Source organism: Paraburkholderia sp. BR10872 (assembly GCF_040965835.1).
Taxonomy (GTDB): Bacteria; Pseudomonadota; Gammaproteobacteria; order Burkholderiales; family Burkholderiaceae; genus Paraburkholderia; species Paraburkholderia nodosa_A.
On sequence record NZ_JBFRCN010000020.1, the window covers coordinates 1 to 56,484 of the forward strand.

The window sequence follows — 56,484 nt, forward strand, 5'->3', positions numbered from 1 at the left end:
TCGGCGGCGGCTTCGTCGGCCTGAACGCGGGCGACCTCATCAGCGAAGTCTGCCTCGCGGTGGAAATGGGCGCGGATGCGACCGACATCGGCAAGACGATTCACCCGCACCCGACGCTGGGCGAGTCGATCGGCATGGCCGCCGAGCTGTACGAAGGCGTTTGTACCGACCTGCCGCCGCAGAAGAAGAAGTAAGTTCGTGCCGCGCGGCTCGTTGCGGCGCGCATGAAGAAACGGCGCACTCCGTGAGGGGTGCGCCGTTTGCTCTTGGGTCCTGCGGTATGTGCTACGAGAGGCGCCGGAGCGTAAAAAAGATTCCCGGTCGGCGACCGGGTAAGTGACATGCCGGGCGGCATGCCGGAGCGTTCAGGCCCGGCGCCCGGTGCGCCGCTGCTTCAGCGCACGCACCGGATCAAGCTACAACCTTCAGACCGTCTTCTTGGCCGAGGCCGAAGCGGCAGCCGAGCGCGACGCCTGGGCCGCAGCCTTGCTCGCAGCAGCGGTGGCGGCGTTGAAGTTGCTTTCCGCCATTTCCACGGCTTGCTTCGTCGCCTTGTGGACCGTTTCGTAGGTCGTGTTGGCGGCGTTGATGGCCGACTTGATCACGGCGACTGCGGTTTCCGAGCCGGCCGGCGCATTCTTCGCGACGTTGTCGACGAGCGATTGAACCTTGCGGTTCTGCTCTTCGTAGTGGGCTTCGGCGACCTTCGCGAACTCAGCCTGGGTGGCCGAGGCGATTTCATACACATGACGGCCGTACGACAGCAGCTTTTCGGTCAGCGGCTGGGCATAGCTCGTTTGCAGGGCCAGGAATTCCTGCGCGTCCTTCACCGACAGTGCGCGCTGGGCCTGTTCCTGCGATTCCGCCAGATTCGAGCGGACGGCCTGAAGATTCAATTCGACGAGCTTTTCCACGCCTTCGAATGCCTTGCCGGTGAGGCCGAACAGCGTTTCGAGGTTGGCTTTCTGGGCAGCGGCGAATTGCTCAGGGGTCAGCAGACTCATGTTTACGCTCCTGTATGTCGGCGGCCTTCGTGGGTCGCCTGAAGTAAGTGGCACGGCGCTGGTGCTCTGTCACTCGCTTTGTGCGTCGCAACATTGATTCGATTTTAGGATGCCCCAGAAGAAAGTCAAGGCTTTTTGGTGCGTCGCACAATGTCGATAATTTATTATTAAACAATCACTTATGCCCGACGCATGGCGCAACCGCGACAACGCGCCAATGCCCCGTTGCGCGGGTTCGCTGCGAGTTGGGGGAGGCTGCGCGCAGGGGGGCAAGCGCGCAAAGGCGGGTTCTGGCAAGATGCGGCATGGATCGCGTGACAGCGCCTATAGGATTTCACCTGGGTGCGTCCACCGAATTCCTGGATGGAACGTTAATGATCCATTGCGGTCGAACGCGCGTCGCGCGGCACGGCGGCACTGGTAGTCAGACAAATCTCACCTGTTTTTTTCCTCAGTTCAAGTTCCTACGACGAACGCCGTTAACGCAGCAAGCGCATTTTGCGTCTGCCGCAAACGTTTTCAGCAAGCGGCGTCGCGGCGAGAGGAGTGGCTTGGCAATTGTCTGACTCCATCGAATGCGGGAAGTGCATTGGCCTGCTCAATCGAAGGTCATACTTCGGTTTAATGAGCGCCTATAAGTGCTTCAATTTGCGAATTTTTCGTGGTTTTACTACACTTGGCGAACGATCCCGCCGCTCCATCAAGAACACCAATGAAATCCGACAAGCTCCTGTCGTTCTCACTGATTCCGTCGTCGGTTATCAGCACCGCATTGTCGGTTGCTGTTTCCGTCGCGATCGGTGCGACGCTCGTGGCGCCTGAGGGCGCCTTTGCTGCGTCGCAAGACGCTGCACCGGCCAAGACGGCCAAGGCGAAAAAGGCCACCAAGAAGGTTGCGAAGGCCGAGCCGGAAACGGCCAGGGCCAGCAAGAAGGCGGGCGCAACCGGTACCGTCGCCGCCAAGGAAGACGATGCGCGTCCGGTGGCCAGGAAACGCCGCGTCACTTATACGATGAACGGTCGCCACCACTCGGCGGTGCGCCGTGTCGCGTTCGAACCGCGCCAGCCGAGCGTCGGTCAGGCGTTCGGTTTGCACGATTCGCCCGACTCGCTGATGCTGCGCTCGGGCGTGGGGTACGTAGTCGACCAGAACACCCTCGAGCCGCTGTTCGACAAGAACTCGCACGCCGTCGTGCCGATCGCCTCGATCTCGAAGCTCATGACCGCGATGGTCGTGCTCGACTCGAAGGCGTCGCTCTCGGAACCGATCGAAGTCACGGACGAAGACCGCGACTACGAGAAGAACACGGGCTCGCGTCTTTCGGTGGGCTCGGTGCTCTCGCGCGAGGACATGCTGCATATCGCGCTGATGGCGTCGGAAAACCGCGCGGCAGCGGCTCTCTCGCGCTATTACCCGGGCGGTCGTCCGGCATTCATCGCGGCAATGAACGCGAAGGCGAAGCAACTCGGCATGACCGATACGCACTTCGAGAATTCGACGGGGCTTACGAGCCGCAACGTCTCGACCGCGCGTGACCTCGTGAAGATGGTGAACGCGGCGTACCAGTACCCGATGATTCGCCAGTTCTCGACCGATCGCAGCTACGACGTGTTCACGGGCAAGCGCAATCTTGCCTACAACAGCACGAATGCGCTGGTGCGCAATGCATCGTGGGACATCGGCCTGCAGAAGACGGGCTTCATCAACGAAGCGGGTGAGTGCCTAGTCATGCAGACGACGATTCACAACCGTCCGGTGATCATGGTCCTGCTCGATTCGAGCGGCAAGTACTCGCGCTTCGCGGATGCAACGCGCGTGCGCACGTGGCTCGACAATGGCGGCGCCGACCAGCAGCCGCGCATTACGAGCGCCGACGCAGGCGGCGCTGGGACCTGATCCCCGCCTTTTCGGATTTCCCGACAAACGCCCCGCAACTGCGGGGCGTTTTGCTTTCTGGTGCGTGCCGTTCGTCCGATTTCGATCCGTAAGTCAGGCAGCAAGCCAAAAAAAGCGGAGGGCACGCCTCCGCTCTTCCCGATTCTGCTGCGCCCTGCCTTCAGGCGGGCTGCGCGTTGCCTTCAGCAGGCTCCGGGTGATAGCCGAGCGACTCTGAAATCGTCAGCGCCGTCTTGCTCAACTGGCCGAGCCACGAATCCTGCAGGCGATCGGCGGGCGCCGAGAGCGAAAGACCTGCCACCAGCTTGCCGGTGTCGTCGTAGATGCCGGCAGCGATGCAGCGCACGCCCAGTTCGAGCTCTTCGTTATCACGTGCGCAGAATTGCTGGCGTACGTGAGCGAGTTCGCGCTCGAGGCGTCCGAGGTCGGTAATGCTGTTGCGCGTGTGGCCCGACAGGCCGGTGCGTGTGGCGTACGCGCGCACGCGGTTCGCTTCGTCGGCGGCAAGAAAGAGCTTGCCGACCGAAGTGAGGTGCAGCGGAGCCCGGCCGCCAATGGCGCGTACCACCTGCATGCCCGAACGCTCCGAATAGGCGCGTTCGATATAGACGATCTCGTCGCCCTGACGCACGGAGAGGTTGACGGTCTGGCCCGTGAGACGGTGCAGTTCGCGCATCGGCGTAAGCGCCGCGTCACGTACCGAAAGCCGCGCTTTCACGAGGTTGCCGAGTTCGAGCAACCGCATGCCGAGCCGGTAAGTGCCGGGATCGGAGCGGTCGACGAGACGGCAACTCACCATATCGTTCAGGATGCGGTGCGCAGTCGAAGGATGCAGTTCGGTGCGCTGCGCAAGCTCCTTCAGGCTGACAGGGTCGCTGTGCGCGGCCAGCGCGTCCAGCAGGCGCATCATGCGCTCGATCACCTGAATCGAGGTCTTCGGATCTGGATGGGTGTCGCTCATGAGTTCAGATTCGTTTGACGCGTGAGGCGGAAAATGCATTGTATCTCGTATTGTGAAAAAAGTAAGCGCCAGGACCAAGGCTCGCGCTGCACTGCGGCATCGCGGGCGGCCGGCGAGGGCGATGCCGACCGGCGTTGGTCCCGGCGGCGAAACAGCGGATAATCGGGGACGGTTTTCACGAGGAGTCCCCATGCGAGTCGGCTTGTTCGTCACCTGCCTCATCGACACGATGCGTCCGGAAATTGGTTTTTCGACGCTCAAATTGCTCGAAGAGGCGGGCTATGAAGTGGTCGTGCCGTCCGCGCAAACCTGCTGCGGCCAGCCGGCCTACAACTCCGGCGAGCGCGCCATTGCGCGCGATCTCGCGGAAAAGACGCTGCGCGAATTCGAGCAGTTCGACTATCTCGTCGTCCCTTCGGGTTCGTGCGGCGGGATGATCCGCGTGCACTACGGCGATCTGTTTCGCGACGACCCGGAATTGATGGCGCGCTATGGCAAGTTGCGCGAGCGCGTCTACGAACTCACGGATTTCCTCGTGAACGTCGCAAAGATCACGCTGCCGCAAGGGGAGTTCAGCGGGCCGGTGACGTATCACGACTCGTGTTCGGGGCTGCGTGAACTTGGGGTCAAGGCGCAGCCGCGCGCGCTGCTCGCCCAGCGCGGCATCGAAGTGCGCGAGATGAAGGACTGCGAGCACTGCTGCGGCTTCGGCGGCACCTTTGCGGTGAAGTACGGGGACATCTCTACAGCCATTGCAGACGAGAAATGCGCGAACGTTCAGGCGAGCGGCACGGGCGCGGTGGTGCTCGGCGATCTCGGCTGCATGTTGAATATCGAGGGGCGTTTGCGCCGCACCGGCGACACCGCCACGCGCGTGCTGCACATTGCGCAAGTACTGGCCGGCGACGTGTGATGCGCCGCCGGCTGCCTCCGCTCGTTTCGCACGGCATGTGCATCTAGACGCAAAACTCAGCCCCAGACCTCGCCGAACATCGCTCAACCTCGCCCTCACGCCATGCAAGTCCAATCGATGCAGTTCAAGGCGCGCGCCGGTCAGAAGCTGGCCGATCAGCGTCTGCAGCACAACCTCAAGAAGCTCTCGACCAAGTTCGTCTCGGCGCGCGCCGAGGCGATCACCGCGATCGATTTCCCCGCCACGCGCGCGGCACTCAAGGCGCGGCGCAACCGTGCACTCGAAAATCTCGACGTCTGGCTCGAGCAGTTCGAGACCGAGGCGACGCGGCGTGACCGTCCTGTACGCGGAAACGGCGCAAGATGCGGCGCAGCTGGTCGCGGACATCGCGCGGCGCCACGACGTGCGCAAGGTCATCAAGACCAAGTCGATGGTCTCGGAGGAGATGCGGCTCAATACGGTGCTCGCGGAGATGGGTGTGCAGTCCATCGAGACCGATCTGGGCGAGTACATCCTGCAGATCAACGACAACGAGCCGCCGAGTCACATCATTGCGCCCGTCGTCCACAAGGACAAGGACGAGATCGCCGATCTCTTCGCGAAGACGCACGACAAGCCGCGCCTGACCGAAATCCCCGACATGACCCGCGAGGCGCGCGAAGTCCTGCGCCCGCATTTTCTCTCGGCGGATATGGGCGTGACGGGCGGCAACTTCGTCATCGCGGAAACCGGCTCGGTCGTGCTGGTCACCAACGAGGGCAACGAGGGCATGTGCACCGTGATGCCGCGCGTGCATGTGGCGGTGACGGGCATCGAGAAGGTGCTGCCTACGCTCGAAGACCTCGCCACCGCGATGCGTCTGTTGCCGCGTTCGGCAACGGGGCAGGCCACGTCGAACTACTTCTCGGTTCTCACGGGCCCGCGTGGACCCGAGGACCAGGAGGGCCCCGAGCACATGTACGTCGTGCTCGTGGACGGCGGCCGCACCGGCCTGATCGGCGGCGAATTTCAGGAGATGCTGCGCTGCATCCGTTGCGGGGCGTGTATGAACCACTGCCCGGTCTATCAGAAGGTGGGCGGCCACGCGTATGGCTGGGTCTACCCGGGTCCGATGGGCTCTGTGCTCACGCCAGGCTACGTCGGCATCGAAAAGACACTCGATCTGCCGCAGGCCGCTACGCTGTGTGGCGAATGCAATAGCGTCTGCCCGGTGGGCATCCCGCTTTCGGACCTGCTGCGCAAACTGCGCGAGAAGCAGACGGAGCGGCATCTGCGTCCGTGGCGCGAGCGCGCGGCGCTGGCAGCCTGGGGCTGGCTCGCGCTACACCCAACCGCGTACGCGCTGCTCACCAAACTCGGGGTGCGGATACTCGAGCGCATGGGCGGGCAGACAAGGCTCATTCGAAAGCTGCCATTCGCGCGCGGCTGGACCAACGGGCGCGACATGCCCGCACCGGTCGGGCGCACGTTTCGCGAGTTGTACGCGGCACGGCACACGCATCTGGACACGACAAGGCGCCCCGAACAGGCCTGACACTCCCAGATCGGTCAAGTCCAGGTTGCCGACTATTTAAGCTGGCGCAACAGTGTGTTCGTCCGGACCGGGTTTTTCCTGATTGCGACTCTCTATATCATCTCGACTGGCGATAGTGCGTCCGCACCTGTCGCTTCACAGTCGATAGAGAGTCGCATCATGAGAAAGAAAATAACGGTGTACTGGCCGCTGGCGCTGATCGTGCCGCTCGCGGTGATCGCATGGATCCATGCATGGAAGACCGCCGAGCAGCAAATGCCGCTCGCCGCCGATCAGGTTACGGCAGAACTCGCGCGCGCCGTGTCTTATGGTCTCGTGGGCAGCGAAGGCAAGACGCCGGTGAAGGCGATGAACGGCATCGCGACGCTGCCGCGCTCGAACGCGATCTGAGGATCGCGCTGGCGCCAACGCGCCGCGCAGCGTGTACCTCGTGCGCTTTGTATAATTTGAGATTCGCCGTCGCGCGCTGAACGCCTCTCGCTGCCCAGCCCCCAACGAATGAAAAAGGTTTCCGTCTGCTTCGTTTGTCTTGGCAATATCTGCCGCTCGCCCACGGCCGAGGCCGTGATGCTGCGTCTCGTCGACGAGGCGGGGCTGGCCGGGCGCGTCGAGATCGATTCGGCAGGCACGGGTGACTGGCATATCGGCGAGGCGCCGGACGAGCGCGCCCAGCGCGCGGGCGGTCTGCGCGGCTACGCGCTCGCGGCGTTGCGCGCAAGGCAGATCGCCGCCGACGATTTTCGCCGTTTCGACCTGATCGTGGCGATGGACGACGCCAACGTCACCGCGCTTCAGGGCGTCTGCCCGGCGAGCGAGCGCGACAAGATCCGCCTGCTGATGGAATTCGCGCCGCAGGCGGAAACGCGCGTGGCGGTCGATCCCTATTTCGGCGGGGAGGCGGGCTTCGAAATGGTGCTCGATCAATGCGAGGCCGCCTGCGCGGGCCTGCTCGCCGCCTTGCGTCCGCAACTTGACGGCTTGAGATGAGCGGCGCGAATCCGCCGAACGTGGAAATCGCGCCATTTTTTGCGATTCGCTGCGCACCTAATAACCCAGATCGCGACGTTGATACTTGACTAAACTAGTCATGTATTTATACTTGACGAAAATTGTCGAGAATTGCGGTTCCCATACATCATGAGACTCACCACCAAAGGCCGTTTCGCCGTCACGGCGATGATTGACCTGGCACTGCGCCAGGAGCAGGGCCCGGTGACGCTTGCGGGTATCAGCCAGCGGCAGCACATCTCGCTGTCGTACCTCGAACAGCTGTTCGGCAAGCTGCGCCGTCATGAAATCGTCGAATCGGTCCGTGGGCCGGGCGGCGGGTACAACCTCGCGCGCCGCGCGGAGGACGTCACGGTCGCGGACATCATCATCGCCGTGGACGAGCCGCTCGACGCCACCCAGTGCGGCGGCAAGGGCGCCTGCGAGGGCACCAAGCAGCACGACGGCCACTGCATGACGCACGAACTCTGGTCGACGCTGAACCAGAAAATGGTCGAGTACCTCGATTCGGTGTCGCTCAAGGATCTGGTGGACAAGCAGCGCGCCCGCGAAGGCGCCGCGCCCGCCGTCCTGCGCGATCGCCGCACCGAGGCGCCGGCGGTGGAGCCGGTCAGGGCGATGCCGCTGGGTCCGAACTCGATCTTCAACATGGCTGGCTCGTAAGTCCTTCGAGCGCCGCCAGAAAGCCGCAGTTGGCAATACACAGTACAGCGCAGCACACAAGATTCCCCGGAGCGATAGATGAATAACGACATTCCCCACCTGCCCATTTACATGGACTACAGCGCGACGACCCCCGTCGACCCGCGCGTGGTGGACAAGATGATTCCGTATCTGCGCGAGCAGTTCGGCAATCCGGCGTCGCGCAGCCACGCCTATGGCTGGGATGCGGAGCGCGCCGTCGAAGAGGCGCGCGAGCAGGTCGCCGCGCTCGTCAACGCCGACCCGCGCGAAATCATCTGGACCTCCGGCGCGACCGAATCGGACAACCTCGCGATCAAGGGTGCCGCGCACTTCTACAAGAGCAAGGGTAAGCACATCATCACGGTGAAGACCGAGCACAAGGCCGTGCTCGACACCTGCCGCGAACTCGAGCGCGAAGGCTACGAAGTCACGTATCTGGACGTCAAGGACGACGGCCTGATCGACCTCGAAGCGTTCAAGGCCGCACTGCGCCCCGACACGATCCTCGTTTCCGTCATGCACGTGAACAACGAGATCGGCGTGATCCAGGACATCGCGACGATCGGCGAAATCTGCCGCGAAAAGGGCATCATTTTCCACGTCGACGCTGCGCAATCGACGGGCAAGGCGCCCATCGACCTGCAAAAGCTCAAGGTCGACCTGATGTCGTTCTCGGCGCACAAGACCTACGGCCCGAAGGGCATCGGCGCGCTGTACGTGCGCCGCAAGCCGCGCGTGCGCATCGAAGCGCAGATGCACGGCGGCGGCCATGAGCGCGGCATGCGCTCGGGCACGCTGGCCACGCACCAGATCGTCGGCATGGGCGAAGCGTTCCGCATCGCGCGTGAAGAGATGGCCACGGAAAACGAGCGCGTGCGCATGCTGCGCGACAAGCTCCTGCGCGGCCTGAAGGAAATCGAAGAAACCTACGTGAACGGCGACATGGAACAGCGTGTCCCGCACAACCTGAACATCAGCTTCAACTTCGTCGAAGGCGAGTCGCTGATCATGGCGGTGAAGGACGTGGCGGTGTCGTCGGGTTCGGCGTGCACGTCCGCATCGCTCGAGCCGTCGTACGTGCTGCGCGCGCTCGGCCGCAACGACGAACTGGCGCACAGCTCGATCCGCTTCACGGTGGGCCGCTTCACGACGGAGCAGGACGTGGATTACGTGATCAACCTGCTGAAGACGAAGATCGCCAAGCTGCGCGAGCTTTCGCCGCTGTGGGAAATGCATCAGGACGGCATCGATCTGTCGACCATCCAGTGGGCAGCGCACTGAGCCAGGCGGCGAAGTCAGCAGCGAACAACGACCCGGCCGCAGCGCAAGAGCAGTCAACTATCAGTCAACTGCGTGCAGCGCGGCAAACTCGAATTGAAGGAGTGTGATCATGGCATATAGCGACAAGGTTCTGGACCACTACGAAAACCCGCGTAACGTCGGCTCGTTCGCCAAGGACGACGACGCAGTGGGCACCGGTATGGTCGGCGCGCCGGCGTGCGGCGACGTGATGAAGCTGCAGATCCGCGTGGGCGCGGACGGCGTGATCGAAGACGCGAAGTTCAAGACCTACGGCTGCGGCTCGGCGATCGCGTCGAGTTCGCTCGTGACCGAGTGGGTGAAGGGCAAGACGCTCGACCAGGCGCTCGACATCAAGAACACGCAGATCGCCGAAGAACTGGCGCTGCCGCCGGTGAAGATCCACTGCTCGATTCTCGCGGAAGACGCGATCAAGGCAGCGGTTGCCGACTATCGCCAGCGTCACACGACCGAAGCGAAGGCCGACGCGGCGTAAAGCGCAGCGCTGCGGCGTAGTAGATGCAGGACGGCGCCGGACCGGAAAGTTCGGTGCTCTGGACTAACGATTCTGGATGCAGCAGGGTTGCGTCGCGACGCGAGGGAAGGCGAGAGCCCAACTGGCGGCGCGAGGCGCGGCGAAGATGCTATGGCAATTACGTTGACTGAAAAAGCGGCACAGCACGTGCAAAAGTACCTGACCCGTCGCGGCAAGGGCGTGGGCCTGCGTCTTGGCGTGCGCACGACGGGCTGCTCGGGCCTCGCGTACAGGCTCGAGTACGTCGACGAACTCGCGCCCGAGGACAACGTCTTCGAGAGCCACGGCGTGAAGGTCATCGTCGACCCGAAGAGTCTCGCCTATATCGACGGCACGCAGCTCGACTTCGTGCGTGAAGGCCTGAACGAGGGCTTCCGGTTCAACAACCCGAACGTGAAGGACGAGTGCGGCTGCGGCGAGTCCTTCCGCGTTTGAGCCCGCGTCGAGCGGTGAAAAGGCGGCCTGTGCCGCCTTTTTGATTTTGACGGCCGCTGGTTGGCCCTCTCAGCCCTTCACAGCTCCACAAGAACGTTCCAGCCGATGAACACGCCTTCCACGCCTTCCCGATCGCTCTCCGACAGCCACTTCGTGCTGTTCGGCCTGCCCGAGCAGTTCGCGATCGATGCGAACGCGCTCGACCATGCCTACCGCACGGTGCAGGCGCAGGTGCATCCCGACCGCTTCGCTGCGGCCGGAGAAGCGCAAAAGCGCATCGCCATGCAATGGGCCACGCGTACGAACGAGGCGTATCAGACGCTGCGCGATCCGCTCAAGCGCGCGAAGTATCTGCTGCATCTGCGCGGCATCGACGTTGGCGCGGAGAACAATACCGCGATGGAGCCCGCGTTCCTCATGCAGCAGATGGAGTGGCGCGAGGCGATCGAAGACGCGGTCGGCGCGAAGAACATCGATGCGCTCGACGCACTCGCGGGCGAGCTGCGCGACGACGAACGCGTGCGCTTCACGAAGCTCGCTGCGCTGCTCGACAGCGGCTCGAATCAGCCCGCAGCCGAGGCCGTGCGCCAGCTCATGTTCATCGAGCGCGTGGCGGGCGAAATCGACTCGCAGATCGAGCGGCTCGAAAGCTGAAACCGGGCGCGCAAACGCATATCGGGCGCCTGGCGCCCATCAGGTTAAAAAGCAGATCACACAGATGGCCTTACTGCAAATCTCCGAACCCGGCATGGCGCCGGCGCCGCATCAGCGGCGACTCGCCGTCGGCATCGACCTCGGCACGACGAACTCGCTGGTCGCCGCGGTGCGCAGCGGCGTGCCCGACGTGCTGCCCGACGAAGACGGGCACGTGCTGTTGCCCTCCGTCGTGCGCTATCTCGCGAACGGCGGCCGCCGCATCGGCCGCACGGCGAAGGCGCAAGCCGCGACCGACCCGCGTAACACGATCGTGTCGGTCAAGCGCTTCATGGGCCGCGGCAAGTCCGAGGTCGAAGGCGCGGCCAACGCGCCGTACGACTTCGTCGACGCGCCGGGCATGGTGCAAATCCAGACGATCGACGGCGTGAAGAGCCCCGTCGAAGTCTCGGCGGAAATTCTCGCGACGCTGCGCCAGCGCGCCGAAGACACGCTCGGCGACGAACTCGTCGGCGCCGTCATCACGGTGCCGGCGTATTTCGACGAAGCGCAGCGCCAGGCGACCAAGGACGCCGCGCGTCTCGCCGGCCTGAACGTGCTGCGTCTGCTCAACGAGCCGACCGCGGCGGCGATCGCGTACGGGCTCGACAACGGCGCCGAAGGCCTCTACGCGGTCTACGACCTCGGCGGCGGCACCTTCGACCTGTCGATCCTCAAGCTCACGAAGGGCGTGTTCGAAGTGCTGGCGGCCGGCGGCGATTCGGCGCTCGGCGGCGACGATTTCGACCATGCGCTCTTTGCCTGGGCGCTGGAGCAGTCCGGCATCGAGCGCGCGGCGCTCGCGCCCGAAGACGTGCGCCTGTTGCTCGACCGCGTGCGCGATGCGAAGGAAGCGCTCTCGTCGGCGCCCGAAGCGCGCATCGAGGCAACGCTGTCGAGCGGCCGGCAGATCGCGCTGACGATCGATGAACCGCGCTTCGAAGCGCTCACGCAAGCGCTCGTGCAGCGCACGCTCACGCCGACGAAGAAGGCGCTGCGCGACGCGAAGGTGGCCGCGAAGGACGTGAAGGGCGTGGTGCTGGTCGGCGGCGCGACGCGCATGCCCGTGATTCGCCGCGCCGTGGAGCAGCACTTCGGCCAGGCGCCGCTCACGAATCTGGACCCCGATCAGGTCGTCGCGCTGGGCGCGGCGATCCAGGCCGACCTGCTGGCGGGCAACCGCGGCGGCGAAGACGACTGGCTGTTGCTCGACGTCATTCCGCTGTCGCTCGGCGTGGAGACGATGGGTGGCCTCGTCGAGAAGATCATCCCGCGCAATTCGACCATTCCGGTCGCGCGTGCGCAGGACTTCACGACCTTCAAGGACGGCCAGACGGCCATGGCGATTCACGTCGTGCAGGGCGAGCGCGAGCTCGTCGCCGACTGCCGCTCGCTCGCCCGTTTCGAGCTGCGCGGCATTCCGCCGATGGCGGCGGGCGCGGCGCGCATTCGCGTGACTTACCAGGTGGATGCGGACGGCCTCTTGTCGGTGTTCGCGCGTGAGCAGCTCTCGGGCGTGGAAGCCTCGGTGGTGGTGAAGCCGTCCTACGGTCTCGCCGACGACGACGTGGCCCGCATGCTCGAAGACAGCTTCAAGACCGCCGAAGTCGACATGCGCGCCCGCGCGCTGCGCGAAGCGCAGGTCGAGGCGCAACGCATCATCGAAGCGACGAACGCCGCTTTGGGCGCTGACGGCGAACTGCTCGACGAAGCCGAGCGCGCGCAAGTGGACGCTTTGATCGCCGCGCTCGCGCAAGTCGCACAGGGCGAGGACGCTGGTGCGATCGAAGCCGCCACCAAGGCATTGTCCGAAGGCACCGACGAGTTTGCCGCGCGCCGGATGGACAAGGGCATCAAGCGCGCGCTGGCGGGCAAGAAGCTCGACGAGATCGGCTAAAAGCTCGGCCAGGAGCGGGCCTACAGCCTCAACAGCTTAAAGGCGAATGCGTCGTTAGCAAACGGCGTACGCGTGCGTGCTTTCCCGATGTGGCTGAGCGCGCACCGACAGTAGAATGGGCACATGCCGCCGTCGGAGGCGGGGCATGCGCCCGATATGAAAGTTATTGGATACGGAAATCACAATGCCTCAAATCGTGGTGCTGCCCCATGTCGAACTGTGCCCTGAAGGCGCGGTCATCGACGCCAAGCCGGGCGAGAGCGTGTGCGACGCGCTGCTCGAACACGGCATCGAAATCGAGCACGCATGCGAGAAGTCGTGCGCCTGCACGACCTGTCACGTGATCGTGCGCGAAGGTTTCGATGCGCTCGTGCCTTCCGAGGAAGACGAAGACGATCTCCTCGACAAGGCGTGGGGCCTCGAGCCGACGTCGCGGCTGTCGTGTCAGGCCATCGTGCCGGAGAACGACGACCTGGTGGTCGAGATTCCGCGTTACTCGATCAACCACGCGAAAGAAAACCACTGAGCCACTGAACACCAGGAGGAGCGCGCAGCCATGAAATGGACCGATACGCAGGACATCGCGATGGCCTTGACGGACACCCATCCCGAAGTGGATCCGCAGTACGTGCGCTTCACCGATCTGCATCGCTGGATCACCCAGCTCGACGGTTTCGACGACGACCCCGAGCGCTCGAACGAGAAGATTCTCGAAGCGATCCAGGCTGCGTGGATCGAAGACGCGGACTACTGACTTCCGGCATGCCCGGTGATCAGACGAGAAAAAGGCGATTTGCCAGCACGGCAAATCGCCTTTTTTATTGCTCGTTCAGCGTCAGGGCAATCAGCCCGCGACCAACGTGCCGTTCTCGACACGCACGCGCTCGCCTTGCTGGAACGGCGGCGCTTCGTGATACGTGAAGTAGCGCATCTTGCCGTTCTCCATGCGCACGCGCACCGAATAACTTGTCGTGCTGCGCAGGTGTTTTTCGACCGAGTTGCCGGCGAAGCCGCCACCCAGTGCGCCGAGCAGCGTCATGGCCGTACGGCCGTTACCCGAGCCGAACTGGTTGCCGACCACGCCACCGGCTACCGCGCCGCCGACTGCGCCGATACCGGTGCCGTGGCCTTCATGCTTGACCTCGGAAATCGCGACGACCGTGCCACACGTCGAACAAGCGGGGTGGGCCGGCGGCGCTTCCTGGGCGTATTGCTGCTGCGCAGGTTGCGCCGGCTGGACAGGCTGCTGACCATACTGTTGCTGCGCCGGGGCGACGGACACGGCCGCCTGCTGTTCAGGCTGTGCCGGCGCCTCTTGCGGCTCGGCGGGCGCATTCTGCCCGTTCTGCGCATATTGCGAGGCCTGCACCGGCTTCGTCGAGTCAACCACCTGCGGCTGTGAAGCCGTCATGGCCGTCTGACCCGTCTGAACCTGGGCGCTCTGTTCGGCGGTGCTGGAAGCTTTCGGGAAAACGCCGGTGATGGCCGCTGTGGCCGCAAGGCTCGCGACGATGACGGCTGCCGCCGCGGTTGCGATCAGCGGATGGAGGCGGCGTTTCGGTGTGGTCGGATCGGTTGTGTTCATGACAGGCTCCGTCTTTGGCAGAGTTGGCTCTCTTGTAAGAACCAGTTTGAGCCAATCCAGGTGTGTGAGCGTTTCATTTTGTAACCCTCGCGATGGGTCCGGGCCGACGCCGAGGGCGTGGGCGTCGGGCAGCGTTGCGCAGCGCGGTTTTCCACGAGGGTGCAATCGACGTACCCGTCCGGGCCGCTGCGCTCGCCGGCAGATTTTACCGATGGTTACAAACGCATGCGCTGAATGGCCCGAAAGAAACGGGGCGCATACGGTGTCAACCGCATGCGCCCCGTCATGTCAGGCAAGGGTCTGCTCAGTCTTCGCGGCGCAGGTGCGGGAACAGGATCACGTCGCGGATGCTTGCGCTGTCCGTGAGCAGCATGATCAGACGGTCGATGCCGATGCCGCAGCCGCCCGTCGGAGGCATGCCGTATTCGAGCGCGCGGATGTAATCGGCGTCATAGAACATCGCTTCTTCGTCGCCGGCGTCCTTTTGCTCGACCTGCTTCTTGAAGCGCGCGGCCTGGTCTTCCGGATCGTTCAGCTCCGAGAAGCCGTTGGCGATCTCGCGGCCCGTGATGAACAGTTCGAAGCGCTCGGTGATGCCCGGCAGCGTGTCCGAGGCGCGCGCGAGCGGCGAGACTTCGACGGGGTAGTCGATGATGTAGGTCGGTTCCCACAGCTGCGACTCGGCCGTCTCTTCGAAGAGCGCCAGTTGCAGCGAGCCCACGCCTGCGTTCAGGAAGGCCGGCTGGTTCGCGTCCACGCCGAACTTCTTGAGTTCCGTGCGCAGGAAGACGGCGTCGGCAAGCTGCTCGTTCGTGTATTGCGGCGCGTACTTCTGGATCGCCTGCACGATCGTCAAGCGATGGAACGGCTTCGAGAGGTCGAGTTCACGGCCCTGATACGTCAGCACGGCGGTGCCGCTCGCGTCGATGGCGGCCTGGCGGATCAGCTGCTCGGTGAAGTCCATGAGCCATGCGTAGTCGGTGTACGCAGCGTAGAACTCCATCATCGTGAATTCCGGATTGTGACGCGGCGAAACGCCTTCGTTACGGAAGTTCCGGTTGATCTCGAACACGCGTTCGAAGCCGCCCACGATCAGGCGCTTCAGATACAGCTCGGGCGCGATGCGCATGAACATCTGCATGTCGAGCGCGTTGTGGTGCGTGACGAACGGCTTGGCCGCCGCGCCGCCCGGGATCGGGTGCAGCATCGGCGTTTCGACTTCCATGAAGCCCGAGTCGGCCATGAAGCGGCGCACCGAGGAAATCGCCTTGGTGCGCGCCTGGAAGGTCTGACGCGCTTCCGGCGTGACGATCAGGTCGACATAGCGCTGGCGATAGCGCATTTCCTGGTCAGAGAGGCCGTGGAACTTGTCCGGCAGCGGACGCAGCGCCTTCGAGAGCAGACGCAGTTCCGTGCAGCGCACCGAAAGCTCGCCCTTGTTGGTGCGGAACAGCACGCCCTTTGCCGCGACGATGTCCCCGAGGTCCCACTTCTTGAACGCGTCGTAGGTGGCCTCGCCCACGTCGGCGGGCGTGATGAAGAACTGGATCTGGCCCGAGCCGTCGCGCACCGTGGCAAAGCTCGCCTTGCCCATCACGCGCTTGAGCATCATGCGGCCGGCGATCGCCACTTCGAGCGGATTGGCCTCGAGCGCGTCCTTGTCGGTGTCGGCGTAATCGCGCGCCAGGTCGGCGGCGTGGTGGGTGGGGCGGAAGTCGTTCGGATAGGCGACGCCTGCCTCGCGCAGCGCGCGCAGTTTCTCGCGGCGCTCGGCGATGATCTGGTTGTCGTCGAGTTCGGGCGCGGCGCTGGGCGCGTTCTGCTGGGTCGGTTCGGTCATGATGGCTCGGAGTTCTTTGATTCGCAGGTGTTTCGGCGAGTTTTCGGGGCTGCGGCCCCGGCATGGTCCTTCGCGGGACACCGCGCGCATCGCGCGCAGATAAGTGGACTTCGGTTCCTGCTGCGCGTCGCGCGCCTCGCTCGAAGCGGGCGGCGCAGCAGGAGAGGGCGGCATGCGGTTAACTGCTGCGCCCGTGGCGTGCGGCAAGCTTACACGCCCTGTTTCAGGCTCGCGCTGATGAAGGCGTCGAGATCGCCGTCGAGCACGGCCTTGGTGTTGCTGATTTCGACGTTGGTGCGCAGGTCCTTGATGCGGCTGTTGTCGAGCACGTAGGAGCGGATCTGGTGGCCCCAACCCACGTCCGACTTGCCCGCTTCGAGCTTGTCCTGTTCCGACTGGCGCTTGCGCATCTCGGCTTCGTATAGGCGCGACTTCAGCATGGCCATGGCTTCGGCGCGGTTGCGGTGCTGCGAGCGGTCGTTCTGGCACTGCACGACGATGCCCGACGGGACGTGCGTGATACGCACGGCGGAGTCGGTCTTGTTGATGTGCTGACCGCCCGCGCCCGAAGCGCGGTACGTGTCGATGCGCAGATCGGCCGGATTGACTTCGATCTCGAACGAGTCGTCGATCTCCGGATACACGAACACCGACGAGAACGACGTATGACGCCCGCCCGACGAGTCGAACGGCGACTTGCGCACGAGGCGGTGAATGCCGGTTTCGGTGCGCAGGAAGCCGTAGGCGTATTCGCCTTCGACCTTGATCGTCGCGCTCTTGATGCCGGCCACGTCGCCTTCGGACTCTTCGAGCACTTCGGTCTTGAAGCCCTTGCGTTCGCAGTAGCGCACGTACTGGCGCAGCAGCATGGACGCCCAGTCGCAGGCCTCGGTGCCGCCGGCGCCGGCCTGGATGTCGATGAACGCGTTGTTCGGATCGGCCGGATTCGCGAACATGCGGCGGAACTCGACGTCGGCTACGCGCGCTTCGATCGCGTGAGCGTCGGTTTCGATGGCGACGAGCGTGTCCTCATCGCCTTCTTCGCGCGCCATTTCGAAGAGATCCTGGGTGTCGCGCGTGTCGTTCTCGATGCCGTCGAGCACGTGCACCACGCCCTCGAGCAGTTTCTTTTCCTTGCCGAGACCCTGGGCGTGCTTGGAGTCGTTCCAGACGTTGGGGTCTTCGAGTTCGCTGTTGACTTCGACGAGCCGTCGGGCTTTTACGTCGTAGTCAAAGATACCCCCGTAGCTCGCCCGCGCGCGTGCGCAGGTCCGCCAAAAGGGCTTCGATCGCGTTGAGACGTTCCGCTTCCATTTGTATCGTGATCCGGCGTGTAAAACATTGAATTATAGCCGATTGGACCCGGATCAAGGGCGGCGCGGGCGCTTCCGGCGGCCCGCGCTTTTCAGTGCAACGTGCAGTTCAAGGCGCGCTTAGAGCGCAGCGTGCTCCACCACGAGCTGCACGCGCGACACGCCATTCCAGGTGTCGCGCACGAGCCGATAGGCGACCGTGGTGTGCTGCGGCAGCGATTCGGTGTGATTGAACCAGATCGCGTTGAAGCGCTGGCGCCCGCGCAGCAGTTGCAGTTTGAGGTGCTTGTCCTTCACGAGCGCCTGCGAGGCCACCTCGAATTCCCCCGAAAACACGGGCGCCGGGAAGCCCTGGCCCCACACGGCGGCATCGAGCATCTCGACGAAATCAGGCGTGAAGTAGGCGTCTTCGAGATCGCCGTCGGTTTCGACCGTGCGCGCGAGCGCCTCTTCGGTGAGCCACTCGCGGCCCACGCGCTCGAAGGCGGCGGCAAAGCGCGGCACGTCGGCGGCGGCGATCGTCATGCCCGCGGCCATCGCGTGGCCGCCGAACTTCTGGATCAGACCGGGCTCGCGCTTGCTGATCAGATCGACCGCGTCGCGCAGATGGAAACCGGGGATCGAACGGCCCGAGCCCTTCACGAGCTCGCCGTCGTCGTCGGCAGGCGCGAAGGTGAACGAGGGGCGGTGAAAGCGCTCCTTGAGCCGTCCCGCGACGATGCCGATCACACCCTGGTGCCAGCTTTCGTTGAACAGCGTGAGCGTGGCCTTGCCTTGCGGATCGACGTCGGCGAGATCGGCGAGCGCCTGCTGCTGCATGCCGGCTTCGATCTCGCGGCGTTCGCGGTTCATGCCGTCGAGCTGCTGCGCAAGCTCCCAGGCGCGGCCCACGTCGTCGGTGGTCAGGCACTCGATGCCGAGCGACATGTCCGAGAGCCGGCCGGCCGCATTCAGGCGGGGGCCGAGCGCGAAGCCGAAGTCGAAGCCCGACGCGGTTTTCGCGTCGCGGCCCGCCGCGCGAAAGAGCGCGGCGATGCCCGGCTGCATGCGGCCGTTGCGCACGCGCTGCAAGCCTTGCGCGACGAGCACGCGGTTGTTGCAGTCGAGCTTCACGACGTCGGCGACGGTGCCGAGCGCGACGAGATCGAGCAGGCCGTCGAGGCGCGGCTCGGGCTTGCCGTCGCTGAACGCGCCGCGCCTGCGCAGCTCCGCACGCAGCGCGAGCAGCGTGTAGAACATCACGCCCACGCCCGCGATGCACTTGCTCGGAAACTCGCAGCCCGGCTGGTTCGGATTGACGATGGCGCGCGCGTCGGGGAGCGTGTCGCCGGGCAAGTGATGGTCGGTGACGAGCACCTCGATGCCGAGTTCGTTCGCGGCTTCGACGCCTTCCACGCTGGCGATGCCGTTGTCCACCGTGATCAGGACGTCGGGTGGACCGCCCTTGCGTTGCGCGGCGAGTGCGACGATTTCGGGCGTGAGGCCGTAGCCATACTCGAAACGGTTCGGCACCAAGTAGTCGATCTGCGCGCCGAACATGCGCAGGCCGCGCACGGCCACGGCGCACGCCGTCGCGCCGTCGCAATCGTAGTCGGCGACCACGAGCATGCGGCACTCGGCTTCGAGCGCGTCGGCGAGCAGTTCGGCGGCCTCGTCGAGGCCCTTCATGCCGGTGGGCGGAATGAGGCGCGCGAGGCCGGTTTCGATCTCGTCGGGCTGGCAAACGCCGCGCGAGGCGTAGAGGCGCGCGAGCACCGGATGCAGGCCGTGGCGCACGAGCGCTTCGGTGTCGGCGGGCGAGCAGGCGCGGGTGACGATTCGGGTCATGCGTGAGCGCGGAAAAAAGAAGTCATTCGGGAATCATTCGATAAAAAGCGACGCGAACAGGCGGCGTCGCCAGAACTTGCGCAAATCGCCGCGCGTGATGGACAGCGTGACCGAGCCCGTGTCGCCGCATAGCGTCAGGTCGAGCGCGGCGAGCGCGCCCGTTTGCAGCGCCGTGAGCGCGGGCGCGAACCAGTCGCGCTCAAGTTGAGCGAACGCGGCGTTCCAGCGACCCCAGTCCTGCTGGATGAAGGCCGCCGAGAACGGATCGAGCTCGACGAGCGTCGCGCCCGTGCCCGAACCGTTGTTGAGCGCGGCTGCGAGCGCGGCAAAGGTCGCGGGCGCGGCATCGACTTGCGCCTTCGCGGCGAGCGCCAGGCCGCGCGTGGCGGCCGCATCGGAGCGCACACGCGCATAGGGGCTCGTGACGGTGCGCAGCGCGCCCTGGGCGTGGAACCAGATCGAATTGACAGCGGGCAGACCGCGCGCTTCGCGGGCCTCGTTCACGGGATGCTCGAACCACGCCATCTGCACTTCGTTCTGCACCTTCATCCAGGCTCGCGAACGCTGGCCCGAATGGGCCTCGTGCGGCAGCCAGATCTCGATGTTGCGGCCGCTCGCGCGCAAGGGCGACGCGCCCGCGAGCGTGCCGAACGCTTCCGACGAGAGATACCAGCGCTGCGGCGTCGGCGCCTCGATGCGCACGCCCAGTTCTTCGATCAGCGGGCGGGCGACAGTGTAGAGCGTGGCGGCGTCGGCGTCGGCGAGTTCGAGCGAGGCGGGGTCGATCAGCACCAGATGATCGTGCGCGATGCGCACGTGCACGGGCTGCACGCACGCCCACGTGGCGTCGCCGGGCGTGCCGCCATCGGCGAGCAGCATGTAAGGCGCAAGCGGTGCTTCGTCGTCGGCGGCCGGCGCGGAGTTTGCGCGGTTCGCGCTCGCCGGACCGAGCGCGCCGAACTGGCGCGCGACCCAGCGCTCGTGCGGCAGCGTACGCTGGAAGTCCTCGCCGATCACCTGCTCGCCGAGTGTCGCACGCGCAACCAGTTTCGCGAGCGCCGGGTATTCGAGGCCCGCGAGCGCGGTGGAGGCGGCCGCGGCGGACGGCAAGGCAAAGGGGACGAGAAGATGGAGTCGGTCGGCGGGCATGATGGTGCGCATTGTACTTCGGCGCTACGTGCGCCGGGCGGCCCTCGGGCGTGCCGCAACGGCATCGCCTCGACCCGTTATGCTGGTGCTGCGGCACTTGTGGGCGAATTGCGGCTCGAAGCAGAGGGCAGGCAAACGCCTCCCGGGGGCTACGGTTCTCACGCGGGAAAGTTCACGGGGAACTCCGTCGAATATCCGTGACCCGCCGCCAGTGTGGCAAACTTCGCGGTTGATCGCCGCCCGACCCGGCACGATATTCTCCGGCCGTCCGGCGCACTGGCCCCAGGGTCGATACGGCGCCGGAGCGCAACGAAGACGCAAAAGGATTCGCTTGAAACTTCCCTACGAATGGCAGATAGGCTGGCGCTACACCCGCGCCGGCAAACGCACGACCGGCAACGGGTTCATCTCGTTCATCGCGCTCATATCGATGTCGGGCATCGCGCTCGGCGTCGCGGCGCTGATCGTCGTGCTTTCGGTGATGAACGGCTTCCAGCGCGACGTGCGCGACCGCATGCTTTCCGTGCTTGCGCACATCGAGATTTTTTCGCCGACGGGCACGATGCCCGACTGGCAGCTCACCGCGAAAGAAGCGAAGACCAATCCTGAAGTCATTGGCGCGGCGCCTTACGTGGACGCCCAGGCGCTGCTCACGCGCGGCGACAGCGTGAACGGCGTTGCGCTGCGCGGCATCGAACCTTCCGAGGAGCCGCAGGTTTCGGACATCGGCCGGGAAATGAAGGCGGGCAGCCTGAACGACCTCACGCCCGGCAGCTTCGGCATCGTGCTCGGCGCCGATCTCGCTGTGAACCTGGGCGTGACGGTGGGCGACAAGGTCACGCTGGTCGCGCCCGAGGGTTCGATCACGCCGGCCGGCATGCTGCCGCGCTTGAAGCAGTTCACGGTGATGGGCGTATTCGAGTCGGGCCATTACGAGTACGACAGCACGCTCGCACTCACCAACATCCGCGACGCCGAAGTGCTTTATCGCTTAGGCGCGCCAAGCGGCGTGCGTCTGCGCTTGAAGGACATGCAGCGCGCGCCGGCGGTGGCGCGCCAGCTCGTGCATACGCTCTCGGGCGACCTCTATATCCGCGACTGGACGCAGCAGAACAAGACCTGGTTCTCGGCCGTGCAGATCGAAAAACGCATGATGTTCATCATTCTCACGCTCATCATCGCGGTCGCGGCGTTCAACCTCGTTTCGTCTCTCGTCATGACCGTCACCAACAAGCAGGCCGATATCGCGATCCTGCGCACGCTCGGCGCGCAGCCGGGCTCGATCATGAAGATCTTCGTCGTGCAGGGCGTGACGATCGGCTTCGTGGGCACGGCCATCGGCATTGCGCTCGGCTGCCTGATCGCGTGGAGCATTCCATGGAGCGTGCCGGCGATCGAGCATCTGCTCGGCATTCAGTTCCTGCCGCCTTCGGTTTATTTCATCAGCGAGCTGCCTTCCGAACTCGTGGCTTCCGACGTGATCCGCATCGGCGTGATCGCCTTCGTGCTGTCCGCGCTCGCCACGCTCTATCCGAGCTGGCGCGCGGCCAAGGTTCGTCCCGCGGAGGCGCTGCGCTATGAATGACCGTCAATCGCTGATCGCCGCGGCTGGCGATTATCCGTACGTGCTCGAAGCGCACGGCGTCTCGAAGGTGTTTGGCCAGGGCCAGCTTGCAGTGCAGGTGCTGCACGACACCGATCTGAAAGTGAAGCGCGGCGAGAAGCTCGCTGTGGTGGGCGCGTCGGGCTCGGGCAAGAGCACGCTGCTGCACGTGCTCGGCGGACTCGACGAGCCGGGCGCGGGCAAGGTCTCGGTGCTCGGCAAGCCGTTCACCGAGCTGTCAGAGCGCGAGCGCAACGAACTGCGCAATCGGGCACTGGGCTTCGTCTATCAGTTCCACCATCTGCTGCCGGAGTTTTCGGCGCTCGACAACGTGGCGATGCCGTTGCGTATTCGCCGCATGACGCAGGAAGACGCGCGTGCCGAGGCGATGCAGATCCTCGAACGCGTGGGCCTCTCGCATCGCGCGCGCAACCGGCCGGGCGAACTGTCGGGCGGCGAGCGCCAGCGCGTGGCCATTGCGCGTGCGCTCGTGACGAAGCCCGCATGCGTGCTCGCCGACGAGCCCACGGGCAACCTCGACGGCGCGACAGCGGATAACGTCTTCAATCTGATGCTCGAACTCTCCGACCAGTTCGATACGAGCTTCGTGATCGTCACACATGATCCCGACCTCGCGGCGCGCTGCGACCGCATCGTGCGCCTGCGCGACGGCATGTTGCACGAGGAACCGGTCGTACCGGTCTGAGCCTTCCCGCGAGCGAGCGCCATGTGGATCGACACGCACTGCCATCTCGATGCCGCCGAGTTCGACGCGGACCGCGACGCGGTCGCGTCGGCGGCGCGCGCGGCGGGTGTGTCGCGCATCGTGATCCCGGCGGTGGCGCGCGAGAACTTCGACGTGGTGCGCGCGCTCGCGCACCGCACCGAGGGCGCCGTCTACGCGCTCGGCATTCATCCGCTCTATACGCCGCAGGCGCATGACGAAGACCTTGAAGTGCTGCGCCGCGAGATCGAGGCGAGTCTCGATGATCCGCGCTTCGTCGGCATCGGCGAGATCGGGCTCGATTACTTCGTGCCGGGCCTCGACGACGCCCGGCAACAGCACTTCTACGATGCCCAGTTGCGCCTTGCGCGCGAGTTCGGCTTGCCGGCGATCTGCCATGTGCGCAAGTCGCAGGACCAGGTGCTCAAGGGGCTGCGCCGCAACGGCGTGAAAAGCGGCATCGCGCATGCGTTCAACGGCAGCTTCCAGCAGGCGCGTGCGTTCATCGACCAAGGGATGCATCTGGGCTTCGGCGGCAATGTGACGTTCGAGCGCGCGCTGCAGATCCGCAGACTCGCGCAGCAACTGCCGCTCGAGGCCATCGTCATGGAAACCGATGCGCCGGACATCTCGCCCGCCTGGCTTTATCGCGCGCGCAACACGCCTGACCAGGTGCCGCGCATCGGCGCCGTGCTCGCAGGCTTGCGGGGCTTGAGTCCCGACGAACTCGCACTTGGCACGACGGCTAACGCGGCGGCTGCGCTGCCGCGGCTCGCGCTTTCGTCTGCATAATCGTTTCCAGGGTGGCGTGCACAAGGTGCATTTTGCGCGGCGCGACTGACACGGTTTGTGCATTCAGCCCCCTCGTTGCGAGGAGGCGGGATGCGGGCGATGTGGTGCGGGTTTGCGCTGGGCGTGATTGTCTTGCAGCGACAGGCGGCGTTGCCGGGGTGGGGGGCGTGGGTCGCGCTGGTTCTGGCAACCGTGCTTGGGGCCACGTGGGCGGCATGGGCGTTGGGCGGCGCGGCACCGGCGGACGAATCTCATGTCGGCCTGTCTTGCGGGCGACGCTGGCGCATGGCCAGCGGCTGGGCGGCGGTGTGGTTTGCGGCCGCATGCGCGGGCTTTGGCTATGCGGCGTGGCGTGCAGAGACACGGCTTGCTGAGGCGCTTCCCGCTGCCTGGCAGGCGCGTAACATAGCCATCAGCGGCTATATCTCCAGCTTGCCTTCCTACGGAGCGAACGGCGCAAGCTTCCTCTTTCGTGTCGAATCCTGGGAAACGCACAAGGCTGCCACGGCGCTGCCGCATTTGATTCAACTATCGTGGGTGGCGCGCGAGGCGCCGCTGCCGCCGCTCGTGCCCGGCGCACGCTGGCGCCTTGCCGTGCGGCTCAAACGCCCGCACGGCAACGGCAACTTCCGCCTGCGCGACACGCAGGCCGCGCTGCTCGCGCGCGGCGTTCGCGCCACCGGGTACGTGAGCGATCCCGGGCATGCGGTGCGTCTGCCCGTCGACGCCACCGGCGTAGGCGTGCGCATCGAGCGGGCGCGCGCCGCGCTGCGTGCGCGCATCGACGCAGTGCTCGGCGACGCACCGCATCGCGGCATCGTCATCGCGCTCGCCACCGGCGCACAGGACGCGGTCAGCGACGCGGACAGGCGTCTCATGCGCAATACGGGCACGAGCCACCTGGTGGCGATCTCCGGGCTGCATCTCGCGTTCGTCGCGGGGCTCGCCGGGTGGGTCGCGGGCGCACTGTGGCGGCGCGCGCGCTGGCGCGGCGTCGATGCGCCACTCATCGTGCCGGCGCAAAAGGTGGCCGTTGCGGGGGCCTTGCTCGCGGCGGGCGTCTATGCGGCGCTCGCAGGTTTCAATGTGCCGGTGCAGCGCGCGCTCTGGATGCTGGTGGTCGTCGCGCTCGCGCTGTTCGCCGGGCGCGAGCTCGCGCGCTCGCATGTGTTGGCGTGGGCGCTCGGGCTCGTGCTGTTGCGCGATCCGTGGGCGGTGACCGCAGCGGGATTCTGGCTTTCGTTCTGCGCGGTCGGAGCGATCCTCTTCGCGGCGAGTGGCGTGCCGCGCTTGCACAGGGACGCGCCGCAGAATGCTGCCGCGGACGCCGCCGATCCGCTGCATGACCGAACCGATCCATTCGCAGGGCCTGCTGCGCGCGAAGGCGCGGTTCGACGTCTTGCCGCCATGGCGCTTCCGCCTGATGACTGGCGTGGGGCGATGCGACGTCTTGCGTCACGCCTTGGCGATAGCGCCCGCGTGCAGTGGGCCGTGACCCTGGCGCTCGCGCCCCTCACTGCGTACTGGTTCGCGCAAATACCGCTCATCGGCCCACTGGCCAATGCCTTTGCGATTCCCTGGGTGAGCATGCTCGTCGCGCCGCTCGTAATCGCGAGCGCCGCGATGCCCGCGCCGGTCGACGCACTCGCGCTGCGCGCGGCGCATACCTGCCTCGACTGGCTGGTTGTGGCGCTGAGCGCGCTGGAGGGCCTGCCGTGGGCGGTTTTACGGCTGCCGCAACCCGGAGCGTGGCCGCTCGCGTGCGCTGCAGTGGGCGTCGTCTGGTGGCTTGCGCCACGCGGTTGGCCAATGCGCTGGATCGCACCGTTCACATGGCTGCCGCTACTGGTGCCTGCGCCCACGGGGCCGCCGCCGGGCGCTTTCCGGCTCACGGCGCTCGACATCGGCCAAGGCACCTCGGTGCTGGTCGAGACGGCCCGGCATCGCCTGCTGTTCGACGCGGGCCCGGGCCCCGAGTCGACGCAGGCGGGCGAGCGCATTGTCGTGCCGTATCTGCAGGCGCATGGCATAGGGCGCCTCGATGCGCTGATGATCAGCCACGACGACTCCGATCATTCGGGCGGCGCGCAAGCCGTGTTCGACGGTGTCGACGTCGAGGCATTTGTGGCGGGCATCCTGCCCGCGCATCCGCTGTGGGCGAGCGCACGCACAAGGGGCGCGCAGACCGTGCGGTGCGCCGCCGGCCAGCGCTGGCGGTGGGACGGCGTCGACTTCGAGGTGCTATGGCCCGAGCCCGGGCCGCTCGCGGGCAAACCCAATGCGCATTGCTGCGTCCTGCGGGTGACGACGGCGGCAAGCGTTGCGCCCGAGGCACAAGACGGTCGGGTCTCCGCGCTGATCGCCGCCGACATCGAAGCGGGCGTCGAGCGCACGCTGGTCGCGCGCGACCCCGAGCGGCTGCGCGCCCAGGTGCTGGTCGTGCCGCATCACGGCAGCCGCTCCTCGTCGACTGAACCGTTCCTCGATTCTGTCTGGCCGCTCGTCGCGATATTTCAGGTAGGCTATCTGAACCGCTTTCATCACCCGCATCCGGGCGTCTACGCGCGCTACGCGGCCCGCGACATCGTGCTCGCGCGCAGCGACGCGGACGGCGCCGCGCGCGTCGAGGCGCGACCCGGCGCACTTGCCGTCGAGCGCTTTCGCGACACGCAGCGGCGCTACTGGATGGACCCGCCGACGCAGGACTGACGCGCCGATAGCAGGGTGAACGAAAGCGCGAATGACGAAAGAGATCAACAAAATAGAGAGACACGCCGCCTTTGAAAAACGTCATCCATTTCTCGCACGCGAACGGCTTTCCGGCCTCGACGTATCGCACGTTCTTCGCCGAACTGGGCGACAACTATGAGTTGCGCTACATCGAGCGCATCGGGCACGACGCGCGCTTTCCCGTCACCCGCGACTGGCCGCATCTCGTCGAACAACTGCTCGACGACATCGGCCGCACCTACGAGGAGCCCGTGTGGCTCGTCGGCCATTCGCTCGGCGGCTATCTCTCGCTGATGGCCGCGCTGAAAAAGCCGCAATGGGTCAAGGGCGTCGTGATGCTCGATTCGCCGGTGATCGCGGGCTGGCGCAGCAGCATGTTGCGGGTCTCGCAGTGGACCGGGCTCGACGAGCGCCTGTCGCCTGCCGTCGCCACGCGCACGCGCCGCACGAACTGGGCGAGCCGCGACGAGGCCTGGCGGCATTTCCATTCGAAGGCGGCATTCGCGCGCTGGGACGAGCGCGTGCTTTCCGACTATGTCGACTTCGGCATTCCTCAGACCTCGGTCGACGGCGGTCGCACGCTCGCCTTCGACCGCCAGACCGAGTACATGATTTACCGCACGCTGCCGCACACCTTAGGCCCGAGGCTCGTGCACGGCTCGCCCGTGCCGGTGAGCTTCGTCGCGGGCACGCAGTCGCGTGAAGTGCGCCAGGTCGGGCTTGCGGCAACACGGCGCATCGCCGGCGAGCGCTTCGAGTGGATCGAGGGCAGTCATCTGTATCCGATGGAGCGTCCGATCGAGACCGCGCGCGCGGTACAGCGCATGCTTTACGCCATGGAAAACGGAGCCTGAGCGGCCGGTTTTCGGCGCGGTTGCTTGCGGGGCACGGTAGGGCGTGGGGCTACGTGTCGCGCATCGTTTCCGCTCGCTCAAAATTCAGGGTTAGCCCTTGCTTTCAGGTATAATCCGTTTTTCCCGCGAGCATCCAGCGATGACCAAATATGTTTTCGTCACCGGCGGCGTAGTTTCCTCCCTTGGCAAGGGTATTGCCGCCGCCTCCCTCGCCGCGATCCTCGAATCGCGCGGTCTGAAAGTCACCCTCCTCAAGCTCGATCCCTACATCAACGTCGACCCCGGCACGATGAGCCCGTTTCAGCACGGCGAAGTGTTCGTGACGGAAGACGGAGCGGAAACCGACCTCGACCTTGGCCACTATGAGCGCTTCATTACCACGAAGATGCGCAAGGCCAACAACTTCACCACGGGCCAGATCTACGAATCGGTGATCCGCAAGGAACGCCGCGGCGACTATCTGGGCAAGACCGTGCAGGTCATTCCGCACATCACGAACGAAATCCAGGCATTCATCGAACGCGGCGCCGCATCGGCGACGTGCGGCGAGCCGGATGTCGCGATCGTCGAAGTGGGCGGCACGGTGGGCGACATCGAGTCGCTGCCGTTCCTCGAGGCCGCGCGCCAGATGAGCCTGCGCCTTGGCCGCAATAGCGCGTGCTTCGTGCACCTCACGCTGGTGCCGTTCATCGCCACGGCGGGTGAGCTCAAGACCAAGCCCACGCAGCACAGCGTGCAGAAGCTGCGCGAAATCGGTATCTATCCGAACGTGCTGCTGTGCCGCGCCGACCGCCGCATTCCGGACGACGAGCGCTCGAAGATCTCGATGTTCTCGAACGTACCCGAAGACGCCGTGATCTCGGTGTGGGACGCCGACAGCATCTACAAGATCCCGCAGATGCTGCACGACCAGGGCCTCGACTCGATCGTCTGCGACGAACTGAAGCTCTCCGCCAAGCCCGCCGATCTGTCGATCTGGGCGGAAATGGTCGAGAAGCTCGAGCATCCGAAGCACGAAGTCACGATCGGCATGGTCGGCAAGTACGTCGACCTGACCGAGTCGTACAAGTCGCTCATCGAAGCGCTGCGCCACGCGTCGATCAAGACCTCGGCGAAGGTGAACATCGAGTACATCGACTCCGAGCAGATCGACGAAGAAGGTGTCGAGAGCCTCAAGCATCTCGACGCGATCCTCGTGCCGGGCGGCTTCGGCCGTCGCGGCACCGAAGGCAAGATCAAGGCCATCCAGTACGCCCGCGAAGCGAAGGTGCCGTACCTCGGCATCTGCCTCGGCATGCAGCTCGCCGTCATCGAATTCGCGCGGGACGTGGTGGGCCTGAAGCACGCGAACAGCACGGAATTCGATCCGGACACGCCCGACCGCGTCGTCGCGCTCATCACCGAATGGGCCGATCGCGAAGGCAAGGTCGAGAAGCGCACCGAAGACTCGGACCTCGGCGGCACGATGCGCCTCGGTTCGCAGCGTTGCCCGATCAAGCCCGGCACGCTCGCGGCAGAAATCTACGGCAAGGACGTGAACGAGCGTCACCGTCACCGTTATGAAGTCAATAACGGCTACGTGCCCAAGCTCGAAGCCGGCGGCCTTATCATCAGCGCCCGTACGCCGACCGAAGACCTGCCGGAAATGATGGAACTGCCGCGCGACATGCACCCGTGGTTCGTCGGCGTCCAGTTCCACCCGGAATTCACGTCCACGCCGCGTGACGGCCATCCGCTCTTCAAGGCGTATGTCGAAGCGGCAGTCGCGCACCACGAGGCGCGCGCCGAGGAGAAAGCATGAATCTGTGCGGTTTCGAGGTAGGTCTCGACAAGCCGTTCTTCCTGATCGCAGGCACCTGTGTCGTCGAGTCCGAACAGATGACGATCGACACGGCTGGGCGCTTGAAGGAAATCACGTCGAAGCTCGGCATTCCGTTCATCTACAAGTCGTCTTACGACAAGGCCAATCGTTCGAGCGGCAAGTCGTTTCGCGGCCTCGGGATGGACGAGGGCCTGCGCATCCTTTCCGAAGTGAAGCGTCAGCTCGGCTTGCCGGTGCTGACCGATGTGCACACCGAAGAAGAGATCGGACCCGTGGCTTCGGTCGTGGACGTGCTGCAAACGCCCGCGTTCCTGTGCCGCCAGACCGACTTCATCCACGCGTGTGCGCGCTCGGGCAAGCCTGTGAACATCAAGAAAGGCCAGTTCCTCGCGCCGCACGACATGAAGAACGTGATCGACAAGGCTCGCGAAGCCGCGCGTGAGGCGGGTCTTTCCGAAGACCGCTTCTTCGCCTGCGAACGCGGTGTTTCGTTCGGTTACAACAACCTCGTCTCGGACATGCGCTCGCTCGCTATCATGCGCGAGACGGGTGCGCCGGTCGTGATGGACGTGACCCACTCGGTGCAGCTGCCGGGCGGGCAGGGCACGAGCTCGGGTGGGCAGCGCGAATTCGTGCCGGTGCTCGCTCGCGCGGCCGTGGCCACGGGCGTGGCGGGTCTCTTCATGGAGACGCACCCGAACCCCGCGCAGGCGAAGTCCGACGGCCCGAACGCCGTGCCGCTGAACCGCATGGCCGACCTGCTCGAAACCCTCGTGACGCTCGACCAGGCGGTCAAGCGCACGCCGTTCCTCGAGAACGACTTCAGCTGAGCTGGAAATTACGTAGTACGGCGCGCCGCTTCGATTGCATGAGCGGCGCGATGGAGGAGCAGCGCGGCGCACCGCACCGCGCTCGATTTACAAGGCAGCGTGGCAGCGCATCGGTCACGGGAACGTGAGCGTCGCGCTGCGGCAAGTTGAACCTGGCGAGCGCGCAGCCTGTCCCATGTGACGGTGTGCCCCCGAACGAGCATAGAAACTGTGCCTCGCGGGGCGATGCAGCAGGCGGCGCAGCTCGCGCAAGAATTACTGTCATTTCCTGAGGAAACCATGAGTGCAATCGTAGATATCATCGGTCGCGAGATTCTGGATTCGCGCGGCAATCCCACCGTCGAATGCGACGTGCTGCTCGAATCGGGCACGATGGGCCGCGCGGCAGTGCCGTCGGGCGCATCCACGGGCTCGCGCGAAGCGATCGAACTGCGCGACGGCGAAGCCGGCCGCTACAACGGCAAGGGCGTGCTGAAGGCCGTCGAGCACATCAACACCGAAATCTCCGAGGCGATCATGGGCCTCGACGCGTCGGAACAAGCCTTCCTCGACAAGACCCTGCTCGAGCTCGACGGCACCGACAACAAGTCGCGCCTCGGCGCGAACGCCATGCTGGCCGTGTCGATGGCCGTCGCGAAGGCCGCCGCTGAGGAAGCCGGCCTGCCGCTGTACCGCTACTTCGGCGGCTCGGGCGCAATGCAACTGCCGGTCCCGATGATGAACATCGTCAACGGCGGCGCGCACGCGAACAACAGCCTCGACATCCAGGAATTCATGATCGTGCCGGTGAGCCAGCCGACCTTCCGCGAAGCGCTGCGTTGCGGCGCGGAAGTGTTCCACGCGCTCAAGAAGATCCTCTCGGATCGCGGCATGAGCACGGCAGTGGGCGACGAAGGCGGCTTCGCACCGAACTTCGGCAGCAACGACGAGTGCCTTTCGACCATCCTGCAAGCCATCGAGAAGGCCGGCTACCGCGCCGGTGAAGACGTCCTGCTCGCGCTCGACTGCGCAGCGAGCGAGTTCTACCACGACGGCAAGTACCAGCTCGCGGGCGAAGGCCTGCAACTGTCGTCGGCCGAATTCGCCGACTACCTCGCGACGCTCGCCGACAAGTTCCCGATCGTCTCGATCGAAGACGGCATGCACGAGTCCGACTGGGCCGGCTGGAAGCTCCTGACCGACAAGCTCGGCAAGAAGGTCCAACTCGTGGGCGACGACCTGTTCGTGACCAACACGCGCATCCTGAAGGAAGGCATCGAGAAGGGCATCGCCAACTCGATCCTCATCAAGATCAACCAGATCGGCACGCTGACGGAAACCTTCGCGGCAATCGAAATGGCCAAGCGCGCCGGTTACACGGCCGTGATCTCGCACCGCTCGGGCGAAACCGAAGACTCGACGATCGCCGACATCGCCGTGGGCCTGAACGCGGGTCAGATCAAGACCGGTTCGCTCTCGCGCAGCGACCGCATCTCGAAGTACAACCAGCTGCTGCGCATCGAGGAAGATCTCGGTGATATCGCCAGCTACCCGGGCAAGTCGGCGTTCTATAACCTCCGCTAAGCGGACCCAGCGCCGGCAGCAGCCTTGCTGTCACCCTTCGTCATCTCTCTCCGCCGCCCTGCGTATAGCGCAGGGCGGCGTGTATTTATCCGGCACCTTTCATGCGGCTTGTCACTGTCGTTCTGATCATCCTGCTCGTGCTGATCCAGTATCCGCTCTGGTGGGGCCATGGTGGTTGGCTGCGTGTCCACGAACTGCAGCAGCAACTCGCGCAGCAGCAAAAGCAGAACGACGACGAGAAACTGCGCAACGAACGCATTGCGGGCGAAGTGCAGGATCTGCAGAACGGCACGGCTGCCGTCGAGGAGCGTGCTCGCTATGAGATGGGCATGGTGAAGGACAGCGAGGTGTTCGTGCAGTTCGTCTCGCCGAACCAGTCGCCGCCGGTTACGCCGAGCGGTTCGTCGAACACCTCGACGCGCGGCGAGATGTCGGCGGCGCCGGTGAGGGTGGTGCCGAACCCCGTTTCGCGCGTGCCCGAGAAGAAGCACGGGCATGGGAAGGAAGCGAAGAAGGCGGGTTGAGCGGTTCGCTTGCGATGAGCAGATAAGACAAGCAAAAGGCGCGGCATTGAGCCGCGCCTTTTTTCGTTCTGAGCGTTCACGTCGCGAAGCCCGCGATTACCAGCCCCAGCCCGGATAGCCGTAGCCAATCCCCGTACCCCAGCCGTGCCCCCAACCGCCGCTGTAATAGCTGCCGTAGACGGTGACCGGCGGCGCATACGCGCGCGACCAGGCTTGTGCGGCAGCTTCCGCGGCCATGGCGTTGTCCTGTTCAGCGAGCGCCTGACGGTCGATCGCGTCGTAGCGCGCTTTCTCGTCGGGCGTGAGCACGGGCGCGGCGGCCGGGATGCCCGACTGCGCCGGGGGCAGCCGGCTGTAGATCGGCGACGGGCCCGGCGGGTCCATCATGCAGCCGCTCGTCGACGCAACGGCCGCGCCGAGCGTCGTGAGTACGAGCAAAGCGCTCACGCGCGGCATGCGCTCGCGTAACGGAGATACGATGGGACGTACGAAGCGTTTGTTCTTGATCATGCTTCTCTCCATCTGTCGGACGCCTAAGTAACTTGAGATGAGGGCAGGTCCGCATTTCGATCCGGTCCCCGCGCCTGTCTATGTGCCGCTACGCAGGGCGGCGACGCAACACGCGTTGCGCCGCGGTTTGCACCCGTTTGCCTTAGTGGCGACGCTCCGCAGCGGGGCTCACGCTTTCTGAGAGCCCAGTCACGGCAAAAAGTTGCGCGACATCCACAGGGTCGAACTCATAGCGCTGATTGCAGTAGTCGCAATGAATCTCGACATGACCGCGTTCCTCGATCACGCCGTCGACTTCCTCGCGGCCCAGCATCTTGAGCATCGCGCCCACTTTCTCGCGCGAGCACGAACACTGGAAGCGCGGCGCCAGCGGCTCGAAGTGACGCACGTTCTCCTGCCAGAAGAGGCGGCGGAACAATGTCTCGCCGTCTTCCTTGAGCATTTCGTCTCGCGTGAGCGTGCCGCCGAGCGTGCAGACGCGCTCCCACGTATCGAGGTCGTGCTCGCCCTGGTGCGGCACGATCCCGCCGTCGCCCGGCAGCTTCTGGAGCAGCATGCCGACTGCACGGTCGTCGTTGGCGGCGAGCCAAAGGCGCGAGTCGAGCTGTTCCGAGTGATGCATGTAATGCTCGAGCACGGCGGCAATGGACTTGAGCGGGCCGTCTTCGCCATTCAGCGGCACGATGCCCTGGTAGGGCTGCTGGCCCGGCTGCTTTTTCGCGGGGTCGAGCGTGATCACGCAGCGGCCCTGGCCGTCCGGATTCACGAGGTCGGCGAACGTGAGTTCTTCGCCGAGCGGCAGGGCATTTTCGCCCATGAAGTCTTCGCCGAGGCGCGCGGTCGCGCGCATCGTCAGATCCGAGCCGCACTGTACGACCAGCATCTTCACGGGGCCGTCGCCGAAGATCTGCATGATCAGCGTGCCGTCGAACTTGAGATTCGCCGAGAGCAGCGCGCACGCTGCCATCATCTCGCCGAGCACGGTGCGCACGGGCGTCGGATACTGGCGGCGCTTGAGCACTTCCTGCCACGTGTTGTTCAGCGAGACGATCTCGCCGCGTACCGGCGCGGCGCTGAACATGAATTTTTGCAACTGGTCGTTCACAATCTTTTCCTTCGTTTCAATCGGGGCGGCGCGGCCCGCGCCGCACACGGCAAGAGCGTGTCGCTCTCAGCCGATGCGCACGAGCTGCGCCTTGAAATATTCGCGGCGCTGCGCGTAGACATCCGCGTTGCGCTTGAGGCCGGCAATGTCGGCCTCGGTCAGCTCACGCACGACTTTGGCCGGCGCGCCGAGAATCAGCGAGTTGTCGGGGAACACCTTGCCTTCGGTGACCACCGCACCCGCGCCAACCAGACAGTTGCGGCCGATCACCGCGCCATTCAAGACCACGGCCTGAATGCCGATCAGTGCGCCTTCCTTCACGGTGCAGCCGTGCAGCATGGCCTGATGGCCCACGGTCACGTTCGCTTCGAGCGTGAGCGGGTAGCCGGGGTCCGTGTGGAGCACCGCGCCTTCCTGAACGTTGCTGCGCGCGCCGACGGTGATCGGCTCGTTGTCGCCGCGCAGCGTCGCGCCGAACCAGACGCTCGCGTCTTCGGCCAGTTCGACCTTGCCGATGACGGTCGCGTTGTCCGCGACGAACACGCTTTCGTGAATGGTCGGTGCAGCTTCGCCAAGCTTGTAGATGGCCACGGTGTTGAGTCTCCTATGTCTTTCGGGGCTGCTGCCGGTCTGCGGGCGACGCGCAACGGGTGTGGACGACGCCAGGCAGGTGAATCGCGTATTGTAAACGGTTGCGTGCGCGGTCCGCTCGGGGCGCTTTTCGGGCGCCCGCGCCCGCGTCTTGTATTTCCGCTTTTCGGTCCCTGTTTCTTCTGCCGATGAATTCCGCTTTTTCCGCCGTCAGCGCAAGTGCTGATCTCCCAGGACCAACCGATGCCGAGCCCGACTGCTGGCGCCTCGCCGCGCTCGCCGCGCTGCGCGAATGCGTCCCGGTCGCCAAGGTCGATGCGGTGCGCGCGCTGCACGCGCAGAGTCAGGCGCAGGCCGCTGCGCCTCGCTGGGAGCCGCAGCGCGTCATCCCGACGCCGGACGGCTTGCCTGGCCGCCCGGCCGAGCCGCCGCTCGTCGAGCCGCGCGAACTGCAGCGCCGCAGCATGAGCACGCCACAGGGCCGCGTCGTGCTGCTGCACGCGCTGGCCCACATCGAATTCAACGCGATCAATCTCGCGCTCGACGCGGTCTGGCGCTTCCCCGCCATGCCCGACGCGTTCTACGCCGACTGGCTCAGGGTCGCGGCGGAAGAGGCGTATCACTTCTCGCTGCTGCGTGCGCGGCTCGCCGACTATGGCCACGCATACGGCGACTTCCCCGCGCACAACGGCCTGTGGGAGATGTGCGAGCGCACCAGCGCCGACGTGCTCGCGCGCATGGCGCTCGTGCCGCGTGTGCTGGAGGCGCGCGGGCTCGACGCCTCGCCGCCCATCCGCGCGCGCCTGAAGCAGGCTGGCGACGACGAATCGGCCGCGATCCTCGACATCATCCTGCGCGACGAAGTGGGGCACGTACGCATCGGCAACCATTGGTTCCGCCACCTTTGCGAGGCACGCGCGCTCGACCCGCACGCGGCATGGCTCGCGCTCGCGCAGCAGTACCACGCGCCGCGCATGCGCGGTCCGTTCAACTTCGAGGCGCGCCGCTCGGCGGGTTTCGACGAAGCCGAACTGGACACGCTGGCGGCCCAGGACGCCGCGGAACAGTCCGCCTCGAAGCAGTCAGCGGGGCGTCACTCGAACGAATGACGTACCGCGAACGCCCGGCGGCTATATAATCGAACGACCATTCTTTTTTGCGGCAACGCAGATGAATCAATCCCGGTCCGAATTCGTCAACGTCAATGGCATCCGGCTGCACGTGCGCCGCTGGGGCGCCGAGAGCGCGCCCGTGCTGTTCATGCTGCACGGCTGGATGGACGTGGCGGCGTCGTTCCAGTTCGTCGTCGATGCGCTCGATGCACGCGGCGGTGACTGGCAGGTCATCGCTCCCGACCTGCGCGGCTTCGGCCTCTCCGACTGGCCCGTTGCGCAAGGACAGGGCAGTCACTACTGGTTCCCCGACTACCTCGCCGATCTCGACGCGCTGCTTGCCCACTACGCGCCCGAAGGCAAGGTGGATCTCGTCGGACACAGTCTCGGCGCGAACATCGTGTGCCTCTATGCGGGCGTGCGGCCCGAGCGTGTGCGCCGCGTGGTCGACCTGGAGGGTTTCGGCATGCCGGCGCCGTCACCGAGACAGGCGCCGGGCCGCATGCGCGAGTGGCTCGACGAAGTGCGCACGCCGCCGCAACTGCGCACGTACGCGTCGCTCGACGAGGTGGCCGCGCGGCTCGTGAAGACCAATCCGCGTCTGATCGCACCGCGTGCGCGCTTTCTCGCGGAACACTGGTCGAAGCCGGACGGCGAGGGCGGTTATGTGCTGCTCGGCGATCCGGCGCACAAGATGCGCGGTCCGCTGCTGTACCAGCTCGACGAGGTGATGGCGATCTGGTCGCAGGTGAGCGCAAGGGTGCTGCACGTCGAAGCGGCCAGTTCCGAAACGCTTGTGCGGCTCGCGGGGGCGGTGCCCATCGGCGAATTCAAGAAGCGCTTCGAGGCATTTCCCGACTGGCGCGAGCGTATCGTCGACGGGGCGGGGCACATGGTGCATCACGACCAGCCGGAAGAGGTCGCGCGCCTGATCGAGGCCTTCTGCGCAGGAGCGTAAGGCACCTCGACTCCGCATTCGCGCGGTGGCGAGGCGCGAGGCGCCGCCCGACGACTTCACTGCGTTGCAGTAAAATGGACGTTCATCCTTTTCCCGCATCCAATGAACGCCGATCTCCACTGTCACTCCACTGTCTCCGACGGGCAACTGGCCCCAGCCGCCGTCGCGCAGCTGGCGAAAGCGGGTGGCGTGGGCTTGTGGGCGCTCACCGATCACGACGTGCTCGGCGGCCAGCGCGAAGCGCGCGAAGCGGCCGAGGCGCTCGGTATGCGCTATTTGAGCGGCGTCGAGATTTCGGTCACCTGGGCGTCGCGCACGGTGCACATCGTCGGCTTGCATGTGGATCCGGAGTGCGCCGCGCTCGTCGACGGCCTCGCGCGCACGCGTGACGGCCGCGCGGCACGCGCCGAAGCCATTGGCGAGCGGCTCGGCGAACTCGGCATTCCCGACGCGTACGAAGGCGCGTTCCAGTACGTCTCGAATCCAGACCTGGTCTCGCGGACTCACTTCGCGCGATTTCTCGTCGAAAGCGGCCGTGCGCAGAACACCCAGGACGCGTTTTCGCGCTGGCTCGGCGAAGGCAAGCCCGGTTACATCGCGCACCGCTGGGCCAGGCTCGCCGACGCCGTAGCGTGGATCAAGGCGGCGGGCGGCGAGGCGATCATCGCGCATCCGGGCCGCTACGCTTACACCCAACTCGAATTCGACACGCTCTTCGGCGAATTCATCGATCTGGGCGGCAAGGCCATCGAAGTCGTTACCGGCAGCCATACGCCCGACCAGTACGCCGAGTACGCGGCCGTTGCGAGGCGCTTTGGCTTCGAGGCGTCGCGCGGCTCGGACTTCCATGCGCCCGGGCCCGACGCGATCAAGCCGGGCACGCTGCCGCCTTTGCCTTCCGGTCTCAAGCCTGTCTGGGAGCGATGGCTGTAGGCCGCGCACGGCGCGCGGCCCACTGACTCCGCCCATTTGCCGCAAGGCGTTTCGCGCCGGTCAATCCCGCCTTGTCGTCGCTTTGTGGTACTACGTGCAGTCGTCCGCCGTTTTCGCGCACCGTCCCGCTGTTTTCATCGCCCGCTGTTTTCATTGCATTCGTCAGCTGATTACTGCCATGTCCCAGTTCTTTCGGCTTCACCCGGAAAACCCGCAGCCGCGTCTCGTCAAGCAGGCGGTGGAGATCATCCGTGACGGCGGTGTGATCGCATTGCCGACCGATTCGAGCTACGCGCTCGCCGCCCGCATCGACGACAAGCACGCCGCCGAGCGCCTGCGCCGCATCCGCGGGCTCGACGAAAAGGCGCTGCTCTCGCTGATGGTGCGGGACCTGTCCGAACTCGCGAACTTCGCCATGGTCGACAACCGCCAATACCGGCTCATCAAGTCGGTGACGCCGGGGCCGTATGTGTTCGTGCTGGTGGCGACGAAGGAAGTGCCCCGGCGCCTTTCGCATCCGTCGCGCAAGACGATCGGCCTGCGCGTGCCCGGTCATCCGATTCCGCTCGCGATCCTCGAAGAACTGGGCGAGCCGCTGCTTGCCACCACGCTGATCCTGCCGCCCGACACCGAACCGCTCAACGACCCCGAGGAGATTCGGGAGCGTCTCGAGAAACAGCTCGATCTCGTGATCGACGGCGGGGCGTGCCCGTGCGAGCCCTCCACCGTGATCGATCTCACGGGCGAGGAACCGGTGCTCGTGCGCCCGGGCCGGGGTTCGCTGGCGCCGTTCGGCATCGAAGAAGAAGAGGCGTGATGAGACAGGCGCGGATGAGCGCGGCATGACCGTGGCCTGAGCGCATTGACGCATTGATACAATAGCCCGCCATGGAAGCCAATCTGATTCAGACGATCGTCGTCTACGCCTTGCCCGTGATCTTCGCGATCACGCTGCACGAGGCCGCGCACGGTTACGTCGCGCGCATGCTCGGCGACAACACCGCGTATGTGCTCGGCCGCGTTTCGTTCAACCCGATGCGCCACATCGACCCGATCGGCACGATCGCCATGCCGCTCGTGCTCTATTTCCTGACCAACGGCGCGTTCGTATTCGGTTACGCGAAGCCGGTCCCGATCGCCTTCAGCAATCTGCGCAATCCGCGCTGGGGCACGCTGTGGGTCGCGGCGGCCGGGCCGCTGTGCAACTTCGTGCAGGCCATCGTATGGGGCGTGTTCGGCGTGGGACTCGCGGTGCTCGGCGTGAACGAGCCGTTCTTCACGCGCATGGCCGCCGCCGGCGTGGGCGTGAATCTCGTGCTCGGCGTGCTGAACCTCTTTCCGCTGCCGCCGCTCGACGGCGGCCGCGTGCTCGGGGCACTCCTGCCCACTCGCGCGAGCATTGCGCTCGCCCGTATCGAGCCCTATGGTTTCATCATCGTGATGGGGTTGCTCGTGAGTGGCATCTTCACGCGATTCTGGCTGCGCCCGCTCGTAAGTCTAGGTTACGACGCGGTCACGGCCATCCTTACCCCTCTTGTGTCGCTCTTTTCATAACATCATGTTCCCAGACCGTATCTTTTCCGGCATGCGGCCCACCGGGTCGCTGCACCTCGGCCACTATCACGGCGTGCTGAAAAACTGGGTGCGCCTGCAGTCCGAGTATCCGTGCTTCTTCTGCGTGGTCGACTGGCATGCGCTCACCACGCACTATGAGACGCCGGATGTCATCGAGAAGAACGTCTGGGACGTGCTGATCGACTGGCTCGCCTCGGGCATCGACCCGAACCAGGCCACGCTTTTCATCCAGAGCCGTGTGCCCGAGCACGCCGAGCTCTCGCTGCTGCTCGGCATGAGCACGCCGCTGTCGTGGCTCGAACGCGTGCCGACCTACAAGGAACAGATCGAGAAGCTGCGCGACAAAGACCTCGGTACTTATGGCTTCCTCGGCTACCCGGTGCTGATGGCGGCCGACATCCTGCTGTACCGCGCGTCGCTCGTGCCGGTGGGCGAGGACCAGGTGCCGCACGTCGAGATGGCGCGAGAAATGGCGCGCCGCTTCAACTACATGTACGGCCGCGAACCGGGCTTCGAAGAGAAGGCCAACGATGCGGCGAAGAAGCTGGGCGGCAAGCGCTCGAAGCTCTACCACGAGCTGCGCAACGCCTATCAGCAGGAAGGCAATGAAGAGGCGCTCGAACAGGCCCGCGCGATGCTCTCGGAGTCGCAAAGCCTCTCGATGAGCGATCGCGAGCGTCTTTTTGGCTACCTCGAAGGCTCGCGCAAGATCATCCTGCCGGAGCCGCAGGTGCTGCTCACGGAAGCCTCGCGCATGCCGGGTCTCGACGGCCAGAAGATGTCGAAGTCGTACGGCAACACCATTGGCCTGCGCGAAGACGCCGAGTCGATCACGAAGAAGGTCCGCACCATGCCGACCGACCCCGCGCGCGTGCGCCGCACCGATCCGGGCGATCCGGACAAGTGCCCGGTGTGGCAGCTCCACCAGGTCTACACGGACGAGCAGACGCACGACTGGGTGCAGAAGGGCTGCCGTTCGGCCGGCATCGGTTGTCTGGAGTGCAAGCAGCCCGTGATCGAGGGCATCCTGCGCGAGCAGCAGCCCATGCTCGAGCGAGCGCAGAAGTACATGGACGATCCGTCGCTGCTGCGTGCAATCGTCGCGGACGGCTGCGACAAGGCGCGCAAGTTTGCCAACGAGACGATGCGCGACGTGCGTGAGGCCATGGGCCTCTCGTACAGCTGATCGAGCCGATGACGTCGACGCCTGCCGCCGGTGCGCCGGCCCACGGGCTCTCCGAGCCCTCGCGCTGGGTGCGCCGCTGGGCGCACCTCATCGCGCCCGGTGGCACGGTGCTCGACGTCGCCTCCGGCGCCGGGCGGCACACGCGCTGGCTGGCTGGTCAGGGCCACCCGGTGACGGCGCTCGATCGCGACGCCGCCGCGCTTGCCACGTTGCAGGACGTAGCCGGCGTCGCGACGCTAGAGTGCGACCTCGAAGGCGCGCCATGGCCGCTCGCGCCGGACGCCCGCTTTGCCGCCGTGGTCGTCACGAACTACCTGCATCGCCCGCTCATGCCCCGTCTCATCGAGGCACTGGCGCCGGGCGGCATCCTGATCTACGAAACCTTCGCTCAGGGCAACGCGACGGTGGGAAAGCCATCGAACCCCGCTTTCCTGCTCGCTCCCGGCGAGTTATTGGCCGTCTGTACGCCTGCGCTGCGGGTAGTCGCCTATCAGGACGGATTTCTTTCGCAGCCGCGTGAAGCGTATGTTCAGCGCATCTGCGCGGTACGGGAAAAAACGACCTCAGTGTCCCCCGAAAGCGCTGGTAATGTACCTGAGAACCAGGGCCTACCCGTAACGCGTTACGATCTGACCGGCTAATCCGCTACAATCGCGGTTTAACCGACTCATTTTTCTGGCGTTTCATGGCTAACGGCACTCAGGACGGCATTACGCTGCAAGGCAGCATTCCCGCGATCGTCACCCCCATGCACGAGGATGGCAGTCTCGACCTGCCGGCATTCCGCAAACTGATCGACTGGCATGTGGAAGAGGGGACGGATGCCCTCGTGGTCGTCGGTACGAGCGGGGAGTCCGCCACGCTGGACGTCGAAGAACACATCCTGATGATCAAGACGGCGGTCGAGCACGCCGCCGGCCGGATGCCGATCATCGCGGGCGCCGGCGGCAATTCCACCGCCGAGGCCGTCGAACTCACGAAGCACGCGAAGGAAGTGGGCGCACAGGCGTCGCTCCAGGTCGTGCCCTATTACAACAAGCCGACCCAGGAAGGCATGTACCGCCACTTCGCGAAAATCGCGGGGGACGTGGACCTGCCGGTCATCCTCTACAACGTGCCGGGCCGTACGGTCGCGGACATGGCGAGCGAAACCATCCTGCGTCTGGCCGAAGTGCCGGGCATCATCGCGGTGAAGGAAGCGACGGGTAACATCGACCGCGCCGCGCACCTCATCAAGCATGCGCCGAAAGGCTTCAAGATCTTCAGCGGCGACGATCCCACGGCGATCGCGCTGATGCTGCTTGGCGGCCACGGCAATATTTCGGTGACCGCGAACGTTGCGCCGCGCCAGATGAGCGACCTGTGCAAGGCTGCGCTCGCCGGCGACGCGAAAACGGCGCGTGAGATCCATATGAAGTTGTTGTCGCTTCACAAGAACCTGTTCATCGAATCGAATCCGATTCCGGTGAAGTGGGCGCTGCAGGAACTCGGCCGCATCGAAGGCGGCATCCGACTGCCGCTCACGCCGCTCGACGCGCGCTACCACGACGTGGTGCGTGCCGCGCTGCGCGAAGCCGGTCTGGCTGGCTGATCCGGTCAGCCAGCCGCCGATTTATCAACCGACGCCGCCACGGCCCAGCCGCCCAATCACTGAAAGACCTCGGACCGACCTCGGACCCACCGTCTCGCAGAGCAAGGCTTAGCGTTCCCGTATCACGAAGGCCCACATGAAACGTTCCGCTTTTTCCCTCCACGCAACCCGCATGGCGGTGCTGGCGCTTGCCCTCGGCTCGCTCGCAGGCTGCGAGTCGCTGAACGACATGTTCGCGTCCGATCGCGTCAACTACAAGGACACGCCGACCGCGCCGCCGCTGAATGTGCCGCAGGATCTGTCGTCGGCGCCAAACGACCAGAAGTACGTCGCGCCGCCGCCCACGATCACGCTGGGCGGCTCAGCTCAGCGCACGGTCATGCCGGCCGGCAACGCCACGCTCGGCGTGCCGGATGCGCAGGACCCGTTCGGTATGCACGTGGAGCGCGACGGCGACCGCCGCTGGCTCGTGGTGGACGGCCGCTCGCCTGACGACGTCTGGCCGCAGCTGCAGGAATTCTGGACGGAAAATGGCTTCACGCTGACGACCGATTCGCCGTCCACGGGCATCATGACGACCGACTGGGCCGAGAACCGCGCCAACATTCCGGACGACTGGTTCCGCCGTACGATCGGCCGCGTGATCGACTTCGCGTACTCGTCGGGCACGCGCGACCGCTTCCGCGTGCTGGTTTCGCGTGGCCCGGACGGTCAAACGGACATTTCCGTCACGCATAACGCGATGGAAGAAGTGCTGACGGGGCAGGACAAGACGGGGTCGAAATGGGTCGAGCGTCCGCGCGACCCGGCGCTCGAAGCCGCTTTCCTCGCCAAGATCATGCAGAAGTTCGGCCTGACCGACGCGCAGTCCAAGCAACTGCTGACCGACGCGCGCCCGTCGACGGCTGGCGTCAAGATCGCCGCCGGTCCTGACGGCACGACGCTCGATCTGCCCGAAGCGTTCGACACCGCATGGCTGCGCGTGGGCCTCGCGCTCGACCGCACGAACTTCACGGTCGACAACCGCGACCGCGAGAAGGGCCTCTACTACGTGCGCTACGCCGATTCGATGCAGGAGCTCAAGGGCGACGGCCTGCTCGGCAAGCTTTTCTACAACCCGAAGAAGGCCACGAAGGATCAGGGGCCGGAATACCGCGTGGCCGTACGCTCGTCGGGTAATTCGACCCAGGTCGCCGTGGTCGATCAGACCGGCCGTATCGACACCTCGTCGGACGCCCAGCGTATCGTCTCCGCGCTCCACGCGCAGCTGAACTGACGTGCGCTGAGATGCGATTTGCGAGCCTCGGCAGCGGCAGCGAGGGCAACGCACTGGTCGTAGAAGCAGGCAGCGGCACGACGCCCACGCGCGTGCTGCTCGACTGCGGATTCTCAGCGAAAGAAGTCGAGCGGCGCCTCGCCCGCGCGGGCCTCGCCGCCGACTCGCTTACCGCGATTCTCATCACCCACGAACACAGCGATCACATCGGCAGCGCGCTCACGCTGGCGCGCCGCTGGTCGATTCCGCTCTACATGAGTTGGGGCACGGCGCAGGCCGTGGGCGCCGACGACGCCGCAGGCATCGAACTCAACGTGTTGTGGGGCGACGAAACAGTCGAGATCGGCGAACTCGGCGTGTTGCCCTACACGGTGCCGCACGACGCGCGCGAGCCGCTCCAGTTCGTGTTCAGCGACGGCGCGAGCCGGCTTGGCGTGCTGACCGACGTCGGGGAGTCGACCTCGCATATCGGCAATGTGCTGAGCGGTTGTGACGCACTGGTGCTCGAATGCAACCACGACCTCGAAATGCTCGCGACGAGCCGCTATCCGGCTTCGCTCAAGGCGCGTATCGGCGGGTCGCATGGTCACCTGAACAACGAGGCGGCCGGCGGCATCCTCGCGGGGCTCGACCGCGCGAAGCTGCGCCATTTGATCGCTGCGCACCTGAGCCAGCAGAACAACACACCGGAGCTTGCGCGTGCGGCGATGGCCGCGGTTCTGGGAAATGCCGCGACTCAAATCGGGGTCGCTTCGCAAGCCGAGGGTTTCGACTGGATCGCGCTCTGAATCCCGCGCCCGAGAGGCAGCCAAAACGCATAGACGAAAAAAAGCCCATGACGAAACTCATGGGCTTTTGCTTTCTGCGGCCGGAATCTTTCGATCCGGCCGCGTCGGAGCTAGTTGCGCTTTAGTTACGGTTGCCGCCGAAGATACCGAGAATGGCGAGCAGGTTCGTGAACACGTTGTAGAGGTCCAGATAGATCGCGAGCGTGGCCGAGATGTAGTTCGTCTCGCCGCCGTTCACGACGCGCTGTACGTCGAACAACATATACGCGGAGAAGATCGCGATGGCGAGCACCGAAACCGTGAGCATCAGCGCGGGCAGTTGCAGGAACATGTTCGCGACGCCGGCCAGCAGGATCACGATCACGCCCATGAAGAGCCACTTGCCGAGGCCCGAGAAGTCGCGCTTGCTCACCGTGGCGATGGTGGCCATGGCGGTGAAAATGATGCCGGTGCCGCCGAACGCGAGCATGATGAGCTGCGGGCCGTTCGAAAAGCCGAGGACGAACGACAGCAGGCGCGAGAGCATCAGGCCCATGAAGAACGTGAAGCCGAGCAGCACGAACACGCCCACCGAGCTGTTCTTGGTGCGCTCGATGGCGAACATGAAGCCGAAGGCGATCGCGAAGAACGCGAGCAGGCTCATGGCCGGGCTGGTAGCCGCAAAAAGCGAGAAGCCGGTCGCGACGCCCACCCACGCCCCGAGCACCGTCGGCACCATCGACAGCGCGAGCAGCCAGTAGGTGTTGCGCAGTACGCGGTTGCGGGTCTCCGCCGAGGTGACGCTGCCGCCGCGGCCGAAGTTATAGGGATACTCGTTCATGCTTTCTCCTTGCGTGAGACGCGTGGGTGAGGGCGCGCAGATGCGCGGTCCGCTCCCCCATAAGATAAGTGCGCCGACCCAGAGTTTCAACGGGTTGCCACACAGTTTCCGTTATCTTTGCACAGCGTATGCCGCCAATCTTAAGCCTTTCTGAATGGTACGGCAGCGCAGTGAATGTGACCGGCTTGCGCTCATTTGCCTCGGTTTGCCGGGGTATGAGGGTTCAATCGCAATCATACATGGGAACATGCTACAATTGCGGATTCATTTGAATCTGTAACCTCTTAATTTTCTGGAGTTTTTATGGCGATCGAACGCACCCTGTCGATTATCAAGCCGGACGCAGTGGCGAAGAACGTGATCGGCCAGATCTACAGCCGCTTCGAAAACGCTGGCCTGAAGATCATTGCCTCCCGCATGGTTCACCTCTCGCGCGCCGACGCTGAGAAGTTCTATGCTGTTCACGCAGCGCGCCCGTTCTTCAAGGACCTCGTCGATTTCATGATCTCGGGTCCGGTCGTGATCCAGGTTCTGGAAGGCGAAAACGCTATCCTGAAGCACCGCGATCTGATGGGCGCAACCGATCCGAAGAAGGCTGAGAAGGGCACGATCCGCGCCGACTTCGCCGACAGCATCGACGCGAACGCCGTGCACGGCTCGGACGCCGCTGAAACGGCAGCCGTGGAAATCGCGTTCTTCTTCCCGCAAGTCAACGTCTACTCGCGCTAAGCACGGCGCGAGCTGACTGCAGTAGTAGCATAGGGTCGCGAACGGCGATGACGCTCACCGTCCAGTTCCCGATGCCGCGCAAATGCGCAGGCAGCCGGGCAGCGCGGGCGGTGAGCGCGCTCTCGCACTGAAATGGCAGGATTCGACATGACGAGCAGTTCCACCGTCAACCTTCTCGATCTCGACGCCCAAGGGCTCGTCGCCTATTGCGAGAGCCTGGGCGAGAAGCCGTTTCGCGCCAAACAGCTTCAGCGCTGGATCCATCAGTACAACGCCGCCGACTTCGACGGCATGACGGATCTCGCCAAATCGCTGCGCGAGAAGCTCAAAGGGCGCGCCACCATCGGCATGCCCGGCATCATCAGCGACAACGTTTCCTCCGACGGCACGCGCAAGTGGCTCGTGGACGTCGGCAACGGCAACGCGGTCGAAACCGTGTTCATCCCCGAAGACAACCGCGGCACGCTGTGCGTGTCCTCGCAGGCGGGATGCGCGGTCAATTGCCGGTTTTGCTCCACCGGCAAGCAAGGTTTTTCACGCAATCTCACCACCGCCGAGATCATCGGCCAGCTGCGCATGGCGGAATTCGCCCTGCGCGCCTCGCTTCTGGGCGAGGCTGGAGGCCGGGCGACCGGCGGTGACGGCAAGGGCGAGCGCGTCATCACGAACGTCGTGATGATGGGTATGGGCGAGCCGCTCCTGAACTACGACGCGGTCGTGCCCGCCATGCGCCTGATGCTCGACGACAACGCCTACGGCCTGTCGCGCCGGCGCGTCACGCTTTCCACGTCGGGCGTCGTGCCGATGATGGATCGTCTCGGGGCCGAACTGCCCGTGGCGCTCGCCGTTTCCTTGCATGCACCGAACGACGCGCTGCGTGACGAACTCGTGCCGCTCAACCGCAAGTACCCGCTTCGTGAGTTGATGGCGGCCTGCCAGCGTTATCTGGAGGTCGCGCCGCGCGATTTCATCACGTTCGAGTACTGCATGCTCGACGGCGTCAACGACACGGAAGAGCACGCACGCCAGTTGCTCGCCGTGACGCGTGACGTGCCGTGCAAGTTCAATCTGATCCCGTTCAATCCGTTCCCCGAGTCGGGCTTGCTGCGCTCGAAATCGGACCAGATCAAGCGCTTCGCGCAGATTCTGATGGATGCGGGCGTCCTCACGACCGTGCGCAAGACGCGCGGCGACGACATCGACGCGGCCTGCGGGCAACTCGCCGGCGAGGTGAAGGACCGCACGCGCCTTGCTGAGCGCACGGGCCGGGCCGCGGGCAAGGTCATCGAAGTACGGCCGGTTCAGCACTGAACCGGCATCAGGAGGGCCGACGGCGGCGTGCGGGGGAAACGCGCGGCCGTCGGCAGTAGTAAAAGAAACGTTGCAGAAGCGATCGGAAGCGGCACACTGGCCGCGCATTTTGTTATAAACGGTCTGCGAATCGGGTAGAGGCGGGGCGGGACGCGCCAACCGGTTGCAGTATTGAAAAGAATCGACGCAAGGACTTTGGGATGAGCGAGCCGCAGCACCCTTTCGGGACAGACGGAACTGACAGCAACGCAGGTCGTTCGGCGCCGGGCGCCACACCTTCGCCGGTGCAGGCAGTGCCCGACACGCTGGCCGCAGCCGGCGCGCGTCTTGCGCAACTGCGCGAGGCCAAGGGTTGGGCGATCGAAGACGTCTCGGCGCGCCTGAAGGTGTCGGTGTCGAAGCTGCGCGAACTCGAAGCGGGCGATATCAGCCATCTGCCGGACACGACGTTCGCGCTCGGCGTGGTGCGCGCCTACGCGAAGCTGCTCGGTACGGATTCCGCGCCGTTCACGCAGGCGCTGCGCCGCGAGCGCGGCATCGCGCAGCCGGATCTGTCGATGCCGGCTTCGGCGGGCTCCGATCTGCCGCGCGGCCGCGTTTCGCTCTCGCTCGGCGGCAGCGGCGCACGGGCTCCGCGCCGCCGCGCCTCGTGGTTGTGGGGCGTGGCGATCATCGTGATCGCGGTGCTTGCCATCTCCATGTGGCACACGAACAGCGGCGAATCGTCGGCGTGGTTTGCGCGCCTGAAGGCGATGGCCAACGGCGCGAGCGTGCAGACGGGCGCATCGTCGCCGACGGTCCAGCAGGGTGTTGCAACCGGCAGCGCGGATGCATCGGACGCGCAGGGCGCGGATCAGTCCGCAGCGCCGCGGACGGGTGACGCAAACGATGCAGGCGACTACGCCAACGCGGCGCCCGATCAAGGCGCTGAGGCGAGCGCACCGCAAGCTGCGCAACCGGCGCCTCAAGCTGCGCAACCCGCGCCGCAAGCGACGCCACCGGCACCGCAGGCCGCGAAGCCCGCGGCTGCAAGCGCTGCGCCGGCGGCGGCCGTCGCCAACGCGGCCAGCGCTGCGCGCGCTCAGGCGGCGAGCGCGCCGGCCGCAGCGGCAGCGCAGAGCGCGGCAGTCGACAACGGCGCTGACACCTCGACGTTCGCGATCCGCGTGACGCAGGACACCTGGGTCAGCGTGCGCCAGAAGGATGGGAAGGAAGTGTTCTCAGGCATGATCCACGGCAGCGACGCGCGTGAGATCAGCGGCACCGAGCCGCTCAAGGTCACCGTGGGCAACAAGGCCGGCATCGAGTCGATGACCATCGACGGCCAGCCGGTCGACACGTCGAAATACGCGTCGGCGCGTGGCAATGTCGCGCGCTTCGTGCTGCCCTGATCAGGACATGGCATGCGTCGCGGCCTGGCAAGTCTCATTGCCGGCCGCGACGCTTTTTCAATTCACGCAGTGCCGCCGCCGGCTAGCCGGCGCTAGTGCGCGTGAGGCGTAAATGGGTTTTTCGATGCAAAGCGAAACGCAATCCCCGACCAGCAACAGTCAGATCTGCTCGAACGAGCCGGTTCTCGGCGGCCACGCGCCGCGCCGCAAGTCGCATGCCGTGCATGTGCGCTGGGGCGGACAGCTGGTGACGATCGGCGGCGACGCGCCGGTGCGCGTGCAGTCGATGACCAACACCGACACCGCGGATCCCATCGGCACCGCGATCCAGATCAAGGAACTCGCGCAGGCGGGTTCGGAGCTCGTGCGTATCACGGTCAACACGCCGGAAGCGGCGGCGGCCGTCCCGCATATCCGCGAACAGCTCGACCGCATGGGCGTGATGGTGCCGCTCGTCGGCGACTTCCATTACAACGGCCATCTGCTGCTGCGCGACTATCCCGCCTGCGCAGAGTCGCTGTCGAAGTACCGCATCAACCCGGGCAACGTGGGCCAGGGCGCGAAGCGCGACACGCAGTACGCGCAGATGATCGAAGCGGCCATCAAGTACGACAAGCCGGTGCGTATCGGCGTGAACTGGGGCAGCCTCGACCAGGATCTGCTCGCGCGCATGATGGACGAGAACGGCGCGCGCAAGGAGCCGTGGGAAGCGCAAAGCGTGATGTACGAAGCGCTCATCCAGTCGGCCATCGGCTCGGCGGAACGCGCGGTCGAACTCGGCCTCGGTCGCGACAAGATCATCCTGTCGTGCAAGGTGAGCGGCGTGCAGGACCTGATCGCCGTCTACCAGGAACTCGCGAAGCGTTGCGATTTCGCGCTGCACCTGGGCCTCACGGAAGCGGGCATGGGCTCGAAGGGCATCGTCGCTTCGACGGCGGCGCTTTCCGTGCTGCTCCAGCAGGGCATCGGCGACACCATCCGCATCTCGCTCACGCCGGAACCGGGCGGTGCGCGTACGGGCGAAGTCGTGGTCGGCCAGGAAATCCTGCAGACCATGGGCCTGCGCTCGTTCACACCGATGGTCATCGCATGCCCCGGCTGCGGCCGCACGACCAGCACGCTGTTCCAGGAGCTGGCTTCGCAGATCCAGGGCTATCTGCGTGCGCAGATGCCGCTGTGGCGCGACGAGTATCCTGGCGTCGAGACGATGAATGTCGCCGTGATGGGCTGCATCGTGAACGGTCCGGGCGAGTCGAAGCACGCGAACATCGGCATCAGCCTGCCGGGCTCGGGCGAGAACCCCGCGGCGCCGGTCTTCATCGACGGCGAGAAGGTGAAGACGCTGCGCGGCGAGCACATCGCCGAAGAATTCCAGCAGATCGTGAGTGACTACGTCGCGCGCAAGTACGGCAAGGCCGAGGCGACGAACTGAGCAAGCCGGTCGATCCGCTTGTAGTTCGCATGTAGTTCGCATGTAGTTCGCATGTAGCCCGCTCGTCGCTCGATACGCACAACCGCATAAAGCCAATTCGCAACGCAATGACTGAACAAAAACGCAAGCCCGAAAAGCTCTCGGGCGTGAAGGGCATGAACGACATCCTGCCGCAGGAGGCAGGCCTGTGGGAATTCTTCGAAACCACGGTGAAGTCGCTGCTTCGTTCGTACGGCTATCAAAATATCCGCACGCCGATCGTCGAACATACGCAACTCTTCACGCGCGGCATCGGCGAAGTGACCGACATCGTCGAGAAGGAGATGTACAGCTTCACCGACGCGCTCAACGGCGAGAACCTCACGCTGCGTCCGGAAGGCACGGCGGCTGCCGTGCGCGCGTCGATCGAGCACAACATGCTCTACGACGGTCCGAAGCGCCTGTGGTACATCGGCCCGATGTTCCGTCACGAGCGTCCGCAGCGCGGCCGCTATCGCCAGTTCCATCAGGTGGGCGTCGAGGCGCTCGGTTTCGCGGGCCCCGATGCGGACGCTGAAATCATCCTGATGTGTCAACGCCTCTGGGACGATCTCGGCCTCACCGGCATCAAGCTCGAGATCAACTCGCTCGGCGTGGCCGAAGAGCGTGCGGCGCATCGCGTCGAGCTCATCAAGTATCTCGAACAGCACGTCGATCTGCTCGACGAAGACGGCAAGCGCCGCCTTTACACGAACCCGCTGCGCGTGCTCGACACGAAGAATCCCGCGCTGCAGGAGATCGCGGACAAGGCGCCGAAGTTGATCGACTTCCTCGGCGAAGACTCGCTCGCGCACTTCGAAGGGCTGCAGCGCATTCTCAAGTCGAACAACATTCCGTTCAAGATCAACCCGCGTCTCGTTCGTGGTCTCGATTACTACAATCTGACCGTGTTCGAGTGGGTGACCGACAAGCTCGGCGCTCAGGGCACCGTCGCGGCGGGCGGCCGTTACGATCCGCTGATCGAGCAGCTGGGCGGCAAGCCGACGGCGGCTTGCGGCTGGGCGATGGGCATCGAGCGCATTCTCGAACTGCTCAAGGAAGAAGACCTCGTGCCGGAAGAAGATGGTTGCGATGTCTACGTTGTCCACCAGGGCGAAGCCGCGCGTGAGAAGGCGTTCATCGTGGCGGAGCGTCTGCGCGATACGGGCCTCGACGTTATCTTGCATTGCAGCGCCGACGGTCAGAGCGCGAGCTTCAAGTCGCAGATGAAGCGCGCGGATGCCAGCGGCGCGGCCTTTGCCGTGGTACTCGGCGAGGACGAAGTGGCGAGAGGCGAGGCCGGTGTGAAGGCGCTGCGCGGCACGGCCGCGGAGGCCCGCAGCGAGCAACAAACGGTAGCGCTTGAGGACTTGACCGAATATCTGATCAATGCGATGGTTGCATCCGCCGAAGACGGCGACGATTAACAGGGCCGCCCCGGTGGGGCTGCCCAGGTCGCTGCGCATTCGAAAACAGGCTTCAGAATAAACGAGGAATCGCTACGCGATGAGTTACCACGACGAACAGGAATCGATCGAGAGCTTCAAGGCATGGTGGGGGCAGTGGGGTAACGCCGCTACGTGGGTCGTGCTGATCGTTCTGCTCGCGCTCGCAGCGTGGAACGGCTGGAACTTCTGGCAGCGCCGCCAGGCGGCCGAGGCCGCCGTGCTGTACGACCAGGTGCAGCAGGCCGCGAACAGCAGCGACAAGGCCATGCTCACGCGCGTGGCGTCGGACATGGAAGATCGCTTCGGCGGCACGGCGTACGCGCAGATGACGGCGCTCGGCGTGGCCAAGGCGCTCTATATGGCGGGCGACACGGCTGGCGCGAAGGCGCAGCTGCAATGGGCCGCCGACCACGCGAAGGACGACGAATTCCGCCAGATCGCGAAGCTGCGTCTCGCATCGCTCCTGCTCGACGAAAAGGCCTACGATCAGGGCCTCGCGCTGATTCCGCAACCCGATTCGGGTCCGTTCAAGGGCATCGTGGCAGACGGCCGCGGCGATCTGCTGGCTGCGGCCGGCAAGCGTGACGACGCGCGCGCGGCCTACAAGCTGGCCCTCGACAGCCTGCCGAAGAGCGACGCTTCCGAGCGTCAGCTGATCCAGTTCAAGCTGGATGCGCTCGGCGGCTGAGTCGCTGGCTAAATTGCGAAGCGTGCCGGGCTTGCGCGCAGCGTTGCGAAACCATTCAAACCAACTTCATTCATGCGTCGTTCACCGATGAATCTGCTGAAACGAACCGTTGTGCCCGTCGCTCTGGCGATGACCGTCCTGGCTCTCGCAGCCTGCTCATCGACGAAAGACGTGCGCCGCGTGCCGGTGCCGCTGACCGAATTCAAGCCGGCGCTGGACGTCCAGCAGGTGTGGAAGTCGAGTGTCGGCAAGGCGGGGCGCTATCTGTTCGCGCCGGTCGCCGTGGGCGACGCCGTCTATGCGGCGGGCGAAAACGGCTCGGTCGCGAAAATCGACGCCGCATCGGGCAAGGACGTCTGGCGCACCAAGCTCAAGGACGACCTCTCGGCGGGCGTGGGCAGCGACGGCAATCTCACGGCCGTCGGCGGCCTGAAGGGCGACGTCTATGTGCTCGACGCGAACGGCAAGCTCTCGTGGCAAGCCAAGGCGCCGGGCGAAATCATCTCGCCGCCGCTCGTCGGCAACGGCCTCGTGGTCGTGCGCACGATCGACGGCCAGATCGTCGCCTTCAACGGCCAGACGGGCGAGCAGAAGTGGATCTACCGCAACCGCGCCGTGCCGCTGAACCTGCGCGTTTCGGCGGGCATGACGTTCGCGGGCGAACAGGCCGTGCTGGCCGGTTTCCCGGGCGGCTCGTTCGCGGCGATCAACCTGCAAAGCGGGGACGCTTTCTGGGAAACGCCGGTTTCGTATCCGAAGGGCGTGACGGAAGTCGAGCGCATCAATGACGTGAGCGGTCCGCCCACGCTGGTCGGCGCGACGACCTGCGCAGTCACGTTCCAGGGTCAGCTGGGTTGCTTCGACGCCAATTCGGGTCGTCCGATGTGGCAAAAGCCGTTCTCGAGCACGACCGGCATCGCTCAGGATGAAAGCACGGTGGTGGGCGGCGACGACTGGTCGGTCGTGAGGGCCTTCAGCGTGTCGACGGGCGAGCCGACCTGGACGAACGAAAAGCTCAAGAGCCGCGATGTGAGCGTGCCCGCATTGCTGGGCCATGCGGTCGTGCTCGGCGACTATCAGGGCTACGTGCATTTCCTCTCGCTCGACGACGGCAGCTTCGTCTCGCGCGTGAAGACCGACGGCAGCCCGATCATGGCCGCGCCGGTGCTCGCTGGCAATACGCTGGTTGTCCAGACGAAGGACGGCGACCTGTACGGTCTGCGTCCGCATTAAGCGTCGTCTGCGGCGGTGCGCCTCACGAGCGGCGCACCGAGCAGACGCAAGAGGCGCTGGAGCCGCCGGGTTCCGATGCCTCGCCCGCTGGCCGGCTCAAGCCGGCCATGCGCATTTTGGGACAGCGGCGCCCACGACCCCGCCGTTCACCGTTGCGCCACCCGGCGTTCGCGCGGCGTCCCGCCCCGGTCGCACCGCGCTTTCGGCGCTGGGCCGCGGCCCGGCTCGTGAATTTCGTGATAATTTGCAACTGATGCAGCCCCGCAGGCGCGGGACTTGCCGCGCAGCGCGCCGGACTCTCCGGCGCTGCGCCTTACTGTAGAAAAGATCAGATGAAACCCGTAATCGCCCTCGTTGGGCGCCCCAATGTGGGGAAATCCACGCTGTTCAACCGGCTCACGCGCTCGCGCGATGCGCTGGTGGCCGACCTGCCCGGCCTCACGCGCGACCGTCACTACGGTGAAGGGCGCACGGGCGATCGCCCGTATCTCGTGGTCGATACCGGCGGCTTCGAGCCCGTCGCGAAGGACGGCATCCTGCACGAGATGGCGCGCCAGACGCGCCAGGCCGTGGAAGAGGCCGATATCGTCGTGTTCATCTGCGACGGCCGCAATGGCCTCGCGCCGCAGGACAAGCACATCGCCGACTACCTGCGCAAGACCGGCCGGCCGATCTTCCTCGTCGTCAACAAGGCCGAAGGCATGAAGTACAGCGCTGTGGCCGCCGACTTCTACGAACTCGGTCTCGGCGACCCGCGCGCGATTTCCGCGGCGCACGGCGACGGCGTGACGGAAATGATCAATGAGGCGCTCGAAAAAGCGTACGCCGACCAGCCCGAGGAGAGCGAAGAGGACGCCGCGAAGCACGGCGTCAAGATCGCGATTGTCGGCCGCCCGAACGTGGGCAAGTCGACGCTCGTCAACACGCTGATCGGCGAAGACCGCGTAATCGCGTTCGACATGCCGGGCACGACGCGCGATTCGATCTATGTGGACTTCGAGCGCAACGGCAAGAAGTACACGCTGATCGACACGGCGGGTCTACGCCGCCGCGGCAAGGTGTTCGAAGCGATCGAAAAGTTCTCGGTGGTGAAGACGCTGCAGTCGATCGCCGATGCCAACGTGGTGATTCTGCTGCTCGATGCGCAGCAGGAAATCTCCGACCAGGACGCGCATATCGCGGGCTTCGTGGTGGAACAGGGCCGCGCGCTCGTGGTGGGCGTGAACAAGTGGGACGGCATGGACGACCACGCGCGCGAGCGCACCAAGCACCACCTTCAGCGCAAGCTGAAGTTCCTCGACTTCGCGGAAATGCGCTTCATCTCGGCGACTGAAAAGTTCGGCATCGGCCCGCTGATGCGCTCGGTCGACGACGCGTACGCCGCCGCCATGGCGAAACTGCCGACGCCGAAGCTCACGCGCGCACTCATCGAAGCTGTGGAGTTCCAGCAGCCGCGCCGCCGCGGCCCGGTGCGTCCGAAGCTGCGCTACGCGCACCAAGGGGGACAGAACCCGCCCATCATCGTCATTCACGGCAACGCACTCGACGCCGTGACGGAGACCTACAAGCGCTATCTGGAGAACCGCTTCCGGGAAACTTTCTCGCTCACCGGCACTCCATTGCGCATAGAGTTTCGCTCCTCGACGAATCCCTATACAGAGAAAAACTAGGCTGTTGCTGAATAGCGTTCGCTACCCCGCAAAGGCCTCCTGGCCGAACCGCCAGGAACCGCGCGGGGGAACGAGAATCGGCTATAGTGTAGCGATTGGTGGTGGATTTCTTTTTCTTCATCCCAATATAAGTTAAACCTGCAAAAAAATACGGAGTTTGCTATGAGCAACAAAGGGCAATTGTTACAAGACCCGTTTCTGAACGCGCTGCGCAAGGAGCACGTGCCTGTTTCGATCTATCTGGTCAACGGCATCAAGCTTCAAGGGAACATCGAATCGTTCGACCAGTACGTCGTGTTGCTCCGTAATACGGTTACGCAAATGGTTTACAAGCACGCCATCTCCACGGTGGTTCCGGCCCGTCCGGTGAACTTCCACCCGGATACGGAAGCGTCCTGACCCATGACGCGGCCGGCCCGGGGCGCCTCGCAGGCTGCTCTGGTCCGGCCGCTTTCATTTTGACATCCTCTAATTTGATCAACGCCGCACTCGTCGGCATCGACTTCGGCAAGACCGAGTTCGAAGCCAGTCTCGAAGAACTCAGCCTGCTCGCCAAAAGCGCGGGCGCCACTCCCGCTGTCACGCTCACCGGGCGACGCTCCAGCCCCGACGCCGCCATGTTCATCGGCAGCGGCAAGGCCGAGGAACTGCGTCTCGCCTGTGAGGCGAACGACATCGAAATCGTCATCTTCAATCACGCGCTGTCGCCCGCCCAGCAACGTAATCTGGAGCGCGCGCTCAATCGCCGCGTGGTCGATCGCACGAGCCTCATTCTAGATATCTTCGCCCAGCGCGCCCGCAGCCACGAAGGCAAGCTGCAGGTCGAACTCGCGCAGCTGCAATACCTCGCCACGCGCCTCGTGCGCGCCTGGACTCACCTCGAGCGCCAGAAGGGCGGTATCGGCCTGCGCGGTCCGGGTGAAACGCAGCTCGAAACCGACCGCCGGCTCATCGGCGAACGCATCAAGATGCTGCAAGGCAAGCTTGCGAAGCTGCGTCGCCAGCACGGCACGCAGCGGCGTCAGCGCGAGCGCAACCGCACGATGTCGGTGTCGCTCGTAGGCTATACGAACGCGGGCAAGTCCACGCTCTTCAATGCGCTCACGAAGGCGCAGGCCTACGCCGCCGACCAGCTGTTTGCGACGCTCGACACGACTTCGCGGCGCGTCTGGCTCGGCGACGCAGTGGGGCAGATCGTGCTGTCCGATACGGTCGGGTTCATCCGCGAACTGCCTCACCAGCTCGTCGCCGCGTTTCGCGCGACGCTGCAGGAAACGGTGCAGGCCGATCTGCTTCTGCACGTGGTGGACGCGTCGAGCGCCGTGCGCCTCGATCAGATCGATCAGGTGAACGGCGTGCTGCACGATATCGGCGCGGACACGATCCGTCAGGTGCTGGTCTTCAACAAGATCGACGCCGTGCCGGAACTGGCGGCCCGCGGCGGAACGGTCGAGCGTGATGAATATGGTAATATTTCGCGCGTCTTTTTGAGCGCCCGCACAGGTGTCGGACTGGATGCGCTGCGCTCCGTCATCGCCGAAATCGCGACTGCCGAGCCGCTTGCCGATGCGCCGCAGTCCCTGGCCGCAGACTGGAGCGCGGTACAGGAAGAACCTCACTGGGAACCTGAACACGAGCGCTGAGGCGCGCCCGGCACTGTCTTGCACGCAAGGCCGGCCCAGCGGCTCCGACGGAATTCGCACGCAATTGACCCGCTGTCTACTCTGGTGAACGAACACAGGTGAACGATTACAACAAGCGGACTGGCTGGCAGCGCGCGCGCGCCATTTTCTCGTTGAACGACCCGCGTTGGGGTCGAGGCGACGGCAATGGCCAGCGTTCTGACGACGGGCGCCGCCCGCCGGGCAATAACGGCAACAAGGGTGGCAACGGCGACAAGGGCGACGGTCCGCCGGATCTCGACGAAATGTGGCGCGACTTCAACCGCCGCGTGTCCGCTTTCTTCGGCCGCAAGGGCAAGGGCCCGGGCGGCTTCGGACCGCGCCCGGACAATGGTCATGGCGCGCGCATCGGCGTGGGTATCGTTCTCGGCGTGCTCATTGCGATCTACGTGGGCAGCGGCGTCTTCGTCGTGCAGGAAGG

At 65.2% G+C, this 56,484-nt stretch carries 53 protein-coding genes and 2 pseudogenes (1 of these 55 only partly in view); 44 read left to right on the forward strand and 11 right to left on the reverse strand.

The window, feature by feature from the left end:
* Positions 1-194, forward strand: a pseudogene (locus tag AB4Y43_RS17260) (dihydrolipoyl dehydrogenase); the annotation flags it as partial.
* A 231-nt stretch (positions 195-425) separates the two neighbouring features.
* Here the strand turns inward: AB4Y43_RS17260 and AB4Y43_RS17265 are convergent.
* Positions 426-1,004 carry a phasin family protein gene (locus tag AB4Y43_RS17265; RefSeq protein ID WP_069265519.1) on the reverse strand — a complete coding sequence of 193 codons (579 nt, stop codon included), beginning with the start codon at positions 1,002-1,004 and terminating at the stop codon, positions 426-428.
* A 712-nt stretch (positions 1,005-1,716) separates the two neighbouring features.
* On the opposite strand from AB4Y43_RS17265, the gene pbpG reads away from it, so the two are divergent.
* Positions 1,717-2,901, forward strand: coding sequence for a D-alanyl-D-alanine endopeptidase (pbpG, locus tag AB4Y43_RS17270; protein ID WP_368728394.1), 1,185 nt, complete (start codon positions 1,717-1,719; stop codon positions 2,899-2,901).
* 160 nt (positions 2,902-3,061) lie between these two features.
* Here the strand turns inward: pbpG and AB4Y43_RS17275 are convergent, their stop codons facing one another.
* Entirely contained in the window at positions 3,062-3,862 is an 801-nt protein-coding gene (locus AB4Y43_RS17275; protein ID WP_028210073.1) for an IclR family transcriptional regulator, read from the reverse strand.
* A gap of 190 nt (positions 3,863-4,052) precedes the next feature.
* On the opposite strand from AB4Y43_RS17275, the gene AB4Y43_RS17280 reads away from it, so the two are divergent.
* The 12 genes and pseudogenes from AB4Y43_RS17280 to iscX all read left to right on the forward strand — a co-directional run bounded on the left by AB4Y43_RS17280 (position 4,053) and on the right by iscX (position 13,614).
* The gene (locus AB4Y43_RS17280) at positions 4,053-4,775 is read left to right on the forward strand and encodes a (Fe-S)-binding protein (RefSeq protein WP_368617684.1); all 723 of its coding nucleotides are present in this window, start codon (positions 4,053-4,055) and stop codon (positions 4,773-4,775) included.
* Positions 4,776-4,877: 102 nt separating this feature from the next.
* A pseudogene (locus tag AB4Y43_RS17285) lies at positions 4,878-6,309 on the forward strand (lactate utilization protein B).
* Positions 6,310-6,468: 159 nt separating this feature from the next.
* Positions 6,469-6,699 (forward strand): hypothetical protein, encoded by a 231-nt coding sequence (locus tag AB4Y43_RS17290; protein ID WP_069265523.1) that lies wholly within the window; start codon positions 6,469-6,471, stop codon positions 6,697-6,699.
* A 108-nt stretch (positions 6,700-6,807) separates the two neighbouring features.
* Positions 6,808-7,296 carry a low molecular weight protein-tyrosine-phosphatase gene (locus AB4Y43_RS17295; RefSeq protein ID WP_368728395.1) on the forward strand — a complete coding sequence of 163 codons (489 nt, stop codon included), beginning with the start codon at positions 6,808-6,810 and terminating at the stop codon, positions 7,294-7,296.
* Positions 7,297-7,446: 150 nt separating this feature from the next.
* Positions 7,447-7,980 (forward strand): Fe-S cluster assembly transcriptional regulator IscR, encoded by a 534-nt coding sequence (iscR, locus tag AB4Y43_RS17300; protein ID WP_069265525.1) that lies wholly within the window; start codon positions 7,447-7,449, stop codon positions 7,978-7,980.
* 78 nt (positions 7,981-8,058) lie between these two features.
* Positions 8,059-9,282, forward strand: a complete 1,224-nt coding sequence (locus AB4Y43_RS17305) for an IscS subfamily cysteine desulfurase (protein WP_069265526.1) — start codon at positions 8,059-8,061, stop codon at positions 9,280-9,282.
* A gap of 109 nt (positions 9,283-9,391) precedes the next feature.
* Positions 9,392-9,796 carry a Fe-S cluster assembly scaffold IscU gene (gene iscU / locus AB4Y43_RS17310; protein WP_028216879.1) on the forward strand — a complete coding sequence of 135 codons (405 nt, stop codon included), beginning with the start codon at positions 9,392-9,394 and terminating at the stop codon, positions 9,794-9,796.
* Between the two features lie 150 nt (positions 9,797-9,946).
* Complete coding sequence (gene iscA / locus AB4Y43_RS17315; protein ID WP_368728396.1) at positions 9,947-10,270, forward strand: iron-sulfur cluster assembly protein IscA; 324 nt, start codon at positions 9,947-9,949, stop codon at positions 10,268-10,270.
* Between the two features lie 105 nt (positions 10,271-10,375).
* The gene (gene hscB / locus AB4Y43_RS17320; RefSeq protein WP_368728397.1) at positions 10,376-10,924 is read left to right on the forward strand and encodes a Fe-S protein assembly co-chaperone HscB; all 549 of its coding nucleotides are present in this window, start codon (positions 10,376-10,378) and stop codon (positions 10,922-10,924) included.
* A gap of 64 nt (positions 10,925-10,988) precedes the next feature.
* A complete protein-coding gene (gene hscA, locus AB4Y43_RS17325) occupies positions 10,989-12,860 on the forward strand; it encodes a Fe-S protein assembly chaperone HscA (RefSeq protein ID WP_368728398.1) in 1,872 nt (623 codons plus the stop codon).
* A gap of 184 nt (positions 12,861-13,044) precedes the next feature.
* On the forward strand, positions 13,045-13,386 hold the full coding sequence (gene fdx / locus AB4Y43_RS17330) for an ISC system 2Fe-2S type ferredoxin (protein ID WP_069265529.1): 342 nt from the start codon (positions 13,045-13,047) through the stop codon (positions 13,384-13,386).
* 30 nt (positions 13,387-13,416) lie between these two features.
* The gene (gene iscX / locus AB4Y43_RS17335; protein WP_028204168.1) at positions 13,417-13,614 is read left to right on the forward strand and encodes a Fe-S cluster assembly protein IscX; all 198 of its coding nucleotides are present in this window, start codon (positions 13,417-13,419) and stop codon (positions 13,612-13,614) included.
* A gap of 90 nt (positions 13,615-13,704) precedes the next feature.
* Here the strand turns inward: iscX and AB4Y43_RS17340 are convergent, their stop codons facing one another.
* The 5 genes from AB4Y43_RS17340 to AB4Y43_RS17360 form a co-directional block, all read right to left on the reverse strand.
* A complete protein-coding gene (locus tag AB4Y43_RS17340) occupies positions 13,705-14,445 on the reverse strand; it encodes a glycine zipper 2TM domain-containing protein (RefSeq protein ID WP_368728399.1) in 741 nt (246 codons plus the stop codon).
* A gap of 304 nt (positions 14,446-14,749) precedes the next feature.
* Positions 14,750-16,285: a lysine--tRNA ligase gene (lysS, locus tag AB4Y43_RS17345; RefSeq protein WP_342945888.1), complete on the reverse strand. Its 1,536-nt coding sequence runs from the start codon at positions 16,283-16,285 to the stop codon at positions 14,750-14,752.
* Between the two features lie 209 nt (positions 16,286-16,494).
* Positions 16,495-17,599, reverse strand: a protein-coding gene (prfB, locus tag AB4Y43_RS17350) for a peptide chain release factor 2 (RefSeq protein ID WP_342945887.1) whose coding sequence is annotated in 2 segments (ribosomal slippage) — positions 16,495-17,517 and positions 17,519-17,599 — 1,104 coding nt in all. Because the reading frame shifts where the segments join, the coding sequence is not laid out codon by codon here.
* 119 nt (positions 17,600-17,718) lie between these two features.
* A complete protein-coding gene (gene recJ / locus AB4Y43_RS17355; RefSeq protein ID WP_368728400.1) occupies positions 17,719-19,425 on the reverse strand; it encodes a single-stranded-DNA-specific exonuclease RecJ in 1,707 nt (568 codons plus the stop codon).
* A gap of 33 nt (positions 19,426-19,458) precedes the next feature.
* Positions 19,459-20,586 (reverse strand): regulator, encoded by a 1,128-nt coding sequence (locus AB4Y43_RS17360; RefSeq protein ID WP_069265532.1) that lies wholly within the window; start codon positions 20,584-20,586, stop codon positions 19,459-19,461.
* Between the two features lie 319 nt (positions 20,587-20,905).
* Between AB4Y43_RS17360 and AB4Y43_RS17365 the strand changes: the two genes are divergently transcribed.
* The 9 genes from AB4Y43_RS17365 to ftsB all read left to right on the forward strand — a co-directional run bounded on the left by AB4Y43_RS17365 (position 20,906) and on the right by ftsB (position 32,016).
* Positions 20,906-22,159 (forward strand): lipoprotein-releasing ABC transporter permease subunit, encoded by a 1,254-nt coding sequence (locus tag AB4Y43_RS17365; RefSeq protein ID WP_069265533.1) that lies wholly within the window; start codon positions 20,906-20,908, stop codon positions 22,157-22,159.
* Positions 22,152-22,883 (forward strand): lipoprotein-releasing ABC transporter ATP-binding protein LolD, encoded by a 732-nt coding sequence (lolD, locus tag AB4Y43_RS17370; protein WP_368728401.1) that lies wholly within the window; start codon positions 22,152-22,154, stop codon positions 22,881-22,883. The genes AB4Y43_RS17365 and lolD overlap by 8 nt, the downstream gene beginning before the upstream one ends.
* Before the next feature lie 21 nt (positions 22,884-22,904).
* Positions 22,905-23,693 (forward strand): TatD family hydrolase, encoded by a 789-nt coding sequence (locus AB4Y43_RS17375; protein WP_368682953.1) that lies wholly within the window; start codon positions 22,905-22,907, stop codon positions 23,691-23,693.
* Positions 23,694-23,783: 90 nt separating this feature from the next.
* Positions 23,784-26,402 (forward strand): ComEC/Rec2 family competence protein, encoded by a 2,619-nt coding sequence (locus tag AB4Y43_RS17380; RefSeq protein ID WP_368728402.1) that lies wholly within the window; start codon positions 23,784-23,786, stop codon positions 26,400-26,402.
* A 71-nt stretch (positions 26,403-26,473) separates the two neighbouring features.
* A complete protein-coding gene (locus AB4Y43_RS17385; protein ID WP_069265537.1) occupies positions 26,474-27,277 on the forward strand; it encodes an alpha/beta fold hydrolase in 804 nt (267 codons plus the stop codon).
* A 139-nt stretch (positions 27,278-27,416) separates the two neighbouring features.
* Positions 27,417-29,078, forward strand: a complete 1,662-nt coding sequence (locus AB4Y43_RS17390) for a CTP synthase (protein ID WP_069265538.1) — start codon at positions 27,417-27,419, stop codon at positions 29,076-29,078.
* Complete coding sequence (gene kdsA / locus AB4Y43_RS17395) at positions 29,075-29,929, forward strand: 3-deoxy-8-phosphooctulonate synthase (RefSeq protein WP_069265539.1); 855 nt, start codon at positions 29,075-29,077, stop codon at positions 29,927-29,929. Before AB4Y43_RS17390 ends, kdsA begins: the two co-directional genes overlap by 4 nt.
* 279 nt (positions 29,930-30,208) lie before the next feature.
* Positions 30,209-31,492 carry a phosphopyruvate hydratase gene (gene eno / locus AB4Y43_RS17400; RefSeq protein ID WP_028216897.1) on the forward strand — a complete coding sequence of 428 codons (1,284 nt, stop codon included), beginning with the start codon at positions 30,209-30,211 and terminating at the stop codon, positions 31,490-31,492.
* Between the two features lie 101 nt (positions 31,493-31,593).
* The gene (gene ftsB, locus AB4Y43_RS17405; RefSeq protein ID WP_069265540.1) at positions 31,594-32,016 is read left to right on the forward strand and encodes a cell division protein FtsB; all 423 of its coding nucleotides are present in this window, start codon (positions 31,594-31,596) and stop codon (positions 32,014-32,016) included.
* A 96-nt stretch (positions 32,017-32,112) separates the two neighbouring features.
* Here ftsB and AB4Y43_RS17410 read toward each other — a convergent pair whose 3' ends face one another.
* From AB4Y43_RS17410 to AB4Y43_RS17420, 3 genes are all read right to left on the reverse strand, one after another.
* Positions 32,113-32,472 carry a hypothetical protein gene (locus AB4Y43_RS17410; protein WP_368605065.1) on the reverse strand — a complete coding sequence of 120 codons (360 nt, stop codon included), beginning with the start codon at positions 32,470-32,472 and terminating at the stop codon, positions 32,113-32,115.
* 196 nt (positions 32,473-32,668) lie between these two features.
* The gene (gene hslO / locus AB4Y43_RS17415) at positions 32,669-33,631 is read right to left on the reverse strand and encodes an Hsp33 family molecular chaperone HslO (protein WP_368617673.1); all 963 of its coding nucleotides are present in this window, start codon (positions 33,629-33,631) and stop codon (positions 32,669-32,671) included.
* A 66-nt stretch (positions 33,632-33,697) separates the two neighbouring features.
* Entirely contained in the window at positions 33,698-34,222 is a 525-nt protein-coding gene (locus tag AB4Y43_RS17420) for a gamma carbonic anhydrase family protein (protein ID WP_069265541.1), read from the reverse strand.
* A 188-nt stretch (positions 34,223-34,410) separates the two neighbouring features.
* On the opposite strand from AB4Y43_RS17420, the gene AB4Y43_RS17425 reads away from it, so the two are divergent.
* From AB4Y43_RS17425 to AB4Y43_RS17470, 10 genes are all read left to right on the forward strand, one after another.
* The gene (locus AB4Y43_RS17425; protein ID WP_368728403.1) at positions 34,411-35,331 is read left to right on the forward strand and encodes a ferritin-like domain-containing protein; all 921 of its coding nucleotides are present in this window, start codon (positions 34,411-34,413) and stop codon (positions 35,329-35,331) included.
* A gap of 61 nt (positions 35,332-35,392) precedes the next feature.
* Positions 35,393-36,292, forward strand: a complete 900-nt coding sequence (locus AB4Y43_RS17430; protein WP_368605028.1) for an alpha/beta fold hydrolase — start codon at positions 35,393-35,395, stop codon at positions 36,290-36,292.
* A 102-nt stretch (positions 36,293-36,394) separates the two neighbouring features.
* Positions 36,395-37,225 (forward strand): 3',5'-nucleoside bisphosphate phosphatase, encoded by an 831-nt coding sequence (locus AB4Y43_RS17435; RefSeq protein ID WP_368728404.1) that lies wholly within the window; start codon positions 36,395-36,397, stop codon positions 37,223-37,225.
* Between the two features lie 178 nt (positions 37,226-37,403).
* The gene (locus tag AB4Y43_RS17440) at positions 37,404-38,042 is read left to right on the forward strand and encodes an L-threonylcarbamoyladenylate synthase (RefSeq protein ID WP_254315176.1); all 639 of its coding nucleotides are present in this window, start codon (positions 37,404-37,406) and stop codon (positions 38,040-38,042) included.
* Positions 38,043-38,113: 71 nt separating this feature from the next.
* Complete coding sequence (locus AB4Y43_RS17445) at positions 38,114-38,779, forward strand: site-2 protease family protein (RefSeq protein WP_069265545.1); 666 nt, start codon at positions 38,114-38,116, stop codon at positions 38,777-38,779.
* A 4-nt stretch (positions 38,780-38,783) separates the two neighbouring features.
* Positions 38,784-39,986, forward strand: a complete 1,203-nt coding sequence (locus tag AB4Y43_RS17450; protein ID WP_069265546.1) for a tryptophan--tRNA ligase — start codon at positions 38,784-38,786, stop codon at positions 39,984-39,986.
* A gap of 8 nt (positions 39,987-39,994) precedes the next feature.
* The gene (locus AB4Y43_RS17455; RefSeq protein ID WP_368728405.1) at positions 39,995-40,627 is read left to right on the forward strand and encodes a class I SAM-dependent methyltransferase; all 633 of its coding nucleotides are present in this window, start codon (positions 39,995-39,997) and stop codon (positions 40,625-40,627) included.
* Positions 40,628-40,671: 44 nt separating this feature from the next.
* A complete protein-coding gene (dapA, locus tag AB4Y43_RS17460; protein ID WP_368728406.1) occupies positions 40,672-41,577 on the forward strand; it encodes a 4-hydroxy-tetrahydrodipicolinate synthase in 906 nt (301 codons plus the stop codon).
* Between the two features lie 136 nt (positions 41,578-41,713).
* Complete coding sequence (bamC, locus tag AB4Y43_RS17465; protein ID WP_069265548.1) at positions 41,714-42,853, forward strand: outer membrane protein assembly factor BamC; 1,140 nt, start codon at positions 41,714-41,716, stop codon at positions 42,851-42,853.
* Positions 42,854-42,864: 11 nt separating this feature from the next.
* Positions 42,865-43,641: an MBL fold metallo-hydrolase gene (locus tag AB4Y43_RS17470; protein ID WP_069265549.1), complete on the forward strand. Its 777-nt coding sequence runs from the start codon at positions 42,865-42,867 to the stop codon at positions 43,639-43,641.
* Positions 43,642-43,762: 121 nt separating this feature from the next.
* Here the strand turns inward: AB4Y43_RS17470 and AB4Y43_RS17475 are convergent, their stop codons facing one another.
* Complete coding sequence (locus AB4Y43_RS17475) at positions 43,763-44,461, reverse strand: Bax inhibitor-1/YccA family protein (RefSeq protein WP_042264929.1); 699 nt, start codon at positions 44,459-44,461, stop codon at positions 43,763-43,765.
* 303 nt (positions 44,462-44,764) lie between these two features.
* Between AB4Y43_RS17475 and ndk the strand changes: the two genes are divergently transcribed.
* From ndk to hflK, 11 genes are all read left to right on the forward strand, one after another.
* Complete coding sequence (gene ndk, locus AB4Y43_RS17480) at positions 44,765-45,190, forward strand: nucleoside-diphosphate kinase (protein WP_069265550.1); 426 nt, start codon at positions 44,765-44,767, stop codon at positions 45,188-45,190.
* Positions 45,191-45,337: 147 nt separating this feature from the next.
* Entirely contained in the window at positions 45,338-46,501 is a 1,164-nt protein-coding gene (gene rlmN, locus AB4Y43_RS17485) for a 23S rRNA (adenine(2503)-C(2))-methyltransferase RlmN (protein WP_368728407.1), read from the forward strand.
* 200 nt (positions 46,502-46,701) lie between these two features.
* Positions 46,702-47,892, forward strand: a complete 1,191-nt coding sequence (locus AB4Y43_RS17490; RefSeq protein ID WP_368728408.1) for a helix-turn-helix domain-containing protein — start codon at positions 46,702-46,704, stop codon at positions 47,890-47,892.
* Positions 47,893-48,016: 124 nt separating this feature from the next.
* Positions 48,017-49,324 carry a flavodoxin-dependent (E)-4-hydroxy-3-methylbut-2-enyl-diphosphate synthase gene (gene ispG, locus AB4Y43_RS17495; protein ID WP_176732906.1) on the forward strand — a complete coding sequence of 436 codons (1,308 nt, stop codon included), beginning with the start codon at positions 48,017-48,019 and terminating at the stop codon, positions 49,322-49,324.
* A gap of 107 nt (positions 49,325-49,431) precedes the next feature.
* Positions 49,432-50,769, forward strand: coding sequence for a histidine--tRNA ligase (gene hisS, locus AB4Y43_RS17500; protein WP_342945877.1), 1,338 nt, complete (start codon positions 49,432-49,434; stop codon positions 50,767-50,769).
* A gap of 79 nt (positions 50,770-50,848) precedes the next feature.
* Positions 50,849-51,478: a tetratricopeptide repeat protein gene (locus tag AB4Y43_RS17505; RefSeq protein ID WP_028204134.1), complete on the forward strand. Its 630-nt coding sequence runs from the start codon at positions 50,849-50,851 to the stop codon at positions 51,476-51,478.
* 87 nt (positions 51,479-51,565) lie between these two features.
* Positions 51,566-52,711 (forward strand): outer membrane protein assembly factor BamB, encoded by a 1,146-nt coding sequence (gene bamB / locus AB4Y43_RS17510; RefSeq protein ID WP_069265554.1) that lies wholly within the window; start codon positions 51,566-51,568, stop codon positions 52,709-52,711.
* A 332-nt stretch (positions 52,712-53,043) separates the two neighbouring features.
* Positions 53,044-54,381, forward strand: coding sequence for a ribosome biogenesis GTPase Der (gene der / locus AB4Y43_RS17515; RefSeq protein ID WP_324160615.1), 1,338 nt, complete (start codon positions 53,044-53,046; stop codon positions 54,379-54,381).
* A gap of 162 nt (positions 54,382-54,543) precedes the next feature.
* Positions 54,544-54,780 carry an RNA chaperone Hfq gene (hfq, locus tag AB4Y43_RS17520; RefSeq protein ID WP_027793540.1) on the forward strand — a complete coding sequence of 79 codons (237 nt, stop codon included), beginning with the start codon at positions 54,544-54,546 and terminating at the stop codon, positions 54,778-54,780.
* Between the two features lie 59 nt (positions 54,781-54,839).
* Positions 54,840-56,024, forward strand: a complete 1,185-nt coding sequence (hflX, locus tag AB4Y43_RS17525; RefSeq protein WP_083245311.1) for a GTPase HflX — start codon at positions 54,840-54,842, stop codon at positions 56,022-56,024.
* Positions 56,025-56,122: 98 nt separating this feature from the next.
* Positions 56,123-56,484 carry the beginning of an FtsH protease activity modulator HflK gene (gene hflK / locus AB4Y43_RS17530; protein ID WP_368728409.1) on the forward strand. The gene runs 1,114 nt beyond the window's last position, so the window shows 362 of its 1,476 coding nt (coding positions 1-362); the start codon lies at positions 56,123-56,125; its stop codon lies off the right edge, out of view.

Excerpts from the sequence above, each read along its gene's own strand:
- AB4Y43_RS17435 (WP_368728404.1), top strand. The coding sequence starts at position 36,395 with ATGAACGCCGATCTCCACTGTCACTCCACTGTCTCCGACGGGCAACTG.
- AB4Y43_RS17390 (WP_069265538.1), top strand. The coding sequence starts at position 27,417 with ATGACCAAATATGTTTTCGTCACCGGCGGCGTAGTTTCCTCCCTTGGC.
- AB4Y43_RS17275 (WP_028210073.1), bottom strand. The coding sequence starts at position 3,862 with ATGAGCGACACCCATCCAGATCCGAAGACCTCGATTCAGGTGATCGAG.
- AB4Y43_RS17470 (WP_069265549.1), top strand. The coding sequence starts at position 42,865 with ATGCGATTTGCGAGCCTCGGCAGCGGCAGCGAGGGCAACGCACTGGTC.
- dapA (WP_368728406.1), top strand. The coding sequence starts at position 40,672 with ATGGCTAACGGCACTCAGGACGGCATTACGCTGCAAGGCAGCATTCCC.
- AB4Y43_RS17410 (WP_368605065.1), bottom strand. The coding sequence starts at position 32,472 with ATGCCGCGCGTGAGCGCTTTGCTCGTACTCACGACGCTCGGCGCGGCC.
- der (WP_324160615.1), top strand. The coding sequence starts at position 53,044 with ATGAAACCCGTAATCGCCCTCGTTGGGCGCCCCAATGTGGGGAAATCC.
- AB4Y43_RS17295 (WP_368728395.1), top strand. The coding sequence starts at position 6,808 with ATGAAAAAGGTTTCCGTCTGCTTCGTTTGTCTTGGCAATATCTGCCGC.
- hscB (WP_368728397.1), top strand. The coding sequence starts at position 10,376 with ATGAACACGCCTTCCACGCCTTCCCGATCGCTCTCCGACAGCCACTTC.
- AB4Y43_RS17430 (WP_368605028.1), top strand. The coding sequence starts at position 35,393 with ATGAATCAATCCCGGTCCGAATTCGTCAACGTCAATGGCATCCGGCTG.
- pbpG (WP_368728394.1), top strand. The coding sequence starts at position 1,717 with ATGAAATCCGACAAGCTCCTGTCGTTCTCACTGATTCCGTCGTCGGTT.
- AB4Y43_RS17450 (WP_069265546.1), top strand. The coding sequence starts at position 38,784 with ATGTTCCCAGACCGTATCTTTTCCGGCATGCGGCCCACCGGGTCGCTG.
- iscX (WP_028204168.1), top strand. The coding sequence starts at position 13,417 with ATGAAATGGACCGATACGCAGGACATCGCGATGGCCTTGACGGACACC.
- bamB (WP_069265554.1), top strand. The coding sequence starts at position 51,566 with ATGAATCTGCTGAAACGAACCGTTGTGCCCGTCGCTCTGGCGATGACC.
- ndk (WP_069265550.1), top strand. The coding sequence starts at position 44,765 with ATGGCGATCGAACGCACCCTGTCGATTATCAAGCCGGACGCAGTGGCG.
- AB4Y43_RS17475 (WP_042264929.1), bottom strand. The coding sequence starts at position 44,461 with ATGAACGAGTATCCCTATAACTTCGGCCGCGGCGGCAGCGTCACCTCG.
- AB4Y43_RS17280 (WP_368617684.1), top strand. The coding sequence starts at position 4,053 with ATGCGAGTCGGCTTGTTCGTCACCTGCCTCATCGACACGATGCGTCCG.
- AB4Y43_RS17265 (WP_069265519.1), bottom strand. The coding sequence starts at position 1,004 with ATGAGTCTGCTGACCCCTGAGCAATTCGCCGCTGCCCAGAAAGCCAAC.
- eno (WP_028216897.1), top strand. The coding sequence starts at position 30,209 with ATGAGTGCAATCGTAGATATCATCGGTCGCGAGATTCTGGATTCGCGC.
- AB4Y43_RS17305 (WP_069265526.1), top strand. The coding sequence starts at position 8,059 with ATGAATAACGACATTCCCCACCTGCCCATTTACATGGACTACAGCGCG.
- ispG (WP_176732906.1), top strand. The coding sequence starts at position 48,017 with ATGCAAAGCGAAACGCAATCCCCGACCAGCAACAGTCAGATCTGCTCG.
- ftsB (WP_069265540.1), top strand. The coding sequence starts at position 31,594 with ATGCGGCTTGTCACTGTCGTTCTGATCATCCTGCTCGTGCTGATCCAG.
- iscR (WP_069265525.1), top strand. The coding sequence starts at position 7,447 with ATGAGACTCACCACCAAAGGCCGTTTCGCCGTCACGGCGATGATTGAC.
- lysS (WP_342945888.1), bottom strand. The coding sequence starts at position 16,285 with ATGACCGAACCGACCCAGCAGAACGCGCCCAGCGCCGCGCCCGAACTC.
- recJ (WP_368728400.1), bottom strand. The coding sequence starts at position 19,425 with ATGACCCGAATCGTCACCCGCGCCTGCTCGCCCGCCGACACCGAAGCG.
- AB4Y43_RS17290 (WP_069265523.1), top strand. The coding sequence starts at position 6,469 with ATGAGAAAGAAAATAACGGTGTACTGGCCGCTGGCGCTGATCGTGCCG.
- rlmN (WP_368728407.1), top strand. The coding sequence starts at position 45,338 with ATGACGAGCAGTTCCACCGTCAACCTTCTCGATCTCGACGCCCAAGGG.
- hscA (WP_368728398.1), top strand. The coding sequence starts at position 10,989 with ATGGCCTTACTGCAAATCTCCGAACCCGGCATGGCGCCGGCGCCGCAT.
- AB4Y43_RS17445 (WP_069265545.1), top strand. The coding sequence starts at position 38,114 with ATGGAAGCCAATCTGATTCAGACGATCGTCGTCTACGCCTTGCCCGTG.
- AB4Y43_RS17490 (WP_368728408.1), top strand. The coding sequence starts at position 46,702 with ATGAGCGAGCCGCAGCACCCTTTCGGGACAGACGGAACTGACAGCAAC.
- fdx (WP_069265529.1), top strand. The coding sequence starts at position 13,045 with ATGCCTCAAATCGTGGTGCTGCCCCATGTCGAACTGTGCCCTGAAGGC.
- AB4Y43_RS17340 (WP_368728399.1), bottom strand. The coding sequence starts at position 14,445 with ATGAACACAACCGATCCGACCACACCGAAACGCCGCCTCCATCCGCTG.
- AB4Y43_RS17360 (WP_069265532.1), bottom strand. The coding sequence starts at position 20,586 with ATGCGCACCATCATGCCCGCCGACCGACTCCATCTTCTCGTCCCCTTT.
- AB4Y43_RS17455 (WP_368728405.1), top strand. The coding sequence starts at position 39,995 with ATGACGTCGACGCCTGCCGCCGGTGCGCCGGCCCACGGGCTCTCCGAG.
- AB4Y43_RS17440 (WP_254315176.1), top strand. The coding sequence starts at position 37,404 with ATGTCCCAGTTCTTTCGGCTTCACCCGGAAAACCCGCAGCCGCGTCTC.
- hfq (WP_027793540.1), top strand. The coding sequence starts at position 54,544 with ATGAGCAACAAAGGGCAATTGTTACAAGACCCGTTTCTGAACGCGCTG.
- iscA (WP_368728396.1), top strand. The coding sequence starts at position 9,947 with ATGGCAATTACGTTGACTGAAAAAGCGGCACAGCACGTGCAAAAGTAC.
- kdsA (WP_069265539.1), top strand. The coding sequence starts at position 29,075 with ATGAATCTGTGCGGTTTCGAGGTAGGTCTCGACAAGCCGTTCTTCCTG.
- AB4Y43_RS17380 (WP_368728402.1), top strand. The coding sequence starts at position 23,784 with ATGCGGGCGATGTGGTGCGGGTTTGCGCTGGGCGTGATTGTCTTGCAG.
- AB4Y43_RS17425 (WP_368728403.1), top strand. The coding sequence starts at position 34,411 with ATGAATTCCGCTTTTTCCGCCGTCAGCGCAAGTGCTGATCTCCCAGGA.
- AB4Y43_RS17375 (WP_368682953.1), top strand. The coding sequence starts at position 22,905 with ATGTGGATCGACACGCACTGCCATCTCGATGCCGCCGAGTTCGACGCG.
- lolD (WP_368728401.1), top strand. The coding sequence starts at position 22,152 with ATGAATGACCGTCAATCGCTGATCGCCGCGGCTGGCGATTATCCGTAC.
- iscU (WP_028216879.1), top strand. The coding sequence starts at position 9,392 with ATGGCATATAGCGACAAGGTTCTGGACCACTACGAAAACCCGCGTAAC.
- AB4Y43_RS17505 (WP_028204134.1), top strand. The coding sequence starts at position 50,849 with ATGAGTTACCACGACGAACAGGAATCGATCGAGAGCTTCAAGGCATGG.
- hisS (WP_342945877.1), top strand. The coding sequence starts at position 49,432 with ATGACTGAACAAAAACGCAAGCCCGAAAAGCTCTCGGGCGTGAAGGGC.
- bamC (WP_069265548.1), top strand. The coding sequence starts at position 41,714 with ATGAAACGTTCCGCTTTTTCCCTCCACGCAACCCGCATGGCGGTGCTG.